This is a genomic window from Candidatus Aminicenantes bacterium, from assembly GCA_026393795.1.
Lineage (GTDB): Bacteria > Acidobacteriota > Aminicenantia > UBA2199 > UBA2199 > UBA2199.
In genome coordinates, this window is the sequence record JAPKZL010000284.1 from 1 (window position 1) to 54,418 (window position 54,418).

At 55.9% G+C, this 54,418-nt stretch carries 58 protein-coding genes; 25 read left to right on the forward strand and 33 right to left on the reverse strand.

Going from position 1 to position 54,418, the window contains the following annotated elements:
* From asnB to NTW95_13685, 4 genes are all read right to left on the reverse strand, one after another.
* The coding region (asnB, locus tag NTW95_13670) for an asparagine synthase (glutamine-hydrolyzing) (protein MCX6558455.1) at nucleotides 1–901 on the reverse strand (901 nt) is incomplete at its 3' end.
* 149 nt (nucleotides 902–1,050) lie between these two features.
* A complete protein-coding gene (locus NTW95_13675; GenBank protein ID MCX6558456.1) occupies nucleotides 1,051–1,389 on the reverse strand; it encodes an STAS domain-containing protein in 339 nt (112 codons plus the stop codon).
* 67 nt (nucleotides 1,390–1,456) lie between these two features.
* Complete coding sequence (locus NTW95_13680) at nucleotides 1,457–2,377, reverse strand: cation diffusion facilitator family transporter (protein ID MCX6558457.1); 921 nt, start codon at nucleotides 2,375–2,377, stop codon at nucleotides 1,457–1,459.
* A 24-nt stretch (nucleotides 2,378–2,401) separates the two neighbouring features.
* Nucleotides 2,402–3,466 (reverse strand): DUF362 domain-containing protein, encoded by a 1,065-nt coding sequence (locus tag NTW95_13685; protein ID MCX6558458.1) that lies wholly within the window; start codon nucleotides 3,464–3,466, stop codon nucleotides 2,402–2,404.
* Between the two features lie 220 nt (nucleotides 3,467–3,686).
* Here NTW95_13685 and NTW95_13690 point away from each other — a divergent pair, with 220 nt between their 5' ends.
* The 17 genes from NTW95_13690 (at nucleotide 3,687) to tyrS (ending at nucleotide 21,161) form a co-directional block, all read left to right on the forward strand.
* Nucleotides 3,687–3,968: an HU family DNA-binding protein gene (locus NTW95_13690; protein MCX6558459.1), complete on the forward strand. Its 282-nt coding sequence runs from the start codon at nucleotides 3,687–3,689 to the stop codon at nucleotides 3,966–3,968.
* Nucleotides 3,961–5,049 (forward strand): DNA-processing protein DprA, encoded by a 1,089-nt coding sequence (dprA, locus tag NTW95_13695; protein ID MCX6558460.1) that lies wholly within the window; start codon nucleotides 3,961–3,963, stop codon nucleotides 5,047–5,049. The genes NTW95_13690 and dprA overlap by 8 nt, the downstream gene beginning before the upstream one ends.
* Entirely contained in the window at nucleotides 5,042–7,135 is a 2,094-nt protein-coding gene (gene topA / locus NTW95_13700; protein ID MCX6558461.1) for a type I DNA topoisomerase, read from the forward strand. The genes dprA and topA overlap by 8 nt, the downstream gene beginning before the upstream one ends.
* A complete protein-coding gene (gene trmFO, locus NTW95_13705; protein MCX6558462.1) occupies nucleotides 7,111–8,448 on the forward strand; it encodes a methylenetetrahydrofolate--tRNA-(uracil(54)-C(5))-methyltransferase (FADH(2)-oxidizing) TrmFO in 1,338 nt (445 codons plus the stop codon). The genes topA and trmFO overlap by 25 nt, the downstream gene beginning before the upstream one ends.
* Nucleotides 8,424–9,311, forward strand: coding sequence for a tyrosine recombinase XerC (locus NTW95_13710; GenBank protein MCX6558463.1), 888 nt, complete (start codon nucleotides 8,424–8,426; stop codon nucleotides 9,309–9,311). The genes trmFO and NTW95_13710 overlap by 25 nt, the downstream gene beginning before the upstream one ends.
* Nucleotides 9,308–10,255 carry a lysylphosphatidylglycerol synthase transmembrane domain-containing protein gene (locus NTW95_13715; GenBank protein MCX6558464.1) on the forward strand — a complete coding sequence of 316 codons (948 nt, stop codon included), beginning with the start codon at nucleotides 9,308–9,310 and terminating at the stop codon, nucleotides 10,253–10,255. The genes NTW95_13710 and NTW95_13715 overlap by 4 nt, the downstream gene beginning before the upstream one ends.
* The gene (locus tag NTW95_13720) at nucleotides 10,252–11,364 is read left to right on the forward strand and encodes a peptidoglycan DD-metalloendopeptidase family protein (protein ID MCX6558465.1); all 1,113 of its coding nucleotides are present in this window, start codon (nucleotides 10,252–10,254) and stop codon (nucleotides 11,362–11,364) included. The genes NTW95_13715 and NTW95_13720 overlap by 4 nt, the downstream gene beginning before the upstream one ends.
* Nucleotides 11,365–11,389: 25 nt before the next feature.
* A complete protein-coding gene (locus NTW95_13725) occupies nucleotides 11,390–12,580 on the forward strand; it encodes a divergent polysaccharide deacetylase family protein (protein MCX6558466.1) in 1,191 nt (396 codons plus the stop codon).
* A 116-nt stretch (nucleotides 12,581–12,696) separates the two neighbouring features.
* On the forward strand, nucleotides 12,697–13,485 hold the full coding sequence (locus tag NTW95_13730) for a TIGR00266 family protein (GenBank protein MCX6558467.1): 789 nt from the start codon (nucleotides 12,697–12,699) through the stop codon (nucleotides 13,483–13,485).
* A gap of 102 nt (nucleotides 13,486–13,587) precedes the next feature.
* Complete coding sequence (locus NTW95_13735; GenBank protein ID MCX6558468.1) at nucleotides 13,588–13,773, forward strand: YfhL family 4Fe-4S dicluster ferredoxin; 186 nt, start codon at nucleotides 13,588–13,590, stop codon at nucleotides 13,771–13,773.
* Between the two features lie 63 nt (nucleotides 13,774–13,836).
* On the forward strand, nucleotides 13,837–14,733 hold the full coding sequence (locus NTW95_13740) for a site-2 protease family protein (protein ID MCX6558469.1): 897 nt from the start codon (nucleotides 13,837–13,839) through the stop codon (nucleotides 14,731–14,733).
* Between the two features lie 49 nt (nucleotides 14,734–14,782).
* Nucleotides 14,783–17,056, forward strand: a complete 2,274-nt coding sequence (locus NTW95_13745; GenBank protein ID MCX6558470.1) for an LptF/LptG family permease — start codon at nucleotides 14,783–14,785, stop codon at nucleotides 17,054–17,056.
* A 105-nt stretch (nucleotides 17,057–17,161) separates the two neighbouring features.
* A complete protein-coding gene (locus NTW95_13750) occupies nucleotides 17,162–17,464 on the forward strand; it encodes a 4Fe-4S dicluster domain-containing protein (GenBank protein MCX6558471.1) in 303 nt (100 codons plus the stop codon).
* On the forward strand, nucleotides 17,461–18,588 hold the full coding sequence (locus tag NTW95_13755) for a 2-oxoacid:acceptor oxidoreductase subunit alpha (GenBank protein ID MCX6558472.1): 1,128 nt from the start codon (nucleotides 17,461–17,463) through the stop codon (nucleotides 18,586–18,588). Before NTW95_13750 ends, NTW95_13755 begins: the two co-directional genes overlap by 4 nt.
* Nucleotides 18,585–19,421: a thiamine pyrophosphate-dependent enzyme gene (locus NTW95_13760; protein MCX6558473.1), complete on the forward strand. Its 837-nt coding sequence runs from the start codon at nucleotides 18,585–18,587 to the stop codon at nucleotides 19,419–19,421. Before NTW95_13755 ends, NTW95_13760 begins: the two co-directional genes overlap by 4 nt.
* Nucleotides 19,418–19,954, forward strand: a complete 537-nt coding sequence (locus tag NTW95_13765) for a 2-oxoacid:acceptor oxidoreductase family protein (protein MCX6558474.1) — start codon at nucleotides 19,418–19,420, stop codon at nucleotides 19,952–19,954. Before NTW95_13760 ends, NTW95_13765 begins: the two co-directional genes overlap by 4 nt.
* A 1-nt stretch (nucleotide 19,955) precedes the next feature.
* On the forward strand, nucleotides 19,956–21,161 hold the full coding sequence (gene tyrS / locus NTW95_13770; GenBank protein MCX6558475.1) for a tyrosine--tRNA ligase: 1,206 nt from the start codon (nucleotides 19,956–19,958) through the stop codon (nucleotides 21,159–21,161).
* Nucleotides 21,162–21,256: 95 nt separating this feature from the next.
* On the opposite strand, the gene NTW95_13775 is transcribed toward tyrS, so the two are convergent.
* From NTW95_13775 to NTW95_13850, 16 genes are all read right to left on the reverse strand, one after another.
* Nucleotides 21,257–21,991, reverse strand: coding sequence for a HEAT repeat domain-containing protein (locus tag NTW95_13775; protein ID MCX6558476.1), 735 nt, complete (start codon nucleotides 21,989–21,991; stop codon nucleotides 21,257–21,259).
* Nucleotides 21,992–21,995: 4 nt separating this feature from the next.
* Nucleotides 21,996–23,201, reverse strand: coding sequence for a bifunctional 3,4-dihydroxy-2-butanone-4-phosphate synthase/GTP cyclohydrolase II (locus NTW95_13780; protein ID MCX6558477.1), 1,206 nt, complete (start codon nucleotides 23,199–23,201; stop codon nucleotides 21,996–21,998).
* Between the two features lie 465 nt (nucleotides 23,202–23,666).
* Entirely contained in the window at nucleotides 23,667–24,044 is a 378-nt protein-coding gene (locus tag NTW95_13785) for a PEGA domain-containing protein (GenBank protein MCX6558478.1), read from the reverse strand.
* A 337-nt stretch (nucleotides 24,045–24,381) separates the two neighbouring features.
* Nucleotides 24,382–25,008 carry an NYN domain-containing protein gene (locus tag NTW95_13790; GenBank protein MCX6558479.1) on the reverse strand — a complete coding sequence of 209 codons (627 nt, stop codon included), beginning with the start codon at nucleotides 25,006–25,008 and terminating at the stop codon, nucleotides 24,382–24,384.
* Between the two features lie 245 nt (nucleotides 25,009–25,253).
* The gene (ribE, locus tag NTW95_13795; protein ID MCX6558480.1) at nucleotides 25,254–25,847 is read right to left on the reverse strand and encodes a riboflavin synthase; all 594 of its coding nucleotides are present in this window, start codon (nucleotides 25,845–25,847) and stop codon (nucleotides 25,254–25,256) included.
* Nucleotides 25,832–26,950, reverse strand: coding sequence for a bifunctional diaminohydroxyphosphoribosylaminopyrimidine deaminase/5-amino-6-(5-phosphoribosylamino)uracil reductase RibD (gene ribD, locus NTW95_13800; protein MCX6558481.1), 1,119 nt, complete (start codon nucleotides 26,948–26,950; stop codon nucleotides 25,832–25,834). The genes ribE and ribD overlap by 16 nt, the downstream gene beginning before the upstream one ends.
* Nucleotides 26,947–27,834, reverse strand: a complete 888-nt coding sequence (ftsY, locus tag NTW95_13805) for a signal recognition particle-docking protein FtsY (GenBank protein MCX6558482.1) — start codon at nucleotides 27,832–27,834, stop codon at nucleotides 26,947–26,949. Before ftsY ends, ribD begins: the two co-directional genes overlap by 4 nt.
* 74 nt (nucleotides 27,835–27,908) lie before the next feature.
* A complete protein-coding gene (locus tag NTW95_13810) occupies nucleotides 27,909–28,400 on the reverse strand; it encodes a VanZ family protein (GenBank protein MCX6558483.1) in 492 nt (163 codons plus the stop codon).
* Nucleotides 28,397–29,413, reverse strand: coding sequence for a recombinase RecA (gene recA / locus NTW95_13815; GenBank protein MCX6558484.1), 1,017 nt, complete (start codon nucleotides 29,411–29,413; stop codon nucleotides 28,397–28,399). Before recA ends, NTW95_13810 begins: the two co-directional genes overlap by 4 nt.
* 116 nt (nucleotides 29,414–29,529) lie before the next feature.
* Nucleotides 29,530–29,907, reverse strand: coding sequence for a type II toxin-antitoxin system VapC family toxin (locus NTW95_13820; protein MCX6558485.1), 378 nt, complete (start codon nucleotides 29,905–29,907; stop codon nucleotides 29,530–29,532).
* Nucleotides 29,891–30,130: a hypothetical protein gene (locus NTW95_13825; protein ID MCX6558486.1), complete on the reverse strand. Its 240-nt coding sequence runs from the start codon at nucleotides 30,128–30,130 to the stop codon at nucleotides 29,891–29,893. Before NTW95_13825 ends, NTW95_13820 begins: the two co-directional genes overlap by 17 nt.
* Nucleotides 30,131–30,469: 339 nt before the next feature.
* On the reverse strand, nucleotides 30,470–30,955 hold the full coding sequence (locus tag NTW95_13830) for a DivIVA domain-containing protein (protein ID MCX6558487.1): 486 nt from the start codon (nucleotides 30,953–30,955) through the stop codon (nucleotides 30,470–30,472).
* 37 nt (nucleotides 30,956–30,992) lie between these two features.
* Entirely contained in the window at nucleotides 30,993–31,676 is a 684-nt protein-coding gene (locus NTW95_13835; GenBank protein MCX6558488.1) for a YggS family pyridoxal phosphate-dependent enzyme, read from the reverse strand.
* Nucleotides 31,654–31,965, reverse strand: coding sequence for a hypothetical protein (locus tag NTW95_13840; GenBank protein MCX6558489.1), 312 nt, complete (start codon nucleotides 31,963–31,965; stop codon nucleotides 31,654–31,656). The genes NTW95_13835 and NTW95_13840 overlap by 23 nt, the downstream gene beginning before the upstream one ends.
* A gap of 40 nt (nucleotides 31,966–32,005) precedes the next feature.
* Nucleotides 32,006–34,525, reverse strand: coding sequence for a formylglycine-generating enzyme family protein (locus NTW95_13845; protein ID MCX6558490.1), 2,520 nt, complete (start codon nucleotides 34,523–34,525; stop codon nucleotides 32,006–32,008).
* Between the two features lie 115 nt (nucleotides 34,526–34,640).
* Entirely contained in the window at nucleotides 34,641–34,916 is a 276-nt protein-coding gene (locus tag NTW95_13850) for an HU family DNA-binding protein (GenBank protein MCX6558491.1), read from the reverse strand.
* Nucleotides 34,917–35,003: 87 nt separating this feature from the next.
* On the opposite strand from NTW95_13850, the gene NTW95_13855 reads away from it, so the two are divergent.
* From NTW95_13855 to coaD, 3 genes are read left to right on the forward strand one after another with little or no spacing between them, the layout of a single operon-like run.
* Complete coding sequence (locus tag NTW95_13855; protein ID MCX6558492.1) at nucleotides 35,004–35,522, forward strand: dCMP deaminase family protein; 519 nt, start codon at nucleotides 35,004–35,006, stop codon at nucleotides 35,520–35,522.
* A complete protein-coding gene (locus NTW95_13860; GenBank protein MCX6558493.1) occupies nucleotides 35,519–36,109 on the forward strand; it encodes an AAA family ATPase in 591 nt (196 codons plus the stop codon). The genes NTW95_13855 and NTW95_13860 overlap by 4 nt, the downstream gene beginning before the upstream one ends.
* Nucleotides 36,102–36,596, forward strand: a complete 495-nt coding sequence (coaD, locus tag NTW95_13865; GenBank protein MCX6558494.1) for a pantetheine-phosphate adenylyltransferase — start codon at nucleotides 36,102–36,104, stop codon at nucleotides 36,594–36,596. Before NTW95_13860 ends, coaD begins: the two co-directional genes overlap by 8 nt.
* An 18-nt stretch (nucleotides 36,597–36,614) precedes the next feature.
* On the opposite strand, the gene rseP is transcribed toward coaD, so the two are convergent.
* Genes rseP through NTW95_13885 form a run of 4 tightly spaced genes read right to left on the reverse strand, consistent with a single transcriptional unit; the run spans nucleotide 36,615 to nucleotide 40,704 of the window.
* Nucleotides 36,615–37,949, reverse strand: a complete 1,335-nt coding sequence (gene rseP, locus NTW95_13870; protein ID MCX6558495.1) for an RIP metalloprotease RseP — start codon at nucleotides 37,947–37,949, stop codon at nucleotides 36,615–36,617.
* Complete coding sequence (dxr, locus tag NTW95_13875; protein ID MCX6558496.1) at nucleotides 37,946–39,112, reverse strand: 1-deoxy-D-xylulose-5-phosphate reductoisomerase; 1,167 nt, start codon at nucleotides 39,110–39,112, stop codon at nucleotides 37,946–37,948. Before dxr ends, rseP begins: the two co-directional genes overlap by 4 nt.
* Before the next feature lie 36 nt (nucleotides 39,113–39,148).
* On the reverse strand, nucleotides 39,149–39,949 hold the full coding sequence (locus NTW95_13880; protein ID MCX6558497.1) for a phosphatidate cytidylyltransferase: 801 nt from the start codon (nucleotides 39,947–39,949) through the stop codon (nucleotides 39,149–39,151).
* On the reverse strand, nucleotides 39,946–40,704 hold the full coding sequence (locus tag NTW95_13885) for an isoprenyl transferase (GenBank protein MCX6558498.1): 759 nt from the start codon (nucleotides 40,702–40,704) through the stop codon (nucleotides 39,946–39,948). Before NTW95_13885 ends, NTW95_13880 begins: the two co-directional genes overlap by 4 nt.
* A 122-nt stretch (nucleotides 40,705–40,826) precedes the next feature.
* Here NTW95_13885 and NTW95_13890 point away from each other — a divergent pair, with 122 nt between their 5' ends.
* A complete protein-coding gene (locus NTW95_13890) occupies nucleotides 40,827–41,825 on the forward strand; it encodes a peptidylprolyl isomerase (GenBank protein ID MCX6558499.1) in 999 nt (332 codons plus the stop codon).
* Nucleotides 41,779–42,735, forward strand: a complete 957-nt coding sequence (locus NTW95_13895) for a peptidyl-prolyl cis-trans isomerase (GenBank protein MCX6558500.1) — start codon at nucleotides 41,779–41,781, stop codon at nucleotides 42,733–42,735. Before NTW95_13890 ends, NTW95_13895 begins: the two co-directional genes overlap by 47 nt.
* 42 nt (nucleotides 42,736–42,777) lie before the next feature.
* On the opposite strand, the gene rph is transcribed toward NTW95_13895, so the two are convergent.
* The 4 genes from rph to NTW95_13915 are packed head-to-tail and all read right to left on the reverse strand — an operon-like array spanning nucleotide 42,778 to nucleotide 46,580.
* Nucleotides 42,778–43,506, reverse strand: coding sequence for a ribonuclease PH (rph, locus tag NTW95_13900; protein MCX6558501.1), 729 nt, complete (start codon nucleotides 43,504–43,506; stop codon nucleotides 42,778–42,780).
* A complete protein-coding gene (locus NTW95_13905) occupies nucleotides 43,503–44,417 on the reverse strand; it encodes a lysophospholipid acyltransferase family protein (GenBank protein MCX6558502.1) in 915 nt (304 codons plus the stop codon). Before NTW95_13905 ends, rph begins: the two co-directional genes overlap by 4 nt.
* Nucleotides 44,392–45,369, reverse strand: coding sequence for a tetraacyldisaccharide 4'-kinase (lpxK, locus tag NTW95_13910; protein MCX6558503.1), 978 nt, complete (start codon nucleotides 45,367–45,369; stop codon nucleotides 44,392–44,394). Before lpxK ends, NTW95_13905 begins: the two co-directional genes overlap by 26 nt.
* Nucleotides 45,333–46,580 (reverse strand): hypothetical protein, encoded by a 1,248-nt coding sequence (locus NTW95_13915; protein MCX6558504.1) that lies wholly within the window; start codon nucleotides 46,578–46,580, stop codon nucleotides 45,333–45,335. Before NTW95_13915 ends, lpxK begins: the two co-directional genes overlap by 37 nt.
* Nucleotides 46,581–46,673: 93 nt before the next feature.
* Here NTW95_13915 and NTW95_13920 point away from each other — a divergent pair, with 93 nt between their 5' ends.
* The 3 genes from NTW95_13920 (at nucleotide 46,674) to NTW95_13930 (ending at nucleotide 48,987) form a co-directional block, all read left to right on the forward strand.
* A complete protein-coding gene (locus NTW95_13920) occupies nucleotides 46,674–47,642 on the forward strand; it encodes an NTP transferase domain-containing protein (protein ID MCX6558505.1) in 969 nt (322 codons plus the stop codon).
* Between the two features lie 114 nt (nucleotides 47,643–47,756).
* Entirely contained in the window at nucleotides 47,757–48,083 is a 327-nt protein-coding gene (locus tag NTW95_13925) for a hypothetical protein (GenBank protein MCX6558506.1), read from the forward strand.
* Nucleotides 48,043–48,987 (forward strand): 4-hydroxythreonine-4-phosphate dehydrogenase PdxA, encoded by a 945-nt coding sequence (locus NTW95_13930; protein MCX6558507.1) that lies wholly within the window; start codon nucleotides 48,043–48,045, stop codon nucleotides 48,985–48,987. The genes NTW95_13925 and NTW95_13930 overlap by 41 nt, the downstream gene beginning before the upstream one ends.
* Before the next feature lie 13 nt (nucleotides 48,988–49,000).
* On the opposite strand, the gene NTW95_13935 is transcribed toward NTW95_13930, so the two are convergent.
* The 5 genes from NTW95_13935 to NTW95_13955 all read right to left on the reverse strand — a co-directional run.
* The gene (locus NTW95_13935) at nucleotides 49,001–50,749 is read right to left on the reverse strand and encodes a PDZ domain-containing protein (protein MCX6558508.1); all 1,749 of its coding nucleotides are present in this window, start codon (nucleotides 50,747–50,749) and stop codon (nucleotides 49,001–49,003) included.
* Between the two features lie 9 nt (nucleotides 50,750–50,758).
* Nucleotides 50,759–51,112 carry a hypothetical protein gene (locus tag NTW95_13940; GenBank protein ID MCX6558509.1) on the reverse strand — a complete coding sequence of 118 codons (354 nt, stop codon included), beginning with the start codon at nucleotides 51,110–51,112 and terminating at the stop codon, nucleotides 50,759–50,761.
* A complete protein-coding gene (locus NTW95_13945) occupies nucleotides 51,105–51,638 on the reverse strand; it encodes an RNA polymerase sigma factor (protein ID MCX6558510.1) in 534 nt (177 codons plus the stop codon). The genes NTW95_13940 and NTW95_13945 overlap by 8 nt, the downstream gene beginning before the upstream one ends.
* 265 nt (nucleotides 51,639–51,903) lie before the next feature.
* A complete protein-coding gene (gene argS / locus NTW95_13950) occupies nucleotides 51,904–53,814 on the reverse strand; it encodes an arginine--tRNA ligase (GenBank protein MCX6558511.1) in 1,911 nt (636 codons plus the stop codon).
* A partial coding sequence (locus NTW95_13955; GenBank protein MCX6558512.1) for a histidine phosphatase family protein occupies nucleotides 53,811–54,418 on the reverse strand: 608 nt, incomplete at its 5' end. The genes argS and NTW95_13955, both read right to left, overlap by 4 nt.

The window sequence follows — 54,418 nt, forward strand, 5'->3', positions numbered from 1 at the left end:
GGCGCGAATACGGCAGTTCGCTGTACGATTTTTCCTCGAAACCGATGGAAAACGTCTTGATGGGCACGGGTGAGATTTTCGCCATCATGGCCACGATGGCGCTGGAGTCGATGCCGCCCGACAGGAACGCGCCCAGGGGGACATCGGAGATCATGCGCAGGCGCACCGACTCCTCGAGCAGGCTGAGGAATTCCTCGCGCGCCGAAGCGAAATCGGGCCGCTGCTCGCGAAAAGGAACATCCCAGTACTCGCTGATGTTCAAGCGGCCGTTCTCGTAAACCAGGATGTGCCCGGCCGGCAATTTTTTAACGCTGGCCAGTATCGAATAGGGGGCCGGGACGTATTCCAGTGTAAGAAAAAAATCGAGCGCTTCACGGTCCACCGTACGGTCGATGCCCGGATAGGGAAGGATGGCTTTGATTTCGGAGCCGAAAACCAGGTTGCGGTTTTCTTTCAGGCAATAATACAAGGGCTTTTTCCCGATGTGGTCGCGGGCCAGGACCAGGCGATTGTTTTTTTGGTCGTAGATGGCGAAGGCGAACATGCCGCGCAGCTTTTTGACGAAATCCAGGCCGAATTCCTCGTAGAGGTTGACCACCACTTCGGTGTCGCTCTGGCTGCGGAAGATGCAGCCTCGCTGCTCGAGCTCCCGGCGCAATTCCTTGAAATTATAGACTTCGCCGTTGTAGGCGATCCAGGAGTTGCCCGATTGCGAGCACAGGGGCTGATGACCGGTGGAAAGGTCGATGATGCTCAACCGTCTGGTCGCCAGACCAACGCCGGCTTTATGGAAAAAACCGTCATCGTCGGGACCGCGGTGAACGATCCGGTCGTTCATCCGTTTCAGGGTCGTATCATCGGCCTCATTTTCAAACTGGAAAAAACCGCAGATACCGCACATCCATTCACCCTTTGCTTTTAGCGAAATGATGCGCGCGCCCAGCCGCGTTCCGGCCGGAAACGCGCGTTACAGAAATAGTTTTCTTAAACCGAATGCCTGCGGGGATGTTAAACCATCCCCGCTTCGATGAGCGCCGAATGCGTTCGCAATTATTTGAAACTTTTTATCGCGTCGTCCTCGTTCTGGAAGGTTTCAAAAACGGTGATAAGCTTGGTGACGCTCAGCAGATCCTTGACCTTGTTGGTCAGGTTGACGATCTTGATCGTGCCGCCCGCTTTTTTAAGGGTGGTATAGGAGCGAACGACCTCGCCCAGGCCGGTCGAGTCGAGGTAGGGAACTTCGGCGAAATTCAGCACCAGCTGCCTTTCGTTTTCCTTGATGGTGGCATCGATGGATTGCCTGAGTTCGTCGATTCCCTCGCCGCTCAGTATTTTCCCTTTCAAGTCAAAGATGATAACATTGCCTTTTTTTCTTTTTTCTATCTTCATATTGCTTCTCCTTGCCGTAGCGAAATATTTATATAACATATTAAAAGTGAAATTTCAATCTTTTTTTTTATTTCGCCATCTGCTCTTCGCCGCTGTCCTCGCAAGCCGGTCCGTTGGGGCACTGGGCGGCGCTGCGCTCCCATTGCAAGGTGCTATGGGCGATCTTGAAACGCTCGTGCAGCTCGCGGCTGGCTTGAGCAATCAGGGCATCGTCATCGTCGGCCGCGGCCTTGACCAGATGGGCGGTCAACGCGGTTTCGCTCGTGCTCATGGCCCAGATGTGCAGGTCGTGAACGGCGCTGACGCCGCAAAGATTGCGCAGGTAGGATTCGACGGCCCCGGGGTTGATGCCGTAGGGAACCGCGTCGAGAGCCAGGTCCAGCGATTCGCGTAAAAGCCCCCAGGTGCCGGTGAGGATAACCACGGCGATGAGCAGGCTCAAGACCGGATCGAGCCAGAGCCAGCCGCTCAGCAGCATCGCCACACCGGCGACGACGACGCCGGCCGACACGGCCGCATCGGCGGCCATGTGCAGGAAAGCGCCGCGGAGGTTGAGATCGCTTTTGCGCCCCGACATGAACTGCAACGCCGAAACCGAATTGACGATCACGCCCATGGCGGCCACAACAATGACCGTCTTGCCGGCCACCGGGGCGGGGTGAGCCAAACGCTTGACGGCTTCCCAGGCAATGGCGCCCACCGCCAGCAGCAGGATGACCGCGTTGAGCATGGCGGCCAGAATGGATGAGCTGTGCCAGCCGTAGGTGCGGCGCTGGGAGGGCTTGCGCCGCGACAGGGTGCTTGCCCCCCAGGCCAGCAGCAGCCCGACGACGTCGCTGAGGTTGTGCCCGGCGTCGGCCAGCAATGCCAGCGATCCGGAGAAAACCCCGAACAACCCTTCGCCGATGACGTAGGCGACATTCAGGGCGATGCCGATGGTGAAGGCCCGGTCGTGGGTGTCGGCGGATCCCTGGTGGTGGTGAATCATGCGGCCGAAAGCGCGGGCATCGTCTTAGATTTCGACTAGGCGGTAATCGGGATTGCCGAAACCGATTTCCCGGGCATAGTCGATCTGCACGCGGTAGGGAATGTCATAGGACAACTGCGAGAGGCGTTTACTGGTTTTCTTCTCCACCAGGTCGAGCGAGGCGGCGTCGAGAGCCACCGGGTCGAAAGCGATCAGCACGCCGATGTCGGGGGAGATTTTCTTGTATCCCCCCATGCAGTCGCAGTCCTTGCTGATGCGGTTTAAAAAACTGATGTACAGGGCTTTGCCGCGCTTGGCCAGGGCCACGCCCCAGGCGTGCTCGACGATCTTGCGCTGCAACTGCTCGTAGGTTTCGGACCAGTTGTAGCCGATGGCGTCGAAGCGGCAGACGGTCAGGCACTCGGCGCAGCCGATGCATTTTTTCTTGTCGATCTGGGCGATTCCATCGGCCAGGGTGATGGCTTGAGCCGGGCACCAGGTGACGCATGAGCCGCAGCCGGTGCACTTTTTTTTCTTGACAGAGGGGGTGGCGGTCGAATGCTGGGCCAGCTTGCCGCGGCGGCTCGAACAGCCCATGCCCATGTTTTTCAGCGCTCCTCCGAAACCCGACACCATGTGGCCGGTGAAATGCGAGACCAGCACCAGGGACTGGGCCTTGACGATCATCGAGGCGATCCTGACTTTTTGATAGAGCCGGCCCGGGATGCGCACCTCGGTTTCCTCGTCGCCAATCAGGCCGTCGGCCATGATCAGGGGGATCTGCGTGTTTTCAAAACCGAAACCATGGCGCTGGGCCAGCTCGATATGACCGACAGCGTTGGCGCGCAGGCTGCTGTACAAGGTGGCCGTATCGGTCAGGAATGGCCGCGCGTTTTTCTCCCTGACCAGTCCGGCCAGCATGGTGAAATTGAGCGGCCGGACATAGCCCTGGGTATTTTCCTCGCCGAAATGGGTTTTGAAAGCCACCAGGTCCCGCTCGCCGATGAAAGCGAGCCAGTCGTTGGCCTTGATCGCCTTGGCGAGCTTCTGACAGATCAGCTCGTCGGCTTCGTTGTCGGCGACGGGGATGAAAAAAACGTTCTCTTTCATGGGTTGTCCTGTACCTCTTTGGATGGTTTTCACCTGAGCGTGACGTTTTGAAATTCAAAATATAACTATTCCGGTATTGAAAGTCAATCCAACGCCAAATTTGCCGGGTGGACACTTTTGGCGGCAGCAAGCCAGGTTGGGGGAAATTTTGCTGGAAAAGCTCATTATTGCTTGACTTTTCATTTTCCCTATGTTACATCTTCTTTAGCAGGAGGTCCATATGAATAAAAAATACCTGGCTGAAGAAATCGCCAAGCGCATCTCTATAAAAAAATATGAGGCCTACAATTTTATCGACCTGTTCATTGAAGTCGCGTTGGAAAATCTTGGTCAAGGTCGCAAACTGGTCCTTTCCAAGTTCGGAACCTTGATCATCAAAAAGAAAAATAAAAAGAGGGTCATCAATCCGATCACCCGTCAGCCCATGATCATTGCCCCGACCAAAATAGTCAAATTCATCCCGGCGGAGAACTTGAAGCGCAAGTTTGAGGGAAATGGTTGAGTTCAATGAAGGGCATTTAAAACGGGTCGCTTTTCACCTGCTGACTTTTAAAAACCCAAGAGCCAGGCTCCATCTGCTTAAAAACAAGGTCAGCGCCGCCGATTTTTTTTGCCTGGGAGCGCGGCAGCTGGAGCTGATCGGTCTTCAGCCGGCCGAAATCAAGGCCATGAGCGAACGCGGCTGGGGTGTTGCCGAAAACGAGGTGGCGCGGCTGGAAAAAAATGGGCTGCAAATCATTTTCAGCGAGGAGGAAGACTTTCCTCCCTTGCTGGGACAAATCTACGATCCCCCCGACCTGATCTATTTTACCGGCAATCGGGAATTTTTGCGCAAGAAGAAGCTGGCCGTTGTCGGTTCGCGGCGCGGGGGCGCCTACGGCCAGAGCGCCTTGAACCGCATCCTGCCCGACTGCTGCCGGGCGGGGCTGGTCATTGTTTCCGGCATGGCCTACGGCATCGATTCCATGGCCCACAAGCTGGCGGTCAGGGAAAACAGCGGCACCATCGGCGTCAATGCCGGCGGCTTGCTGCATCTGTATCCCCAGGGCAATCTGGCCTTGATTAAAAAGATCATCGATTCTGGCGGCATCATCAGCGAATTTCCCCTGGACGTAATCCCGCGGCCGTTTCTCTTTCCCATCCGCAATCGCATCATCGCCGGTATTTCCCAGGCGGTTCTGGTCGTGGAAGCGGCGCTGCGCAGCGGTTCGCTGATCACGGCCAGGCTCGCCCTGGAGCAAAACCGCGAGGTGATGGCAGTCCCGGGCAACATCGATTCCTCCCTGAGCCAGGGGACGAATTACCTGCTGCAGCAAGGCGCCAAATTAATCCAAAACTCCGTTGATTTGCTCGACGAGTTCGGGCTGAGCTGCCCGCTGCGGCCGCGAAATGAGGCGGTGCTCTCTTTCAGGGAAAAGAAAATACTTGACTTGTGCGGGGAAAATGAGTTAAAAGGTATCGACTTTTTGGTGGATGCGCTCGATTGGCCGGCAGCGGAAATCATCTCGCTTTGCATGGGATTGGTTTTGAAAAATCTGCTGGTTGAAGAAACGGGCGGCTACCGAAGGATGGCGTATGGCTAAAAAAACGTTGGTGATTGTCGAATCTCCCGCCAAGTCGAATACGATCTCCAAGTATCTGGGCGACGGGTACATGATCGGGTCGTCGATGGGGCACGTCCGCGACCTGCCGGTCGAGGTCCTGGGAATTGACGTGAAGAACAATTACAAGCCTTTTTACGTCGATTTGCCCGGGAAAGCGCAGGTGATCAAGGATTTGCGCCAGCTGGCGCAAAAAGCGGACAAGATCCTGCTGGCGTCGGACCCGGATCGCGAAGGCGAAGCCATCGCTTTTCATCTGCAGGAAATTCTCAAAAAGGACAACGAGAATATCTTCCGGGTGCTTTTCAACGAAATCACCCGCTCCGCCATCCTGGCGGCGGTCGAAAATCCCTTGACCATCGACCCGCGCAAGGTCGATTCCCAGCAGATGCGCCGCTTGCTCGACCGCCTGGCCGGGTACAAGATCAGTCCGGTCCTGCAGAGAAAAATCGGCGGGCCGCTGTCGGCCGGGCGCGTGCAATCGATTGCCCTGAAACTGATCGTGGAAAGGGAAAAGGAAATCAGGGCCTTTGTTTCCGAAGAATACTGGACCGTCGCCGTCGAGCTGGAAGGAAGCCAGCCGCCCGCCTTTACCAGCAAGCTGGAAAAATGCGACGGCAAAAACGTGGCCATCGTCTCCGGCGATGCCTGCACAGTCGTTCTGGACGAATTAAGGGCCAATCCCTATTGCCTCGACCGCATCCAGAAGAAGCTGAAAAAACGCAAACCCCTGCCGCCGTTGATCACTTCGACCCTGCAGCAAGAGGCCTTCCGCCGCTTCAAGTTCCCGGTAAAGAAAACGATGCAACTGGCCCAGCAGCTGTACGAAGGGGTGAACATTCACGGCGGCGAGACCACCGGTTTGATCACCTACATGCGCACCGATTCCTTCCGCATCGCGGACCAGGCCCGCGACCAGGCCCGCGAGTGGATCGTCGCCAACCTGGGCAAGAAGTTTTACCCGGCCGCGGCCAACACCTTCAAGAAGAAAGCCAAAATCCAGGATGCCCACGAATGCATCCGTCCCACCACCCCCTTTCACGCCCCGGACGGCATCAAGGCCGATCTGAACCCGAGCCAGCTGAAGATCTACCAGCTGATCTGGGAGCGTTTTTTCGCCTCGCAGATGGCGGCGGCCGAAATCGAGGAAACCCAATTTGATGTCCGCAACGGCCGCTACCTGTTCGTGACCAAGGGCGAGATCGTCAAGTTCAAGGGCTTCCTGGCCATGGCCAAGGGCGAGAGCGAGCAGACCGTCCTGCCGCTGCTGCAGGAAAAGGAGATCCTGAAATTGCTCGCCAGCGACGACAAGCAGAATTTCACCAAACCGCCGGCCCGCTACAACGAGGCGTCGCTGGTGAAGGTGCTGGAGGAAAAAGGCATCGGCCGCCCCTCCACCTACGCCAAGATCATCGAGACGCTCAACAAGCGCGAATACGTGTACAGCGAGGAGAAGAAATTCGTTCCCACCGATTTGGGCATCAATGTCGTCGATTACCTGGAAGAGAATTTCAAGGACATCATGAACTTCAATTTCACCGCCGAACTGGAAAAGAAACTCGACCAGGTGGCCGAAGGCGAGCTGGACTGGGTGACCGGGATCGACCAGTTCTACAAGAAACTGGCGCTGGACCTGGCCAAGGTCAAGGACGGGAAAAAGGTGGAGCTGCTGACCGGGGAAAAATGTCCGAACTGCGGCGGCGGCCTGCTTAAAAAATATTCCCTTAAAACCAGGGGTTGGTTCATCGGCTGCTCCCGCTACCCGCAATGCACCTACACGGCGCGGGTCACGCTCAAAGACGAAAAGATCAGCCCCGACGAGATCCAGGAAAAGAAATGCCCCCTGTGCGCCAAGCCGTTGATCAAGAGGTATTCGCGCAAAACCGGGCAATACTTTATTGGCTGTTCGGGTTTTCCGGCCTGCACGCATATCGAGACCAGCCAGGAGGATTTGGGCGCCTGCCCCCAGTGCGGCAAGCCCCTGACCAAAAGATTCTCGCGCAAGACCAGGCGCTATTTTGTCGGCTGTACCGGTTACCCTGAATGCAGGTTCATCCAGAAAAGGTGAAAAGCACGGTCACCATTATCGGCGGCGGGCTGGCCGGCGTCGAGGCCGCTTACCAGATTGTCAAGCAGGGCGTGGCGGTGGAGCTGTTCGAGATGCGGCCGCAGGTGATGACCGAGGCCCACGGCAGCGGTTTCCTGGCCGAAATGGTCTGCAGCAATTCGCTGGGTTCCAATGAGATCACATCCGCATCCGGGCTGTTGAAGCGCGAATTGAAAATGCTCGATTCCTTTTTTCTGCGTCACGCCGAAAAATTCAAAGTCCCGGCCGGGAACAGCCTGTCGGTCGATCGCATGGAGCTGGCCGCGGCCATTACCGGGGAGTTGACCGCCCTGCCCGGGGTCACCGTCAGGCGCCAGGAGGTGAAGGAGATTCCCAGCCCCGCTTTCCCGCTGATCATCGCCAGCGGTCCATTAACCAGCCCCGATTTTGCCAAGACCCTTTCGGACCTGACCATGCGCAAGAACCTTTTCTTCTATGATGCCACCTGCCCGTTGCTCAGGGCCGAAAGCATCGATTTTGCCAAATTGTTCGCCGCCTCGCGCTACGAAAAGGGTGATGCCGATTTTTTCAACATCGCCCTTGACGAAGGGCAGTACGCCTCGTTCGTGCAGAACCTGGTGGCGGCGGAAACGGTGCAAGCTCGTGAATTTGAAAAAAACGCTTTTTTTGACGCCTGCCTGCCGGTAGAGGAAATCGCCCGTCGTGGAGCGCAATCGCTGGCTTTCGGCCCGCTGAAGCCCGTCGGCCTGATCGATCCGCGTAACCAGCGGCGGCCCTATGCCGTGGTGCAGTTGCGCCAGGATGATTTGAAAAAGGAATTCTACCAGCTGGTGGGATTTCAGACGCGGCTGAAGCATGGCGATCAGAAAAGAATTTTCCGCATGCTGCCCGGACTGGAGAATGCCGAGTTCGAACGCTTCGGGCGCATGCACCGCAATACTTATATCAACGCTCCCCTGATCATCAACCATTTTTCCCAGTATAAAAAAAATGAGCGGATTTACTTTGCCGGCCAGCTTTCCGGGGTGGAGGGCTACGTGGAATCGGTTGCCTCCGGCTTGTGGTGCGGCATTTCCGCCGGCCGGGCGGCGTCGGGAAAGCCCCTGCCGGCGCTCCCCGAAACGACGGCATTGGGTTCGCTGCTGGGATATATCGCCCATGCTGGCTGGAATGACTTCCGGCCCACCAAGTTCACTTTCGGACTGCTCGCCGATAACGGCGTGGAATGCAAGGACAAAAAAAGAAAGAAGGAGCTGAAAGCCGAACGAGCCGGCGAGGCGCTGGAACAATGGAAACGGAACTCGGCAACATAGACAATTACCTGGCTTATCTGCGCGAGATCAAAAAGTATTCCGCGCATACCGTCAAGGCCTACGGGATCGATATCCGTCAATTCTGCCGCTATTTTTCCGAAAACAAACTCCCGGTCAATGCGAACACGATCCGCGATTTCCTGGCATCCGTCTTTTCTCAAAGGAAAAACAAGGCCACGCTGGCCCGCAAAATTTATGCGGTCAAATCCTTCTACGCCTACCTGGTCAGGACCGGGGTGCTGAAGAGCAATCCGCTGGAGGGCACGGGCACGCCCAAGCTCGACCGCAAAATACCGCAGATCCTGACCGAAGGCGAGATGATGGAATTTCTCGACGCCTTGCCCGAAAAAAATTTTTTGCAACTGCGCAACAAGGCGCTTTTCGAGTTTTTGTACGCCACCGGCCTGCGCATTTCGGAATTGACCGAATTGAAAATCATTGACGTCCATTTCGGCGAACGGCTGGTGCGGGTCATGGGCAAGGGGAAAAAGGAGCGGCTCGTCCCCTTCCACGAACAGGCGGCCGGGGTGTTAACGCGCTATTTGCAGTGCCTGCGCAGCGACAAACGCTACCAGGGCGAACGGGTCTTCGTCAACGCCCGGGGCGGAGCCCTCAGCCAGCGTTCGGTGGAGCGCATCCTGCCGCAGGTCTACCGGCTGCTGAGCGGCTCCCAGCGTCCGATCTATCCCCACCTGCTGCGCCATTCGTTCGCCACCCACCTGCTGCAGCGCGGGGCGAACCTGCGCGTCATCCAGGAATTGCTGGGGCACGCCAACCTGGCCACCACCGAAAAATACACGACCTTGAATTTTGGCGACCTGCTCAAAACCTATAAGAAATTTCATCCCCGGGAAAATCCATGAAGCGCAAATGGCTTTTTTTTCTGCTGAAGTTCGTTTTCGGCTTCGGCCTGCTGTTCTATCTTGTGTTTTTCAGCGCCAAGCCGCGGGAAATCATCGTTGTTTTCAGCCACGCTTTCTGGCCCATGGCCCTGCTGGCTTTTTCCCTGCACAGTCTCGGCCTGTATTTTTCGGCCAAGCGCTGGAAGCTCATCCTCGATGAAAAAGGGGGCGGTTTTTCTTTCTGGCAATTGATCCAGTCGCTGCTGGTGGGGACTTTTTTCAATCATTTCCTGCCGACGCGGTTCGGCGGTGATGTCGTCAGGATCAGGGATACGCGCCACATCGAGCAGGGGCTGACCGCGTCGCTGGCGGTGGTGGTCTACGAGCGCATGAGCGGCATCGTGGCCCTGCTGTTGATGGCCATGTTTTCGTCGTTTTTAAAAATCGGCTTCATCAAGGAGCTTCCCCTGCTTTACGTTTCCCTGCTGGTCAGCATGGCCGGGATTGCGGTGTTGTGGCTGGCCTGGAAAATATTGCCGCGGGGATTCCTGGCCGGCATCGGCTGCCGGCGCCCGTGGCTGCAGAACGTCCTGTTGAAACTGGACATGTTCCACGGCATCATCCTCGATTTCCTGCAGCACAAACGCCTGTCGCAGAAGGTCTTCGGCTGGGCGTTCATCCTGCAGCTCAACGTGGTTGTTCATTATTTTTTCATCGGCCAGGCGCTGAAGATGACGCGCATCCCTTTCCTCGACTACTTTTTCTCCATTCCGATCCTGCTGTTCATCCTTTCCTTCCCGGTGTCGATCAACGGCATCGGCGTGCGCGATTTTTTCCTGATCAAGCTTTTCGTCTATTACGGCTATCCGGCTTCCTACGCCATCGCTTTTTCCATGCTCGATGTCGCCTTTAACCTGCTGCTGGGAATCGTCGGCGGCCTGATCTACATTTTTCGTAAAAAATGAAGCGAACGCTCATTACCATGGCCGTCGCCTGGGCGCTGATCTTTTCCAGCTCCCAGGAAAAACTGCGCGACATCAACCTCGAAATCCAGAAACTGACCGACCAGCTCGCAGCCAGCCGCCAGGAAAAGGCATCCATTTTGAATGACATTTACACCCTGGAACTGGAGATGGACGTGGCCGCCATCGAGGTGAACAAGCTCAATTTGCTGCTTTCCGACACCCAGGAAAAAATCGATCTCAAGCAAAAGGAAGAAGCCGAGCTGCGGGAAAAAGTCGCGCGCTCCCAGGAAAACGTCAAACGCATCCTGCGGGTCTTGTACAAGATGGGCGAACTGGGCTATGTCAAACTCTTCATCCAGATCGGAAACCTGGATCAACTGTTCAGGAATTACCGTCTGATCGTGGCCTTGATGGAGGACCGCGTGATTGAGATCAAGACCATCCGCCAGGGCATCGCCCGGCTGCAGAAAATCAAGGCCGAGCTGAAGACCGAGTTGGACCGCCTGTCCGGCTTGAAGGGCGAAAAGGCGGCCAAGCTGGGCCGCTTGAACCGATTGAAACAGGACAAGCTGGCCGTTATTTCCAGGATCAACCGTCAGCGCGACCTGAACGCCCAGCTGCTGGAGGAACTGAAAGAGGAAGAAGCGAAGCTGACCGATTTTCTGAATCAGAAAAGCGGATCGTTGGCGGCCGATAAAGTCAATTTCGCTTCCCGGCGCGGCAAACTGGCCTGGCCGCTCCAGGGCGACATCATCTCCGCCTTCGGGAAAAAAAAGAGCTCCCGCTTCAACACCTATACCTTCAACAACGGCATCGAGATCAAACCGCTGCATGGCGACGAAATCAAGGCAGTCCATGGCGGCGAGATTATTTTTTGCGACTACTTCAAGGGCTACGGGAATTTGCTGATCATCCAGCACCCGGGGAATTTCCATTCTCTCTACGGCCATTGCGAAAAATTTTTCAAAAAGCAGGGCGACCCGGTCGAACCCGGCGAAACGATCGCCCTGGCCGGCAATTCGGGCTCCTTGTACGGAAAATCCCTGTATTTTGAAATCAGGCAGAGCCTGAAGCCTCAGGACCCGTTGTCGTGGCTCGAGAAAAAGTGATAGAATCGCACCTTACGCCAGCAGAATGAAAAGCAAAAAAAAGAGCTCCAGCCATGCGGCGCCCAGGGCGGCCGCGATCTCCTTCATTATTTTCATCGTCGTCGCCCTGGCCACGGTGGTGCTGCTCGAATTTCTCGATTACCGGGCCGGCCGGTATTCGCTGATTTTCACCAAAGTCATTCCCTTGCGGCAAGCGCTGGGGACGAGCGACAAGTTCGACCGCGAATGGACCGAAACCCTGGTCCGCGACAAGGTCGAATTTGATTTTTTCAAGGACCGGGAGGGGATCGTCCATTTCAAGATCAAGGTGGCCGATGCCAACTACCTCCCCCTGGCAAAGGAACTCCATCAGCTGGTGGAAAAATACCGCGGCCTGTCCCGCCTGAGCGAGGTCCAAGGCATGAAGGAGCAGACCATTTATCTGTACCAGGTCCGCTTTGACCGGCAGCTCACCCATGTCATCCTGTTGAGCCGAAATTTTGCGAAGGCGGCTGAAGGCCCGGCCAAGGTCGAAGCGCCCGCTGCGGCGGTAAAAGCAAGCGCGACGAGCAAAAGTCCCCGCCTGGCCTTGATCATCGATGATGTCGGCTACACCGATTCGCTGGCCGAGCAATTGCGCGACCTGAACATCCCCCTGACCGCGGCCGTCATCCCCTCGGCTCCTTACGCCCTCGGCCAAGCCGAAAGGATACATGCCTACGGCCTGGAGGAGATCATCCATTTGCCGATGCAGCCTCAGGACCCGGCCAATCACCATCCCCGCGACGAGTTCGTCCTGAGCGATTCGAGCCCGGCCGAGATCGCCGCCCTGATCGAAAATGCCCAAGCCATGGTTCCCTACGCCCGCGGCATGAACAATCACATGGGCTCGCTGATCACTTCCGACCCCGAGGCGATGCAACGGGTGCTGGAACTGGTGAAAAAGACCGGACTGTTCTTCATCGATTCCAAGACCACTTATGAAACCGTCGCCTTTGCTCTGGCCCGGAGAATGCAGATCAAGACCGCCATCCGCGATATTTTTCTCGACGACGAGCAGAACTACATGTACACGAGCAACCAGATAAAAAACCTGGTCGAGCTGGCCCGCAAGAACGGGCATGCCCTGGCCATCGGCCATCCGTTCGCCTCGACTTTGGCCGCCCTGCGCGACGCCGTTCCCTGGCTGAAGCAGCAGAAAGTCGGGATCGTCTTTGCATCGCATCTCCTGGAATAATTCTTTCAATCAACTATTCATCCTCACTATGGTATGATGGGACAAAGGAGCAGGGGGGCGGCAACCGCCCATTTCCAGTCTGCGGCCGACCTGTGCGCTGTACAAGGAGGTGCGGAATGAAAGCACACGAAATAGGGTATCAAATTTATGGCGACGATATGCAGGTGGTGGAAGTGGAGCTGGATCCGGGCGAGACGGTGGTGGCCGAAGCCGGGGCCATGAACTGGATGGAAGATGGCATCACCTTCGAAACCAAGCTGGGCGACGGCTCCAAGCCCGAGGCCGGTCTGCTGGACAAGCTCCTGCAGGCAGCCAAGCGCACCATGACCGGCGAATCCATCTTTATGACCCACTTCAGTAACAGCGGCAGCACCAAGAAGCGCGTGGCCTTCGCCGCCCCCTATCCGGGCAAGATCGTCCCCATCGATCTGGCCGCCCAGGGCGGTGAACTGCTTTGCCAGAAGGACGCATTTTTGTGTGCCGCCCTGGGCATTGGCATCAACATCGCTTTCACCAAGCGCTTCGGTGCCGGCCTTTTCGGCGGCGAGGGCTTCATCCTGCAGCGTCTGCAAGGCGACGGCATGGTGTTTGTCCATGCCGGGGGAACGATCATCGAAAAGGAATTGAACAACGAGACCATCCGTGTTGACACCGGCTGCATCGTCGCCTTCACGCCGGCACTGGATTACGACATCGAAATGGCAGGCAATCTAAAATCCATGTTCTTCGGAGGTGAGGGCTTGTTCCTGGCCACGCTGAAGGGACGGGGTAAACTGTATCTCCAGACCCTGCCTTTCTCGCGGCTGGCTGACCGCATCATCAGTGCTTCCAAAGTCGGCTTGGGCCGTCAGAAGGATGAGGGGTCAGTGCTGGGTTCGCTGGGCAAGATTATCGGCGGCAAATAGTGTGACACGGCCTGGATGGTCCTGGCCGTCCAAAGGACAGGAAGGCTAGGTTGACAACAAACGTTTTTAGTAATAAAATAAGTATTCCAGTCAGGAGGAAAAATGGCATTAACAATTAATGATACCTGTATCAGTTGCGGCGCTTGCGAAGCGGTGTGTCCGACCAGTGCGATCTCCCAGGGCGACCAGTTTTACGTGATCGACGCCAGCAAGTGCGTCGAGTGCAAGGGCCATTTTGACGAACCCCAGTGCGCCTCGGTTTGCCCTACCGATTCCTGCGTTAAATAAATTTCTCAGTTTTTAAAATTATCCCCGGCCGCAGAATGGGCGGCACGGGCATAAGATGTGATTTTGGACGATCTAAAAACCAACCCGTTTAAAAAGTACGCCGTTAATTTCCTGCTGTTTTTCCTGACCCTGCTCGCCACCTTGGTCATCGGCGTTCAATACCATATCAGTTATCACTCGCTCACCCTTCCTGCCGGAAGCGGTTTTTTCACTTTTCTTTGGCGCCACCCGGCCGCCTGGCTGTGGGGCTTCGCCTATTCTTTTTCATTGCTGGGGATCCTGCTTGTCCATGAGCTGGGTCATTTTTTTGCCTGCCGTTTTCACCGCATCGAGGCCACCCTGCCGTTCTTTATTCCCGCCCCGACCCTGATCGGCACTTTTGGCGCATTTATCAAGATCAAATCGCCGTTTTCTTCCAAAAAAGCCCTTTTCGATGTGGGCCTGGCCGGTCCCCTGGCCGGATTTCTGGCGGCGCTGCCGGTTATATTCGCCGGCATTTCCCTTTCGCGGATCGTTCCAAAGGAATCGCTGCCAGCGGGCATTTCTCTGGGCGAACCGCTAATTTTCAAGCTGATCACCTGGCTCGTTCTAGGCCCGGCCGCCGCCCGTCAGGACATCCTGGTTCATCCCATGGCCTTTGCGGGCTGGTTCGGGCTTTTGGCCACCGCCTTCAATCTTTTCCCCATCGGCCAGCTCGACGGCGGCCATATCCTTCATGCTTTGGTCGGAAAAAAGTCATACCATGCCGGAGTGGCCTCGATCGTCATCATCGTGGTGCTGGGGATCTTCTGCTGGCAGGGGTGGCTTTTTTGGGCGCTGATCGTCACCATGGTCGGCTTGCGTCATCCTCCGATTTACGATGATGAAAAAATCGACACTAAGCGGAAAATCCTGGCCGGGCTTGCCCTGCTCATCTTCGTGCTTTCCTTCACCCCGGCGCCCATCGTGCTGGCCCCATAAACCGGGAAATGGCTTTGAAAATCGCCGGCGCCTGTGCTATGATTTCCTGATGAAGAAGGCCTTTGACCGCTATATCCTCAAGGAAATCGCCTCTCCATTCGCCGTCGGACTGCTGGTTTACACCCTCACCCTGCTGACCAATCAAATCCTCCTCCTTTCCAAGACCCTGATCGCCAAGGGCGCCAGCGCCGGCATGGTTTTCAAGATTCTGTTCTTCCTCCTACCCGACATGCTGTCGTTCACCATCCCCATGGCCACCCTCATGGGCGTTTTAGCCGGGATGAGCCGCCTGAGCTCGGATTCCGAAATCGTGGCCTTCCGGACCATGGGCATCCACAACCGCAAGATACTGAAGCCGGTGCTGTTGTTCTCGCTCGGCACCTGGCTGGTCTCTTCGTGGCTGCTCATGTTCCTGGCTCCCGAAACCAACTACCGTTTCAACAAGCTGTATACCGAGGTGGTGCTCTCGCAGACCATCTCGGGGATCAAGCCGGGCATCTTCTATCAGGACCTGCCTTTCCTGAGCCTCTATTTCCGTGACCAGGATCGCGACGGCGAATGGCAGGACGTGTTCCTGTGTTCGATGAAGAACCCCGAAGAGGACACGCTGATTTTCGCCAAAAGAGGGCGCTTCGATTACAAGCAGTTCCAGAAAGATAATTACATCGAGCTTTTTGACGGGGTCATCCACACCTATAAAAAGAAGGACCCGGCAAAATACGCCCTGACTTTTTTTTCCCAGAAGACGGAAATGATCAGCAACCTGGTCAACTTCCGCCAGAACCGGCGCAGCATGCAGCTGGTATTCCCCGAACTGGTCCGCCGGCTGCGGGAAAACCCGGGCGATGTGCTGCTGAGCCTTGAATTTCATAAAAAATTCGCCCTGCCCTTTGCCTGCCTGGCCCTGGGGTTCCTCGGCCTGTCGCTGGGAATTTCCACTAAGAAAGGAGGCAAAACCAGCGGTTTTGTCATCTCGCTGGGGATCATTTTCGTCTATTACGTGATGATGACCGCCAGCCGCAACATGATCGTCAAAAAAATCGTTTCCCCCTTCTGGGGTTCCTGGGCGCCGACTTTTTTCCTGGTGGCGGTCGGCATCCTGCTCTACCGCTTTGCGGCCAGGGAAAAAGAGATCAATTGGGAGAAGGTCGTTGCCTTCCGCTTGTGGCGCAAGGAGCGGTCCGGGTCGGCCGTTCCGGGAAAAGGCGGCTTGGGCAAGGGCTCATGGTCGCGTTGGCTGCCGCTGCGCATCCTCGACCGCTATGTGCTGCGGCGCATGCTTACGGTGTTCGCGCTGGTCTTTTCCTCGCTGCTGCTGGTTTTTTATATCATCAACATCCTGGAACTGATCGACAACGTCATCGAGAACAAGGTGCCCTTTTTCTATGTCTTGAAATACGATTACTACATTACCCCGGAGATCGTCACCATCATCCTCCCCATTTCCGTTTTGACCGCGGTGTTGCTGACCTTTTCATTGATGAGCAAGAACAACGAGGTCGTCGCGGTCCAAGTCAGCGGCATCAGTCTTTTGCGCCTGGCCCTGCCGGCCGTTTTTCTGGGGCTGTTCTTTTCGCTGTGCACCTATTTTATCCAGGAGAATGTCCTGCCCGAAGCGAACAAAAAATCGGGGCAGATACTGGACGTGATTCACAACCGCAAGTCGTTCACCGATGTCGAGTTCGCCCGCAACTGGCTGCTCGGGAAGGACAACCAGATCTATTTTTACAATTTTTATGAGAAGCGGAAAAAGCAGTTCGTCAATTTCAACATCCTTTATCTGAACCCCGATTTTTCGATCCAACGGCGGGTTTCGGCGCGAACGGCGCGCTGGCTGAGTGATAGCGAGCTGCTGCTGGGCAACGGTTTTGAAAGGAGTTTCCAGGACAATTTCCCGATCGCATACGCCACTTTCAGCGAGCGGAAGCTGGCCATCGCCGAAAGCAGGAGATTCTTCACCGACAGCGTCAGGTTTTCCAATACCATGAACAGCCAGGCGCTGAAAGGGTATATCGAATTCTTAAAAAAGAGCAGCAGCGATCCCCAGCGCTACCAGGCCCAGTTGTATTACAACTATGCCTTTCCTCTTTCGTCGCTGGTGATGGTCTTTATCGCCATCCCGTTTTCATTCCTGATGGGCAATCGCGGTGCGCTTTTCGGCATCGGCATCGCCGTGGGCATCTCCATGGTCTACTGGGGGACGCTGGGTATTTTCAGCTCCATGGGCTCGATGGCGGTGCTCTCGCCCCTGCTTTCGGCTTTCGCGCCGTTGCTCCTGTTCTCGGCCATCTCTTTCGTGCTGTTCCTGTATATCAAGACCTGAAGCGTCATCCGCTCCGATTCCGGTATGGGCCGTGTTTTCAAAACGGCCGAAAATGTGATAGAATTGAGCATCGTGATGACTGCATTCAGGAAGCAGAGGTGAAAAATGGAGAAAGAAGAGTTAAAAGCCAACCAAGACGCCCAGGAGCGCCGCGGCAAGAAAAAACCGTCGCCCAAAAAAAACAAACTGACCCTGGTTCCCCTGTACTGCAAGGGCTGCGGCTTGTGCGTCGATATCTGCCCGACCGGAACCCTGCAGCTGTACGACGATCCGAAAAATAAATTCGGCGCCTCGGTGATCATCGATGCTCCCGATTACTGTATCGGTTGTAAAATGTGTGAACTGCAATGCCCCGATTTCGCCATTTTCGTGAATTACGAGGAAGCAAAAAAAGAAGGTGCCCAATGAGCCAACGCAAGGTCTTGCAAGGCAACATCATCATCGCCAAGGCGGCGCTGGCCGCCGGCTGCGATTTTTTCGCCGGCTATCCCATCACCCCTTCCTCGGAGATCGCCCAGTACATGTCCAAGGAGATGCCGAAAATGGAGCGGACCTTTATCCAGATGGAGGACGAGATCGCTTCGCTGGGTGCTTGCATCGGCGCTTCCCTGGCCGGAAAAAAAACCCTGACGGCCACCTCCGGTCCGGGATTTTCCCTGATGCAGGAGCACATCGGCCTGGCGGTCATGGCCGAAGTGCCGGTCGTCATCGTCAATGTCATGCGCGGCGGCCCTTCCACCGGCATGCCCACCAAGCCGGCCCAGGCCGACATGATGCAGGCGCGCTGGGGCACCCACGGCGACCACCCGATCATCGCCCTGTACCCGGCTTTTTCCGAGGAGATTTTCAGCGAAACGGTGCGGGCTTTCAACCTGGCCGAAAAATACTGGAATCCGGTGATCTTGCTCCTGGATGAAGTCCTCGGCAAGGCCCACATGGACGTGGAGATCCCCGAACCGGGAAGTTATGACGTGTATTGGGAAAAGACCCACGAGATCAGCGATTTGAATATTTATGATCGCAAGCTCGGGGAAAACCCGCCCCGGATCGATTTTTTTCACGGCTACCCGATCCATATCGACAGTCTGGAGCACGACGCGCACGGCTGGCCTTCCTTCGATGCCAAGACGGTCGACAAGATGCAGAAACTGCGCATGCAGAAGATCTACCAGAACCTGGACGATATCATCAAGTACAAGGAATATTTCCTGGATGACGCCGAGGTCCTGGTCTTCAGTTTCGGCATCTCGGCCCGTTCCGCCCTGGCCGCCGTCAAAACGGCCCGCGAACAGGGAATCAAAGCCGGGCTGTTCCAGGCATTGACCGTGTGGCCTTTCCCCCGCGCCGCCATGCAGGAGCGGTTCAAGAAAACCAAGAAAGTGCTGACCGTGGAGATGAACATGGGGCAAATGAAATACGAAGTCGAGCGCATCGCCCCCGACGACGTGGAGAAGCAGACCCTGCTGCGCGCCAACGGCATGCCCTTCTCCCCCGACGAGGTCCTGGAAGCCATCAAGGAGTTTGCCAAATGAGAGACTACGAAAAATATATTCGTTACCGCACGTTTCCCACCCCCTGGTGCCCCGGCTGCGGGGACGGCGTGATCCTGAAGTCCATCGCCATGGCCTTTGCCGACCTGAAGCTCGACCCCGACAACATCGTCGTCGTCGCCGGCATCGGCTGTTCGGGCCGCATGCCTACGTACTTCAATACCAATACGCTGCACACCACTCACGGCCGCGCCTTGACCTTCGCCACCGGCATCAAGCTGGCCAAGCCGGAGAAACTGGTGGTGGTCATCTCCGGGGACGGGGACGCCACGGCCATCGGCGGCAACCACCTGATCCACGCCGCCCGGCGCAACATCGGCATCAAGATGATCCTGATCAACAACGGCATCTACGGCATGACCGGCGGTCAGGTCTCGCCGCTGACGCCGCCGAAGTTCTTCACCGAGACCACCCCCTACGGCAACATCGAGCCGCATTTCAACATCCGCAAACTTCTGACCGGGGCCGAAGCCTCGTTCGTGGCCCGGGAGACGGTCAACCGCCTGATGCAGCTGAAGCAGGTGATCAAGAAATCGTTCCAGCACAAGGGCTTCTCCGTGGTCGAGGTCATGAGCAACTGCCACGTCAATCTGGGCCGGCGCAACAAGATGAAGAGCCCGCTGGTCATGACCAAATACATCGAGGACATCACCATGCCCATGGCCGACTTCGAGAAGCTGACTCCCGAAGAACAGGCGCCCAAGTATCCGCTGGGGATCTTCGTGGAGAATACGGAACGCATGGAGTACACCGATCTCTACTACAACCACATCGTGCCCGTGGCCCAGCAGTCCGGCGCCAAGGGGGAAAAATGAAAAAATATGAAATACGCTACGGTGCCGTCGGCGGCCAGGGGATCATCACCGCCGGCGCGCTGCTGGTGGACATCGCCGTGGAGATGGAGAACAAATTCGCCATCGAAAGCCCCACCTACACCGCCGCCGTGCGCGGCGGCCCGACCAAGGTCGACGTCATCATCTCCGACGAGAAGATCGACTTCCCCCACGCGCAGGCCATCGATTTTTTCCTCTGCACCGACCAGCGGCCCTACGATATCTACAAGGATCGCCTGAAGGACGACGCCATCGTGGTGCTCGATTCCCACCTGGTGCGCGAGATCGGAGACACCAAGCACTGGAAAGTGTACCAGGTGCCCATCATCAACGAAACCAAGGTGGGGGCGGGAAACGTTGTGCTGACCTCGGTGGTCAGCCTGGCCGTCACCCAGAAGCTGACCAACGTGATCAGCTACGAGCACATGGTGGCGCACATCAAGCACTGGGCGCCGAAGGGCGCGGTGGAGATGAACCTGAAGGCCATCGAGGTCGGGATGAACCTGGTCAAATAGGATGAATTTTCCCGCCGTCGCCGAACAGATCGACCTGCTCAAAAAAGGGGCCGGGGAGATCATCAGCGAAGAAGACCTAGAGAAGAAACTCGCCCGCTCGCTGAAAACGAAAAAACCGCTGCTGGTCAAAGCCGGCTTCGATCCGACCGCGCCCGATATCCACCTGGGGCATACCGTCCTGATCCGCAAGATGAAGCATTTTCAGGACCTGGGGCACACGGTCGTCTTCCTGATCGGCGACTTCACCGGACTGATCGGCGATCCCAGCGGCAGGAACAAGACCCGTCCGCCGCTCAGCCGCGAAGAGATCGATGCCAATGCCCAGACCTACAAGGAACAGATCTTCAAGCTGCTGGATGCGAAAAAAACGGTGATCGATTTCAACTCGCGCTGGCTCGGCGCCCTCACTCCGGTGGAGATCATCAAGCTGACCGCGGCCTACACGGTGGCGCGCATCCTGGAGCGCGACGATTTTTCCAAGCGCTACAAGAACGGCGACCCGATCTCGGTCCATGAACTGCTGTACCCGCTGATGCAGGGGTACGATTCGGTGGCGTTGCGGGCCGATGTCGAACTGGGCGGGAGCGATCAGAAGTTCAACCTGCTGGTCGGGCGGGAATTGCAGCGCCATTACGGCCAGGAGCCGCAGGTGATCCTCACCATGCCCTTGCTCGAGGGACTGGACGGAGTGCAAAAGATGAGCAAAAGCCTGGGCAACTATATCGGCGTCAATGAGCCCGCGGCCGAGATCTTCGGCAAGGTCATGTCGATCAGCGATGAATTGATGTTCCGCTATTACGAGTTGCTGACCGACACGCCGGCCAGGGAGATCACCCGGTTGAAGCAGGAGATTGGCGCCGGCAGGCTCAATCCCATGCAGGTCAAGATCGATTTGGCCAAATCCATCATCGCCGATTTCCATTCCCCGGCGCATGCCGCCGCGGCCGAGAAAGAATTCATCCGGGTTTTCAGGAACAAGGAAACGCCCGACGACGCGCTGCCCCTGAAACTGGAAGCCGACGAAACGCTGGTCGATTTCATCGTCCGCAACGGCATCCTCTCCTCGCGCGGGGAAGTCAAACGCATCCACGCCCAGGGAGGCATCTACCTGGACAACGAGCGCCCCGCAGAGATCGCGTTCACGCTGAAAAAAGGACAATCCTACCTGCTGAAGATCGGCAAAAGAAAATTCATTAAAATCAATTAAGCAGTTAGAGCCTTATAGCAAATTCTAAAATTTGTTCTAAAAAGCTAATAAATTTTAGAATTTGCTATCTAAGGCTCTTATCCAGCTCTGCTGGGTCAGATCGTCGCAAAAATCCGCTTGGCTTCGTGGGAGACCCGCATGTGGGGGTCTTTGGTCATCCTGAGGATATACTCCTTGACCTGCTCGCGATTCAATTTGGCCAAGGCTTCCAGGAGCTTCATGCGGACTTCGACGTTGGCGTCGGCCAGCAATGTTTCGCAGCTTTCCAGCAGCAGCGGGCTTTGCCGGTTGCCCAGAATTTCAACGATCGCCGCCCGCACGTACCACAGGGAATGCGGCAGCTGCTTGAGCAGTTTGCCTTCATCGATCCCGGGGCGCACCGACAGCTCCTTGACGATCAATTCCCTGGTTTTCAGGTTGTCCTCTCCCAGCATGGAAATCAGCAGGTCCTCGCCGGACTGGTTGGTCTCGCTGATGATGTTTTTAACCGTGGCCAGTCTTTTTTCCAAATTCTGCTTTTTGAGCAACTCCCGTTTCGGGAAGAAACCGAATGCGGTGTCGAAGCCGCGCTCGCTCAGGGCTTTCTTGCAGGCCATGTACACCGAGCTGTCCGGGTGCTGCAAAAAACTGCCGTAAAATGCCCGGTCTTGGAATTTTAATTCGCGCAGGATCTTCAAGGCGCAGGCCAGGCACTTGGAAGAGATGTCCTTGGTGAGTGCGACTTCCTTTAAAAATTCGATGCGCTTGCCTTTGTCCATCTGGGCGAATTGCTCGGTTTTCAGGAATTTCACCTGGCTGGCCGGCGACAGCTTTAAAAAATCGGTGAGCATGGCGTCACTGCAGCTTGCCGAGCAGGTGCCCCATTTTCTCTTTCTTGGTTTTCATGTAGGCCAGGTTTTCCTTGTTGGGCGCGACTTCCAGGGGGATGCGCTCGGCGATTTCCAGTCCATAACCGGCCAGGGCGATGTACTTGGCCGGGTTGTTGGTGATCAATTTCAGCTTTTTCAGCCCCATGTGGCGCAGGATCTGGGCGCCGATCCCGTAATCGCGCTGGTCGGCCTTGAAGCCGAGCTTGACGTTGGCCTGGATGGTGTCCAGCCCCTCCTCTTGCAGCCTGTAGGCCTTGATCTTGTTGAGCAGGCCGATGCCGCGCCCCTCCTGGTTGACCAGGTAGAGCAGGACGCCCCGCTTTTCCCGGCTGATCATTTCCATGGCGTATTGCAGCTGCTTGCCGCAATCGCAGCGCAGCGAGGCGAACGTATCCCCGGTCAGGCATTGGGAATGGACCCTGACCAGCACGGCTTCATCTCCGCTCAAATCGCCCTGGGTCAAGGCGATGTGCGTCTCCTGCTGGATGTGGTCGACGAAAGCGTGGATGGAGAACTCCCCCCAGCGGGTGGGCAGCTTGGCTTCGGCCACCATTTCGACCAAGGAGTCGGTGCTGACCCGGTACTTGATGATCTCTTCAACGGTGATGATCGGGATGGAGAATTTTTTTGAGAATTCGATCAGATCGGGCATCCGGGCCATGGTGCCGTCTTCCTTCATGATCTCGCAGATGACGCCGGCCGGGTAAAGGCCGGCGATCTTGGCCAGGTCGACCGACGCTTCGGTTTGCCCGGTTCGCACCAGTACGCCGCCGTCCCTGGCCCGCAATGGGAAAATATGGCCGGGGCGCGAGAGGTCCTGGGGCGTGGTCGTTTCGGCGATCAGGCACTGGATGGTGACGGCGCGGTCATAGGCGGAAATCCCGGTGGTGGTATTGCGCTTGGCGTCGACCGAAACGGTGAACGGGGTTTGGAAGTGCGAGGTATTGTCGTGGACCATCAGCGGCAGGTCGAGTTCATCGCTGCGTTTTTCGGTCAGGGAGACGCAGATCAAGCCGCGGGCCTCCTTGGCCATGAAATTGACGCTTTCCGCCGTGACCTTTTCGGCGGCGATCATCAGGTCGCCCTCGTTCTCGCGCTGCTCGTCATCGACGATGATGAGCATTTTCCCCTCTTTCAGGGTGGCGACGGCTTCGGGGACGGTAATGGTCATTTATCTTATCCTGCCTTGATTTGCCATTTTCACCGCCATTATATGGCAAACGAATATGCAAGGCAAGCAAATGCTGTTTTCAACCTAACATAAATCAATATTTTTCTGGAATTTTATGATTTATCTGCAAACAATATAAGGAACCTGATTTTTAAATCGAACCGGATATGGCGTTTATCCTGGAATGTTAAAAAGGTTCAGGCGCATACCAAGATCCGTATCCTTTCTTATTTTGTTATGGACAACCAATACCATGTAGCGCTACAGCAGGGCTCACTAAGCTACAAGATTTCAAGAATACAAGAACCGTCCCTCGATTCCCGATTCCACGAGACCGAAACTGAAAAGATGTATTCGAGTTTCCAGATGTGAGAGCATGATGAGAAGATCATCGTGTTGCCCCAAAAAAATGCAAACTAAAAAGGTTTGTTAAAACTGATTTAAAACTATTCCTTTGCGCAATTCTTATTGTTGTTCTTCAAGGATCGCATTCACGTGATCTTGGTCGAGAGAATACCAGGAGCCAGTGGCTGCATCGATAATAACGGGAACAAGGCCAGCCAAAATATCAAGGATGATCCAGCCTGCACCAACGGAACTTGAAATGTTTCGAGTGACTGTTTCATAACCCTCTTTTTTAAATTCGAGAGTATAGGTCTTGCTGGACTTCAACCGTAAAGTGATCGGGGTTTTCCCAAATAGCTCGCCATTGACATAAACCTTTGCTCCAGATGGATCGGAAGAAGCATCGAGGCTGCTGTTACTGCCTTTGAAAATTGCAGCACAACCAGAAAAAGCAATAGAGATGCAGACCAATAGCATGACAGTTACGATTTTTCTCATTGTTACTCTCCTTATAATTTTTGCAGTTGATTTTAATCACTTGCTGATAAAAATAATAATAGCAATTCAGAATAAATTTTCAAGTGAAGTAAGCATTTTATCGGTCAAAAAAACTATAAAATTTTTCATGGGCCAAAAAAAGGCCCAAATCGGTTTCGACTTGGAATTGAAAAACTAGGAAACGCTGTGTTGGCAAGCGCACCCGGCAAGGCTCGAACCTGCAGCCTGCCCCGTCCCGATCGAAAACGAGATGAAGAAACTATACCCGAGCTACGAGGTCTGGGACCCGGAGAACAAGATCATCGAGTTCCCAATTAGAATTGGTAGCTGACGGTTACTATTTAATGAAACAAGCGATATCAGAGCTGTCTAAAACATCGACATTGTCTTTTAATTCACTATAGACACCATGATTGAGAGTTAGAAGAACAACTTGGATCCCCTGTCTCCTCGCAAGTTTTATCGCCGGAATAAAATCGGAATCTCCAGTTACAATAATTATTCTATCGGCGATGTGTTGGTAGCTTATCCATGCGATATCTATTCCAATTTTAATGTCGACTCCTTTTTGATGGATGTCGTATTTATAATCACTTTCCTTAAATGCACCGCTTGTACTTGGCTTGACATTTTCCCTTAGTTTCCATCCTTTTACACTTAATTTCCCCTCCCTTACAGCAAAAAAATCTGTTCTCTTTAATTCATGCAGTAGTTTAATTCCATTGGCATATTCTTTCGATGATTTTAAATTGATTTTTTTTAGAGAGATCGGGTTGGTGAGTGTTTCATCTGAAGGAGGACAATCATAATAATACACTCGAAGCAAGTCGAAGTCTTTTGCATGCTTATCGTGAACATTTTTTATAAATTCTTGGACCTTTTTTGCATTTGTTGGAGCCTTTTTTTTTGGTTCAAACTTTTTTTTAAAAAATCCCCCATCAATCATTATGATCGATTTACTCATTTTCTCTCCAAAAAAAAAGGCCTCCGGGGACACCCGAAAGTGTTTAGATAAACCCCGTTGGCCTAAGTCTTATGTACTTCTTATATATTGGTTCTGACTAATTGTCAACATTTTTTTTGCAATTTTCTTTATTTTTATTTACTGCCCAAAAACTACCCCAAACTTATTTTACGAATGAATTAGAAAATCCGAAAACGCAGACCTGACAAGCGCACCCGGCAGGAATCGAACCAGCAGCCTGCTGATTAGAGTTTAGAATGCTTTTGGAAATTATATAGGTATTTGCCGATTAAATCAAGCTCGATGTTGACCCGCTGGCCGACCCGAAGCAAGCGCAGGTTGGTGCTGGCCAGGGTGTGGGGGATGATCTCCACCGCAAACCAGGACTCGCTGACTTCGGCGACGGTCAGGCTGACGCCGTTCAGGGCCACCGAGCCCCGTTCCACGATGAACTTTCGCCACTCCCTGTCGAGGAAAGAGAAATCGAAGCGTGAGTTCTGGTCGCCCTTGTTCAGTGCGCGCACCCGGACCGTGCCGTCGATGTGGCCGCTGACCAGGTGCCCGCCCAAAAGGCCGTTCGGTGTCACCGGGAACTCGATGTTCAGAAGCGCGCCGAGGGGCAGGTCGCCCAGGTTGGCGAGGCGCAAGGTGGGCGCTGCCAGGTTGAAGCGCAGCAGGTCGTTGTTTTTTTCTATCAGGGTCAGGCAGACGCCGTTGACGGCCAACGAGTCACCCACGGCGAGCGGCTTGTCCAAGGCGGCGCGGACGGTCAGGATGGGCTGGTTCTTTTTTTCCAGCTTGACCAGGGCGGCGGTGGCTGCGATCAGGCCGGTGAACATGAGGGAAAACCTCGCAGGATATGCCCCGCCGTCAATTCGATTTGTTCGCAAGCTGCCAGGCGCAGCGCCTGCGCCAGGCTGGCGCTCCCCGATTCATAGAGCTGCACCGAGGCCTTGCCGCCGATGAGGCGCCGGGAGATAAAGAGAATGACCTCGTCGAACAATCGCTGCCTGATGAAGGAATCGATGGTTTTTCCCCCGCCCTCGACCAGGACGGAAGCGATGCCGATGCGCTGGAGCGTCGCCAGCACCTCGCCCAAGATCAAGCCTTCGCTGTTTTCATTGACGAAAAAATGGCGGGGGACCTTCTGCGTCCGGTCGGCCGCCTTGCGGGAGCTGAAAATGATCAGCGGGAACTGCTCCTGCTCCTGGAAAACATGGAGGCGTTGCGAAAGGGAATTTTGTGTGTCGAGGACCACCCGGTAAAGGACCTTGTTGTTCCAGCCGGGCTCGCGCAGCGTCAGGCGCGGGTTGTCGGCAACGACGGTGTTGCGGCCGGCCAGAATGGCCGAAAACTCCCCGCGCAGGCTGTGGGACAACTGCCGCGATTCCGCTTCCGTGATCCAGCGCGAATGGCCGTTTTTGTCGGTCAGCTTGCCGTCAAGCGAGACTCCGGCATGGATGGCGACATAAGGCATCCGGGCCTTGACCGCTTTCAAATAGTGGCGGTTGATATGGGCGGCCCAATCGGGGCAGACTCCGCTGCACACCTCGATGTCGCTGTGGCGGAGCCGCTCCATGCCGCGGCCGTTGACCAGGGGATTGGGATCGCCGATGGCCGCGACCACGCGGCTTACTTTTTTGGCGATGATCAATTCGCTGCAAGGGGGCGTTTTGCCGAAATGGGAGCAGGGCTCCAGGGTTAGGTACAACGTCGTTCCGGGGACATGCACGTTTTCCAGGGCCATGGCTTCGGCGTGCGCTCGGCCATATGCCCGATGATAGCCGGTGGACACTATTTTGCCGTTTTTGACCACCACGGCGCCGACCATCGGGTTCGGCTCGGTACGGCCCATGCCCAGCAGGCTCAATTTCAAGGCGATTTTCATGAATTTTTCGTCTTCTTTTTGCCGGCGCGACAGGGAAACGGTTCTCGTTTTCATGGTCGGAGCAGCGACTCCACGAAATCTTTTTCCGAAAATTCCCAAAGATCCTCGGCGGCCTCACCGATCCCGGCGTAGCGCACCGGCAGCCCCAGGCGGTCGGCGATGCTGATGACCGTGCCGCCCTTGGCCGTGCCGTCCAGCTTGGCCAGCAGCAAACCGTTGATTGCGGAGAACTCGCTGAACTTTTCCGCCTGCGCCAGCGCGTTCTGGCCGGTGGAAGCGTCCAGGACCAGCCAGGTTTCGGCCGGCTGCAGCGGAGAAAACTTCTTGATGATCTTGACTATTTTCTGGAGCTCGCGCATCAGGTTTTCCTTGCTTTGCATGCGGCCGGCGGTATCGATGATCAGTAGGTCGAAATCCTTGTTCTGCCAGGACTGCATGCTGTTGAACACCACCGAGCCGGGATCGGCCCCTCGTTCTTCGCACACGACCGGGATGGACAATTTTTGTCCCCATAAAGCCAGCTGCGTGGCGCCGGCGGCGCGGAAGGTGTCGGCGGCGGCCATGAGGACCTTTTTCCCCCGCAGCTGGAAATAACGGGCCAATTTGGCGGCGCTGGTGGTCTTGCCGCTGCCATTGACTCCGACCAGCAAGATGACATTCTTGCCGTCGCCGTCCAGGACCGGGAGCCGGGGATGGGGAAATACAGTCAGCAATTCCCCCTTGAGCGCGTCAAGGCAATCTTGCTTGGGCGACGCGCGGCTGGTTTTTTTCCTCAGGCCGGCCATGATGCGGCCGACGACCGGCAGCGAAATATCGGCCAGGATCAGGAGCTCCTCGAGTTCGCTCAAGGTTTCCTCGTAATCCTTCGCGGACGCGGACGCGAAAAGCGAGGCGATTTTTGCATGCCAGGCCGTCTTGATGAGTCCCTTGAACGCCATGGAGGCATTATAATTGAAGCGTTGGCCCTTTTCAAATCGGCTGGCAGCCGCAGTGGATTTATCGGATGCCGGGACTAGAAGAAACCCACCACCAGCCCGACCAGGCCCGAGATCGCGTTCGTCCAGATGTCGTTGCTGTCAACCACCCGGTTGTGGAAAAAAACCTGCAGCAGCTCAAAGGCGAAGGCGGCGACGAAAAGGATGATGAGCGGCATGGGGGAAGATCCCTTTTTATTCTCCCGGCTCAGCAACATGCCCAGGATAAAGAATTCGGCGATGTGCAGGAAATTGGCGAAAAAGACCTTGTTCAGGAATATTCTTCTCTGAAAAAGAAAATAGAAGATGATGGCTGCGGCTAGGAGCACGGCGCTGATGTCCAGGGTTTTCCCGGTCTTGAGCGCCTTGAAGAGGGCCAGGGCAAAAAAAGCCGCCAGGATTCCCAGCAGGACATAATTGATGAAGTTGAAGCTCCTGATACTGACCAGCAGGTTTTTGAGCTGAACATGGAAGGGCAGCGTCACCAGCAGAGCCAGGATGTAAAGCAAGGAAAACTTGAACTTTTTCAACCCGGTTCCTTTTCGGCGCTGGGCGCGGTTGTCTTTTCAATGACCTTGGCTTTGATTTCCTCGAACAGGGTCGGATTTTCCTCAAACAGCTTGCGCACCGCTTCCTTGCCCTGGCCCAGACGGTTCTCGTTGTAGGAATACCAGGCCCCGGTCTTGCTTATTATTTCATAAAGAACTCCCAGCTCGATGATGTCGCTCTCCTTGGAAAAACCCCTGCCGTAATAGAGGTCGGTTTCCACCTCCTTGAAAGGCGGGGCCATTTTATTCTTGACAATCTTGATTCTTACCCGGTTGCCGACGACATCGGTTCCTTCCTTGATGGCCATGGTTCTTTTGATCTCAATGCGCATGGAGGCGTAGAATTTCAGCGCCCGGCCGCCGGTGGTGACTTCGGGATTGCCGACGAACATGCCGATCTTTTCGCGCAGCTGGTTGATAAAAACGAAGGTGGTTTTCGAGCGGGCGACGATGGCGGTCAGTTTCCTCAGCGCCTGGCTCATCAGCCTGGCCTGGAGTCCCATGTGGCTGTCGCCCATGTCTCCTTCCAATTCGGCTTTGGGCACCAGGGCGGCCACGCTGTCCACAACAATAATGTCGACGCCTCCCGAACGGACCAGAATCTCGGCGATCTCCAGCGCCTGTTCGCCCCAATCGGGCTGGGCAATGTACAGTTCGTCGATATTTACCCCAAGTTTCTGGGCGTACAGGGGGTCGAGGGCATGCTCGGCGTCGATGAATGCGGCGTAGCCTCCCGCTTTTTGGGCCTCGGCGATGGCGTGCAGGGCCAGCGTGGTTTTTCCCGATCCTTCCGGTCCGTAGACCTCGATGACCCGGCCGCGCGGATAGCCGCCGATGCCGGTGATGATGTCCAGGGCGATGCAGCCGGAGGAGATGGCGGGGATCTGCACCACTTCTTTTCCTCCCAGTTTCATGATCGAGCCCTTGCCGAATTGCTTTTCGATCTGCGATACGGCATTGTTCAGGGCGGTTGTCTTGTTGGTGTTTTCAGCCATGGAATCCTCCTTGCTGGCGATGGTTTATTGTATCAGGAATGGTCGGTAATTAAAAGTGCTTGCGTGTGTAGGGAACGCAAATTTGCGTTCCCTACGAATGAAATTCCCGGTCATTTTCATAATGATAAAAGGGTTATTTTTAGCCCTTTTTTCGCGAACAATTTGAAATGGTGGTCCATGGTGAGGATCTCCGCGCAGCCGGCGTTGACGAAGGAGCTGATGATGAACGCGTCAAATGCGGGCATGCCGGTCGTTTGCGCCACTTGGCCCGCCTGCAAGGCGGCAGCAGTGGTTATGGGCACGACTTCTACGGCTTTGGCGATATCTTCCAGAACGGTGGGCCAGGTTTTTAAATCGCCTTTTAGCAGTCTTTTTTTAAGTTCATAAAAGCAAAGAACCGAAGTAAGGAGTTCACGGTTCTCCCAAGCCTCCACCGCGGCCGAATGGCCGGCGGCCAGGGCATAGAAATAACTGGTGTCAATCCCGGTCAGCATCGGCTTTCGTCCTTTCGCGATGGAGCGTTTCCCAGTCTGCGGGCGCGATGGCCTGGCGGATGTGCGCCATGATCCGCTTCCTGGCATCGGTCATTTCGTTGCTCCTGAGGTATTCCTCCACGGCGCGGCTGATGATCCGCGAGACGGGGATGTCCCCGGAGCTGGCCCTGGCGCGCACCGCCTCCAGGACTTCTTTCTTCAGGTAAAAGCTCACTGCCGGCATTTTTTTCTCCACTAATATAATATCATAATATGATATGATTTTCAACAAAAAAATGCGCATGTTAAATAAAGTACTTGGTTGACGGTAGACGGTGTACGGTTGACGGAAAGAAAAAGGAGTTATGCGAAATTCCAAACTCCAAATACCAAATCCCAAATAAGCACCAAGCACCAATGACCAAAATCGTATGCAATTGAAAGAGGTTTTTTGTGAATTTCGAAAAGGTGATTTCGTTTGGATCATTGGAATTTGGAGCTTGGAATTTGTTTGGAAATTGGTGCTTGGGATTTCGTGCTTATTTCCTCACCGTAAACCGTTTGCCGTGTACCGTAAACCTAGCTACTTTCCCAGGTATTCGATCTTGTCAAACTCCTCGTCCTGTTTGTGATAGGTCTCGATCAATTCCTTCAGCGAGTTCAGCAAATGGATGATGTCGTTTTCGATCTCCTTCCTTTTAAACTGGAGGCTGTTGATCTCTTCCTTGATGGCCATTTGCCTGGTGAAGGCGTGCTTGACGATCTCTTCCGATTTCATCTCGGCGTCCTTGATGATCAGTTCGGCCTCTTTATGGGAGTTGATCTTGATCTCGCTGGAGAATTTCTGGGCGGCGATCAGGGTGTCGCGCAGGAGCTCCTCTTTTTTTTCGATCTTGGCCAGGCTTTCGCGCAGCTTCTCCATTTTCGTTTTCAGGGCTTCCTTTTCCTGGATTTCGCTCTCCATGGTTTCCACGATCTGCTGCAAAAAGTTCTTGACCTCGTCGGGATTGTAGCCCTTGAATTTTTTTGAAAAAACCTGGTTCAGAATTTCCTGGGGCGTTAATTTCATGACTCCTCCTTGTCCGCGCTGGCCCGGGTTCCGTTTTTCATCCGTTGCGCTTGCCGAACAGCGCCGTGCCGATGCGGACGATGGTCGCTCCCTCTTCGACGGCCACTTCGTAGTCGTGGCTCATGCCCATGGAGAGGTGCGAAATTTTGAGATTGGCAATGGCCATCTGGTTGATCTCATCTTTCAATTCGCGCAGCCGCGAAAAATAAGGCCTGACCTTTTCCGTATCCTCGAAATAGGGGGGGACGGCCATCAGGCCGGTGATGACCGTTTTGTTCAGGTTGGCGAGATAGGACAGCGCTTTTTTCAGCCCGTCGATGGTGAAACCCGATTTGTTTTTTTCTTCAGCGATATTGATCTCGATGAACAGCTCGACCGGCGTGTCGACCCGTTTGTGAATGTGTTCCAGCGACTTCACGCCGTCGACCGATTCGATCAGCTGAAAGGCAGTAAGTAGTTTGTTGATCTTGTTTTTCTGCAGCTTGCCGATGAAGTGCCAGACGATAGCGCTGTCGGCAAGCTGGCGCATGTGGTGTTCGGCTTCCTGAACTTTGTTTTCCCCCAGGAGACGGACACCCAGGTCGCAGACCTGCCTGATCCGAGTCACGCCCTGGTCCTTGCAAACGGCCACGATCTGGACTTGACCGGGGTCCCTTTTTACCCGCAGGCAGGCTTTTTCGATGTTTTGCCTGATCCGTTCAAGGTTTTCCTTGATGGCCATTGCTTTCGTTTAACCCCTTTCTGTTCAAATGGGCCTTGTACAATCCCCAGACATAAACCAACGCGCTGATGGCCATGCCATGGGCGCCGACGTATTTGGACCAAAAAAGAAAAATGAAGAGGCACAACAGGAAGGCGATGATGGCGGCCCCCTGCATACCGTGGCCCTTGCGCGGATTTTTCAGGATATGGGAATGAGTCTCATCGACGGCTCCGGCGCAGTGCAGGCAGATCTTGTATCCCGGGTCGAATTCCTGGACATGGCCGCAGGCGGGGCATTGGACGTTCATGGCCGTTTCATCCCCGTGCCTGGCAGGGCCAAATTTAATTTCATTCGCTGCTCAAGGCCAAGCGGAAGCCGATGATATTGAGCCGGCTCTCGGGGTTCTCCTGGCTGCGGTTGCCCGAGCGGATCTGCTCGGCGCCGTTGCTCCAGGCGCCGCCGCGCACCACCCGCTCCGTCCCCTCCTCCGGACCCTGGGGGTCGCTGTCGGCCGAGTTCGCGTAATAATCGTCGGCATACCAGTCGGCCAGCCACTCCCAGACGTTGCCGGCCATGTCCAGCACCCCGTAGGGCGATGCGCCTAACGGGTATGAACCCACGGAGCTGGTTTTCATGAGCTCCTTGTCGAAATTGGCCAGCTTGTTTGTCGGTTTGGCGTCCCCCCAGGGGTAGAGGTCGCGGGCCGCTTTTTCCCACTCGGCCTCGGTCGGCAGGCGGAAGGCGAGCCCAGTCTTTTTCCTCAGCCAGGCGCAGAAATCGCTGGCCTCTTTCCAGGAAACGTAGATTGCCGGCCGCTCGGTGCGGCCCCAGCCCTCGTCGTCGGGCTTGGCCAGTCCCGTTTCCTGGCAAAACGCGTCGAACTGGGTAAAAGTGACCTCGGTCTTGCCGAGCCAGAAACCCGAAACGAAGACCTTGTGGGCCGGGTGTTCGTCGGCATCGCCGCTCTTGGCCGGCGAACCGATGGTGAATTCTCCCTCCGGGATGTAGATCATGACGATGTTCCTGGGAAACACCGCTTCCCAGGAGCCCTTGTCGTTCTGGCGGATCTTGTCGGCCTTGCCCTTGACTTTTAGCAGGAAAGGTTCATTTATTTTTGCCTCCTGGCTGGTGCTCGGCTGAGTCGCCGCCGGCTTGGCCACTTCGCGTGCCGGTTTGCCGGTGGTTGTTTTTTCGGTTTTGGCCCCGGCCGCTTCCGTTCCGCCGTTCAAGGCCAGGCGGAAGCCGATGATATTGAGCCGGCTCTCGGGGTTCTCCTGGCTGCGGTTGCCCGAGCGGATCAGGTCGGCGCCGTTGCTCCAGGCGCCGCCGCGCACGACTCGCTCCGTCCCCTCCTCCGGACCCTGGGGGTCGCTGTCGGCCGAGTTCGCGTAATAATCGGCGTCATACCAGTCGGCCAACCACTCCCAGACGTTGCCGGCCATGTCCAGCACCCCGTAGGGCGATGCGCCTAACGGGTAGGATCCCACGGAGCTGGTTTTCATGAGCTCCTTGTCGAAATTGGCCAATTCGCTTGTCGGTTTTGCGTCCCCCCAGGGGAAGCGGTCGCTGGCCGCTTTTTCCCACTCGGCTTCTGTCGGCAGGCGGAAGGCGAGCCCAGTCTTTTTCCTCAGCCAGGCGCAAAAATCATTGGCTTCTTTCCAGGAAACGTAGATCACCGGGCGTTCTCTGCGGCCCCAGCCCTCGTCGTCGGGCTTGGCCAGTCCCGTTTCCTGGCAAAAAGCGTCGAACTGGGCAAAGGTGACCTCGGTCTTGCCGATCCAATAACCCGAAACAAAGACCTTGTGGACCGGGTGCTCGTCGGCGTCGCCGTCTTTGTCTGGCGAACCGATGGAGAATTTTCCCTCCGGGATGTAGATCATGACGATGTTCCGGGAAAACACCGCTTCCCAGTAGCCCTTGTCGTTCTGGCGGATCTTGTCGGCTTTGCCGGCAATTTTCTGCAGGAAAGGTTCGCTGTACTTGACCGTCGGCGTGCCGGTCTTGGCCACGGCCGGCTTGGTCTCGGCCGGTTTTGTTTCGGCTGGCGTCTGTTTGTCCGTTTCGGTCCGGCCCAGCATAGCATCGAGCTGTTTGCGCACATCCTTCAATTCCTTGCTTTTTTCCACCAGCAGCGCATCGATCTCCTGGGGATATTTTTCGGCCATGGGCGTCAGCCGGCTCTGGATTTCAGCGCTGCCTTCGGGATAGACGCGCAAACCTTCCACCAGGTAAAGGAAAGCGAATTTCACATCGTCTTTTTCATAATTGGCATCGGCTTTTTCGAGATAGTCGTTGAATTTCCCTTTTCGCTCACTCAGGTCGATCTGCATCTGCATTTCGTTGCATTTTTCTTTGGCTATCAGGTTGCCGGGCGCGAGGGCCAAGGCTTTCTGATAGTGCTGCAGAGCGATCTTGGCATTTCCCTCCTCAGCTTCGCGGTCACCCTGCTCCAGATACCAGTCGGCATTTTCCGCCGGCTTTTCCGGAATGTTGATTTCGGTTTTGGGTTCTGTTTTGGATTCGGCTTTGAGTTCGGCTTTCGTATCGACCGGCAGCAGGTCCTGATCAAAAACGACATAGCGGGCGTCTTCGGGATTCAACCCCTTGCCGATTTCGATCAGCACCTCGGCGGTCCGGGGCGATGCTTTTTTTACGGTGAAGATGCCTATGTTAATGGTGTATTCCCCGCTGGGTTCCTTGTAGACGGCTTTGACGATCCCCTTCATCCCGGTCGCTACTCCATCCGACGTGCCGCGATCGATGGTCAGCAGCAGGTCTTTATGGGCGATGACGTTGGCGATGGTGCCGGCCGGCAAAAGCGAAGATGCAAAAAACAGCGCAAAAAAAATGAGGGCTAATTTTTTCATTGCACACTCCTCTATGTCACTCATTCAAGCATATTTCATTTTTTTTTGCAATAGAATCCCCCTCTGGGAATTCATTTGCCGATGCGGTTGAAATGGCCTTGCGGCCAAGCTAATTTTATTTCTTGATTTTGTCTTTCAGCGCCTTTCCAGCGACGAATTTTGGCACCCGGGCAGCCTTGATCTGAATCTTCTGGCCGGTTTTGGGATTCACTCCGGCCCGAGCCTTGCGATCGGCCACTTTGAATGTGCCGAAACCGACCAGCGTGACCGAGCCTTTTTTCTTGAGCTCGGCCGTGATGGCCGCGATGGTGCCATTGATGGCTTTTTCCATGTCTGACACTTTCAGATTGGCTTTGCCGGCAACGGCTTTGATCAGTTCATTTTTGTTCATGGGATAACTCTCCTTGAATTGAATTGTAAAAAATAAAAAAATAAAAATCAAGTTGCATAAAAAAAACTTCGATTGTATGATGGGCCCATGGTCAACCGGCCGGAGAAGGAAGCGTATTACTTGAACATCGCCGAAGTGGTTTCCCAGCGCTCCACCTGCCTCAAGGTGCTCATCGGCGCCATCATCGTCAAGGGAGACCAGATCATCGCCACCGGCTATGTCGGCGCGCCGCGGCATACGCGCAGTTCACTCGAGCACGGTTTCTGCTTGCGCCAAAAACTGCATATTCCTTCGGGCACGCAGTACGAGTTGTGCCGTTCGGTTCATGCCGAGCAGAACGCGATCATCAACTCCGCCCGGGCCGGGGTCAGCCTGTTTGGCGGCGACATGTACATTTTCGGCAGCGGACGCGACCAGGGTGAGGTCGTCTTTGCTTTTCCCTGTTTCATCTGCAAGAAAATGATCATCAACGCCGGTTTGGACCGCGTGATCGTTTCGCTGCCCGGGAAGGAGCGCTTTAAGATTTTCAGGGTTGACGACTGGGTCAAGGAGTGGCAGGAGCAGGATATCCTTGAAGACAGCGTCCGCTACGGGCAGTCGGGATGAAAGCGACGGCGGGGCCGGGGTGGCGCATCGGGCTGACCGGGCGCATGGCTTCGGGCAAGGGGGAAGCGGTCCGTATCTTGAAGGACTATGGTTTCCAGTACATCTCCCTTTCCGATATCGTCCGCCGCGAGGCGGCCAAGCTCGGCCCCGCCCTCAACCGCGGCCAGATGCAGGATCTCGGCAACCGCCTGCGCCGGGACGGTGGCGCCGGCATCCTGGGGAAAATGGTGCGCGAGCACATCGAGGCCGCCCAGCCGTCGCCCTGGGTGATTGACGGTATCCGCAATCCGACCGAAGTGGCGGAGTTGAAAAAGATGGACCGCTTCTTCCTGGTCGGCATCGACAGCGCCGTGGAGACGATCCTGGCCAGGATGAAGCGGCGCAAACGCGCGACCGACGCGGTCGGCGAAGCGGAGCTGCGGGCGGCTCTGGCGCGCGAGTGGGGCGTCGGCGAGCCCGCAGGCGGGCAGCAGGTCGGGCCGACGATGGCCCTGGCCGATTTCACCATCGCCAACGAGGGTCCTTTGCCGGAACTCAAGATTGCGCTGGACGCGGTTTTGAGACAAATTGGAGTCGGGCATGTCTAAAAAAAACATGGCGGTTTATCCGGGATCGTACGACCCCTTGACCAACGGGCATATTGACATCATCGAACGCGGCCTGAAGATCTTTGAAAAGATCGTCGTGGCGGTCCTGAAAAACCCGGCCAAGACCTATCTGTTCAATCTCGAGGAAAGGTGCGGGATCGTGCGTGACGTTTTCAAGGACGAGTCAAGGATCGAGATCGCCCATTTCGAGGGGCTGCTGGTCGATTTTGTCAAGGAGCGGGGCATCACGACCATCGTCCGCGGTTTGCGGGCCATTTCCGATTTCGAGATCGAGTTCCAAATGGCCCTGATGAACCGCAAGATTGAACCGCGCATCGAGACGATATTTTTCGTCCCCTCGGAAACCTATTCCTTTTTGAGCTCCAAGCTGGTCAAGGAGATTTACCTGCTGGGCGGCGAGGTACCCTCCATGCTGCCGGCGATCGTCGACCGCAAGCTGAAGGAGAGGTACCGCCCCGGTTCGTAAAGCGCGTCCCGTCCGCGCTCAGTGCAAAAAAGGCAGGATGCTTTTCCAGCCGTTGGGCAGGGTCTTGGCGATATCGTTCAGGATGACGAAGCCCATCAGTACGATCAGGAAGGAAAAACCGATATAGATCAACACGGTTTTCAGCTTCTGGTTCAGATCGCGGCGGATGATCGCTTCGACGACGAAGATAAGCAGGTGGCCGCCGTCAAGGCCAGGAATGGGAAAGAGATTGACGATTCCCAGCTGCAGGGAAATGAAGGCGATGAGCATGAAAAAATTACTGAAGCCGCTTATCAGCATCTGCTGGGAGACGCGGGCGATCTCGATTGGTCCGGAAAGATTTTTAACCGAAATTTTACGCTGGATAATCTTTTTAAAAGCGTTGAAGGTCAGGAGCGTCAGTCGGCCGGCTTCCTGGAAACTGTTTTGTATGGCGGCGATCAAGCCGTAGCGGATTTGCGTGGTAGCGATTTTGGCGTTGAAGCCGATGAGGCCAACGCCGCTTTCATCCACCGGTGCGAGTTGGCAGAAAAGAGTGCGTCCGCCCCGGGTGTAGGTCAAATGCAGCATTTTTCCAGGCGCCTGGTGGATGATGTCGGCCAGTTCGAAATAATTGCTTATCGGCTGGCCATCGATCGCGGTGATGATGTCGCCGGGCTGCAAGCCCGCTTTGGCGGCCGGGTAGTTTTTGATGAGCTGGCCAATTTCGGCTGGCAACTGCCAGTAAAATCCGGCATAACCGATTTCATAGCGGCTGCTGCTGGCAACGTTCAGGCTGGTGGTCAACGGCTTGCCCAGGCGCGAAAAATCGATCTTCAGGCTTTCCTTGGGATTGGTGCCAATGGTGATTTCGACTTCCTTCCAATTGACTGTTTTTCTGCTGTTGATGGCCAGCAGCGTATCGCCGGGCAGCAAACCCGCTTTTTCCGCCGGCGAACCCTTCTCAATATAGCCGATGACGGGTTGTTGCAGTTTGTAGGCATCGATTTTCACCCCGCCCAGGTTGACGAGGAAGATCAGCAGCAGGGCGAGCACCACGTTCATGGTCGGGCCCATCAGCAGGGTGAAAATCTTCTGCGCCCGGTTCTTGGCCAGAAATTCGTCCGGCTTCGGATTTTTTGGGTCGAATTCCTCCTCGCCGGCCATGCGCACGTAGCCGCCCAGGGGAAACAGGCTGAGGCGGAAATCGGTTTCGCCCACTTTTTTACCCAGGAGCCGCTTGCCGAAGCCGAATGAAAATACCTCCACCCGGATCTTCATCAGCCGGGCGGCGACGTAGTGGCCGAATTCATGGACCAGAACGATGATGCCCAGCACGAACAGGAATGTCAAAATTTGATAGAGAACGTTCATTTCATTACCTCGGTTTCGATGTGTTCGACGGTTTTGAGCCGGGCCCGGGAGATCGTCTCCTGGATGTCGGCAAGGGTTTGCGCCGGCCGGAAATCCCATCCTTCCAGCATATGGCCGACCACGGAGAAGATTTGGGCAAACGAGATCCTGCCGGCCAGAAAATACTCCACGGCCGTTTCGTTGGCTGAGTTGAACACGGCTCCGGCATCCTGTCCCTGCGTGAGCACATCGTAGGCCAGGGCGATGGATGGGAAGCGGCGCCGGTCGACTTTAAAAAATTCAAGCGGCGGTATCCGCGTCAAATCCAAATCAGGCCAATGGCCGTCAATGCGGCCGGGATGACTGAGGGAGTAGAGAATCGGCAATTTCATGTCGGGAACTCCCAGCTGGGCCAGGACGGCGGAGTCCACGAATTCGACCATGGAATGGACGATGCTCTGGGGATGGATCAGGACCTCGATCTGCTCCGGGGGCAATTTGAACAGGTGGTGGGCTTCAATGATCTCCAGGGCTTTGTTCATTAGGGTGGCCGAATCGATGCTGATCTTCTTTCCCATGGACCAGGTGGGATGGGCCAGGGCCTCCTCCACCCCGATGGCGGCAAAATCCCTTCGCCCGTCCCTGAAAAACGGTCCGCCCGAAGCGGTCAGGATCACCCGGCGCACGTGCTCGCGCGGGCGCGAGGCCAGGCATTGGAAGATGGCGCTCTGCTCGCTGTCGATGGGGATGATTTCCGCACGCGAGGCGTTCAGCTCGCGGTTGATCAGTTCTCCGGCCACCACCAGGGTTTCCTTGTTGGCTAGGCAGAGCCTCATGTTCAGGCGGATGGCCTGCAGCGTTGCCGCCAGGGCGGTCGTGCCGGTGACGGCGGCGACCACGTAATCGATTCCCGGTTGGGAAACGATTTCAAGCAGCCCTTCCTCGCCAAAAAAGATTTTTTTGCCGGGATGTTGTTCGCTCAGTTCCAGGGCGTGTTTCTTGGATTTGACGCAGAGCAGCGGCGGATCGAACTCGGCGACCTGCTGGCCGAGCAATTGGCTGTTGGCGCCCGCCGCCAGCCCGAGCAGGCGGAAAAATTGCCTGTTTTCGCGCAGAACGGCCAGGGTGTTACGTCCGATCGAACCGGTGGATCCAAGCAGCACGATGTTTTTTACCATGCGCATACGACGGGCTCTCCGTCGAAAAAAGATGCCATGTGCTTATTTCCAGAAATAGGCGATCAGGTAAAACAGCAGCGGGGCGCAGAATATGTAGCTGTCCACCCGGTCCAGGACCCCGCCGTGTCCCGGCAGCAGCGTGCCCGAATCCTTCTGCCCCGCGGCCCGTTTGAACAGGGATTCCACCGGGTCGGAGAGCTGCGAAAAAAGCCCGATGACGGCGGCGCTGAGCATGGCGGTCAAAAGCTTCACCGGCACGGGGAACAAAAGGAGCGACAGCCAGCCGCTCAGGGCGGCGGTCAGCACGGCGGCGATGAGCCCCTCGAGCGATTTCTTGGGGGAGGCGATGGGGTAGATCTTGTGCTTGCCGAAGGCGCTGCCGACAAAGTATGCTCCCGAATCACCGATGGCGATGACCAGGATCAGGAAAAAAAGGAAATTGGCGCCCAATTTCTTCAATTCCAGCAGAAAATAGAGAGGAATGTACAAGTAAAACACGCTGAGGCAATGGATGCCGATGTCCCTGACAAACGATTCGAGCTGCGTTTTTTCCTTGATGGAAAAAAGAAAGAACAGGCCGCTGGCGATCACGATCACGGTCAGTGCCTGGATTAGGCTGATCTGTTTAACGGTAAAGGCCAGGGCGATCAGGAGGCCGTTGAAAAATATCAATGGCCAGGAAAACATCCGCGGCCGGGTCAGGCGGACCAATTCAACCACCGCCAAGCTGATCAGCAGGTAGAGGAGTGCCGAAAAATAGACCGTCGGCAGGAAACGGATGGCACAGTAGGCAAAAACGATCAGCACGGCCGTGGTCGGCAGGCGTTTGCTTAAATCGTTCATAGTTTTCCGAATCTCCTGTCGCGGTCCTGGAAATCGATGATGGCTTCAAATAAATCAACCACCTTGAAGTCCGGCCATAAAACCGGGGTAAAGTACAACTCGCTGTAGGCGATCTGATAGAGGAGAAAATTGGATATCCTCAACTCGCCCGAAGTCCGGATCAGCAGATCGGGATCGGGGCAGCGGGCCGTGTCCAGGAAATTGGCGAAGGTTTTTTCATTGATACGGGAAGCGGGGAAACCTTGGGCGATGATTTGCCTGACGGCATGGACGATTTCGGCTCGGGCTCCGTAATTGAGAGCCAGATTGACCTGCATACCGCGGTTTTTTTGCGATTGCCGCTCGGTTTCCTCCAGTTTTTCCCGCAATTTGCCGGGCAGCTTGTCGATCATACCGAATATTCTTAATTTGATGCTGTTTTTTTCCAGTAAATCCTTTTGCTTGAGCAGGTTTTCATAGAGCATGTTCATCAGGAAGCGGATTTCGCCGGCCGGCCTTTTCCAGTTTTCACTGGAGAAAGTAAAAAGGGTCAGAAACTTAATGCCCAAGCGGGCGGCCATTTCAGTGATGGTCCTGGCGGTTTCGGCGCCGGCGCTGTGCCCGGCCGTCCGGGGCAACTTTTTTTGCCTGGCCCAGCGCCCGTTGCCGTCCATGATGATCGCCACGTGCCGCGGCAAGCGCTTTTCATCGAGCCGGTCCAGCAGGGAAAATTCGACGCTTTCTTTGGGATACAGGGAGCGCACATGGTCGAACATTCATGAATTATATTTTTTCCCCGCTACTTTGTCAAATTCAGTTTGGGAAAGCCGATTTTCATTTCCGACTGTGCTCCAAGCCGCATTGAAATCGCGGTGGGAGTGGTATATAATATCCGCGGATGAACAAAAAATGGGTTTTTATTGTCGTTTTCACCGCTTTCTTAAGCCAATGCAAGAATTCCGCCCCCCACGATAAAGCCAAGCAGGCTGCCGACCAAGCCGCGGCCGTGGAAAAGAAAGTCATCCTGAGCGTCGGTTTCACTTCCCTCACCAACCGCGATCTGAAAAATTTCATCCAGTTGCAATACGCCGATGCCTTTTCCCAGAAAGACAATGACAAGCTGCTTTCCCGTCTGTTCGATGTTTTTTGCGAGCAACGGATCATCTTGTTCAAGGCCGAGCAGGCTGGTGTTCAGGTCAGCGAAAGCGAAGTGGCTGATTACCTTAAAGAGATCCGCTCCCGGCGCCAGGATCTGAATGTGGATGCGCCGACGATCCGCGATGTGCTCAAGGTGCAGAAGTATCTGCTGGCCAGCGCCTACAAGAACGTGGCGGTCAGCGATGCACAGGTGGCGCAGTTTTATGAATCCCATTTGAGCGATTTTCGCCGCAGCGAGGAGATTCGGCTTTTTCAGATCATGGTCAAGGATCGCGAGCAATTGCTGAAAATCCGCCAGGAGCTCCTGAATCAGCCGTCGCGCTTCGAGGAGGTCGCCCGGAGCGAATCGATCTCCCCCGAGGCGGCCAACGGCGGCGCCATGGGTTTGTTTGAAAAAGGGATGCTGCCCCAGGAGATGGAGGGGGTGGTTTTTTCGCTGAAGGTAAACGAGATCAGTCCGATCGTCGAATCGCCCTATGGCTTCCATCTGTTCAAGATCACCCAGAAGAGAAAGGCCAGGATGCTGCTGCTGGACGCGGTCAAGGATGAAATCAAGAGCAGGATGCTTTCGGCCCGACTGGCGGATGCCTACCAGGATTTTTTAGCCGAGCTGAAAATTGAAATTTCGCTGCAGGTGCATTACGACAACCTGTACTTTTCCTATATAAAATCTGATTCCGGAGTGAGCCAAAATGAAGCTAAAAATTTTTCTGACGACGATCCTGGTCCTGGCAATTAATCGGGGTTTCGCGGCAACGGACACGGTCGAGGAAATATACGCCATTGTCAATGACGAAGTCATCACCGGCAGCGAACTGAGGAAATTCGAAACGGAAATGATGCGCGCCCTGCAGTCGCAAATGCAGGGAGAACAGCTGGCCGAGGCGACGCGGGAAATGAAAAAGGACCTGCTGAACCGGTTCATCGAACAGAAACTGCTGTTGTCCAAAATAAAGGAAAAAAACTACAACGTTGACAGCGATGTGGAAATGATCATCCAGGACATCAAGAAACAGTACCAATTCGCCACCGACGACGACTTGAAAAACGCGCTGCAGGCGGAAGGGATCGAATTCGGTGCCTGGAAGGAGCAGTGGCGGGAACGGCGCAAGCAGGAGCGGCTGGTCGGGGAGGAAGTGGGAGCCAAGATCAAGGTGGACAATCCGCAGATCATGGAGTACTACCGTACCCATCCCGAAGAATTCACCACCCCCGCCGAGATCACCTTGAATGCCATTTTCTTGAAAAAGAATGTGAATGAACCTAAGCCGCAGGAAAAAATGGACCAGATCGCGACCGAGCTGAAGCCGGAGCTCTTCGAACAAACGGCTAAGAAATATTCGGAACTGCCCGACGCCGCCAATTCCGTTCTCCTGGGCAAATTCAAGAAAGGCGAACTGGACAAGACCCTCGAGGAGGCGGCGCTGAAGCTGAAAAAGGATGAATATTCCGGTTGGATCGAAACCGACAACGGCTGGTACATCATTCAGCTCGCCGATTTCAGCCCCGACCGCCTGATGGAAGTCAAGGATGTCCGCGACGAGATCATCCGCAAGCGGCGCGAGGAGATACAGCAGGTCAAGCTGAAAGAATACATCGAGCAATTGAAGAAGGAAAGTTTCATCAAGATCGTGAAGGAATACCAGTAGATTTTTCGTTTTTAAAACCGCAAGGTTCCGGATCCGCTGCGATCAGAAGGGGACGCCCGCGCCGGCGAGCGTTTTTTTCTGCAAGGCGATGATTTCCCTGTTTTTTTCGATGCCCAGGGCCAGGGCTTGCTGAAAAAGGTCGAGCGCCAGCGGGCTTTTTTCGCAAAATGACTGGACCTCGATCAGGGACCCGTCCTCCCGGGATACGATATTGATGTCGCTGTCGGTTAACGAATCCTCTTCGTAGTCCAGGTCGGCTAGGATTTCCCTTTCACGGACGCCGACGGAAACGGCCGCCATGAAATGGAAAACGGGGAAGTCGGCAATCAGTTGCTCGTAGACCATGTACTTGAGCGCCAGGACCAAGGCCAGAAAACCGGCATTAAGCGACGCGCAGCGGGTGCTGCCGTCGGCCTGGATCACGTCGGCGTCGACGGTGATGGTGCGGCCGCCGATCTCCTTCAAATCGGTGACCATGCGCAGAGCCCGGCTGATGAAGCGCTGGATTTCCCCGCTGCGGTTATTGATTTTCCCCCGTTCGCGGGCGATGCGCTGATTGCCCGAGGAACCCGGCAGCATGGAATATTCGGCCGTAATCCACCCCTGGCTGCTTTTTTTAAGGAAGTGGGGCGTTTTTTCCTCGATGGTGGCCGTGGCGACCACTCGGGTGTTCCCTTGCTCGCACAGCGCCGAACCGGGGACCTTGGTGATGTACCCGGGAATGAAGGCGATGGGCCGCAGCTGCCGCCCCGATCGTTCGTTGGCTCTCATTTCGTTGCTCCTTGCGGCCTGGTTTTCCAGCGGTCATGAAACCAGAGCCATTGTTCGGGGAATTTTTTGATCTGCGCCTCGATCAGCCCGGTCATCTGCTGGGTCAATTCCAGCAAGCCGTCCGACCCGTCGGCAGCGGCGCGAAAATCGATTTCGGGCAGGACATCGAGAATGATCTCGTCCCCATCGTAGTGCAGAAAAACAGGAACGACCGGGATGTTTTTTTTCAGATACAATTGCGCCACGGCGGTGTTGGTGCTGGCTTTGCGGGCGAAGAAATCGACAAAAACCCCCTCCCGCGGCACGGTGTTCTGGTCGATCAGCAGGTAAACGATCTGGTTGTCTCCCAAGCGGGTGAGAATGGTCCGCAGCGAGCCCTTTTTGTAGATTATTTTCGAGCCCATGGCTTCGCGGAATGCCCTGACTTTCTTTTCCAGGCAGGGGTTGTCCATGGGGCGGGCGATGCTGTGGATGTCGCACCCCAGGTGGGTGTGCAGGATCAGCGGGATCCATTCCCAGTTTCCGAAATGGGCGGAAAAGACGACCAGACCGCGTTTTTTTTGCAACGCCCGTTCGATCACCTCGGGATGGAGGATGCGGCTGCGGGACAATACGGCCTGCGGATCGCAGCGGGCGAAGGTCCGGGCGATTTCCACGAACATGCGGCCGAAATGGCGATAGATTTTTTTCTGCAGGTCGGCAAGCGATTCGGCCGAAGCCGCGGGAAAAGCGGCGGCCAGGTTTTCCGCGATCAGCCGCGCATGCTTACGGCTGCCCTTTTTCAAAAAAAAAACAAGCGCGCGGCTCCAGCCGGCGACGCACCAGGCCGGCGAATATTTAATCAAAAAGATCACGGCAACGAATAGCGAGTACTCCAGGCGGTGCTTAAAGGAAATTTTTTTCCGCAGCATGCTGAATGATCTGTTCGATGACATGGCCAGGCAATTCTATCCTATTTCGGGCATAGATGAAAGGGGAAGCGGCGTCGAGGAGATGGCTTATTTTGCAGAAATCCTTTTCGGTGCAGACGATCCAGGCCGCGCCTTTCTCGCGGCGCAGTTTTTCCAGGGAGTGCACGTCGGCCGGAGAGAAGGCATGGTGATCCGGGAATCCCCGGAACGCCCGCAAACGGTAATGCCCCATGTCTCTTTTGAAGCGCTCGTTGTCGCCCAGCGCCGCAAAGGCGACGATCTCTGCATTGCCGATGTTCACCGGCCGATCTCGGCCATCAAGGAAACCTTCAATGGCGAAGTCATACGTCCATGGGGACGGGAGTGCTTCTCCCGCTCCGCTTCGCTGCTGGTAGTGCAGCACCAGGTTCTCGCCCCGGGCCAGGAACTTGAAGTGGCGCAGGAAAAAATAGGGGTGGCCGGGGTTGACCAGCATGATGCTGAAATCCTTCCTGACCTGGCTGGTCTGCAGGCCGTCATCGAGGATGATGAAGCGGTTGTTCCTGGCCGCGACCGCGGCGATGGAGCGCATCCGGTCGCGGCCGATTATGACGTCGTGGCCCGGGAAGCGTTTTTTTAGCAGCCAGGCCTCGTCCCCGACCTCTTCCAGCGAATGGGCCGCCTGGACCAGGGCGCCCTTGTTTTCAAGGGCGGAGCGGTAGCCGCGCAGGATGATGGCAAATGGGAGCGCCCTCTCGGCCAAAACCCGGCCGATGGCCATGACCAGAGGGGTTTTGCCGGTGCCGCCGAAGGACAGGTTGTCGACCGAGATGATGAACAGGCCGGGAAAATGCCTTGGCGCCAGGGCCTTGATTTTCAAATTGACCAGGGAAACGGTCTTGAAAAGGAGCGAGGCCAGGTTCAGCGCCGGGCGGCTCAGCCAATGAAGCGTTGAATTTGCTCTAAGGTGCATGCCAGGGATCCTTTTCTATGAGCAACGGCCTTCATGGCTTTCTCAGCGATCTGCTCCAGGTCGAGATCCTGGAGACGATCGGCGAAATCCACCAGTTCTTGGCTGTTGTTGACCTGGTGATACACTCCGGCTGCCTCCAATTCGTTGCCGATGTCGGGGAAATTGTTGTAATGGGGGCCGCCCAGGATCAATTTGCCCATGGCTGCCGGCTCGTACAGGTTGTGGCCGCCGATTTTTGCGTCATGGGTGCCGCCCATGAAAACGATGTCGCTGATGCTCATGATCGGAAGCAGATAGCCCATGCGGTCGTAGATCAGGACCTGGATGTCTGGAGCCATGGGTTGCTGGCGGCTGAAAATGGCGTAGGTCAAACCGTGGCGCTCCAATTGGCGGGCGATGGCCCGAGCGCGCTGGACATGACGGGGGACGATGATGAACAAAAAGTTCGCGTTCAAGCGCTCGATGGCGGGGATGACGATCTTTTCGCTGCCGTCATGGCTGCTGGCCAGGGTGATGATCTTTCTGGACAGGGAACCCAGGCCCAGGTGCGCCAGCACTTCCTGCCGGGACGGCAGTTGCCGCAAACTGCGGTCGGCCTCGTCGGCCTTGATGTTGCCGCAGACGACGATTTTTTCAGCGGGAATCCCCAGCTGCTGAAAACGCTTCTTGTAAATATTGTTTTGCACCAGAAAACAGTCGATCTGCCTGAAAAAACGCCACAGGAAAAAGTTGAAGAAGCGGTAGCGCCGGAACGCCGCTGCCGATATGCGGCCGTTGATCAGGAGCATGGGAATTTTTTTTCGGCGCAGCAGCGTGATCCAGTTCGGCCAGATTTCGAGCTCGTTGAAAACGACCAGCTTGGGGTTGATGCGGCCGATGAAGCGTCTGACGGTGAAGGACAGATCCAGCGGCGAAAGGATGACGCGCAATCCCGGGTATTCCCTACGGGCGAATTCAAAGCCGCTCGGGGTGGTGACCGATAGCACGACCTCTTGTTTTTTTTCGCCCAAGCTCCGGATCAGCGACTTCAGGCTGCGCACTTCGCCCACCGAAACCGCGTGCAGCCAGACGGTCGGCCCGCTGCCGGCCGGCATTTGCGACCGCAACCTATCCTTGAGCAAACGGCGGTACTTTTTTTTGAAAATGTACTTGACCCAGAAGGGGAATGTGCAAAGGAGGAGCAGCGCGTAGAGAAGGTCGAGAATGATCATAGCGCATTATAGCATAGCCCCCGGACAGAGTCACCAGGCTAGGCCCGCCTGATCAATGTTGACTTCGGGGCACCGAGGCACTACAATGGCTTCATGGCTGACAAAATCAAGGCCGTGGTGCTGGCCGCCGGCAAATCCACGCGCATGAAATCGGGAACAACCAAGGTCCTTCATAAAATTCTCGGCAAGGAGATCATCCACTACCTGCTGGACAGCCTCGTTGCCTGCGGCATCGCCGCCACGGACATCGTCGTTGTCGTCGGCGACGATCATGCCGAAATCGCCGCCGCGGTCAAGCTCAATGTGGTTTTCGTTCGGCAGCACGAACAGCTGGGCACGGCCCACGCCCTGCTGGCCGCCCGCGCTCAGTTCGCCGAGCACGATGGAGAACTCCTGGTGGCGGTGGGGGACAATCCCTACATCACGGCGGGCGCGTTGCAAAAACTGATCGCCACCCACCGTCGCGAGCGGGCCCAGTGCACATTGATCTCCGCCGTCTTTCCCGGCCCGCCGCCGCCTTACGGCCGCGTCGTCCGTGACGCCCAGGGGGAGGTTCAGGGCGTCGTGGAAGAGAAGGATGCCGATGCACAGCAGCGGCTGATCCGCGAAGTGAACGCCGGCATCTATCTCTTTGACAACAGCGTCGTCCTGCCGCGGCTGGCCAAGATCGGCAATCGCAACGCCAAGAAGGAATATTATCTCACCGACATCATCGCCATCCTGCGTAACGAGAATTTCAAGGTGGTGGCGGTCCAGGCCGATGACTGCGATATTGCCATCGGCATCAACGACCGGTTCGATCTGCAGGCGGCGCAGGAAAAATTCAACCTCGACAACCAGCGGCGGCTGATGCACGAATACGGAGTCACCATCCTGCAGCCGGCGACGGTGACCGTTGAGCACGATGTGGAGATCGGTCTGGACACGGTCGTCTACCCCTGCACCTACCTGGCCGCCGGCACGCGCGTGGGCAGGAATTGCCAGATCGGTCCCTGCACCTTTCTGAAAAACGTCCGTATCGCTGACGATCAAAAGGTCATTTTCGAAAAGAGGGAAGGCTGATAGCGCCCGGACTTCAACTGCTGGGAATGGCGTAAACGGAGGCTTTTTCCCCTTGTTGTTGACATTTGCTGAAAACAAAATTATAATAACTTCAACCCTGGAAGGAGAGATGTCATGATCAGAAAACTGATAAAACCGAACTTGGGAGAAATGAAACAAAAATCGGACAAGGAGAACAAGCACAAACCGCCGCCGCCGTACAAAACCCATGCCGAGAACTATTATTATATCAAGCAGATGAACAACCGCACCCAGCTGGTGCTGGAGCTGGTCAACGGCGACCTGCTGAAAGGCTTGCTCGACTGGTACGACGAGAAATGCCTCAAGATCAAGAGGCTGGACGGCGGCACCCTGATCGTCTTCAAATCCCAGATCAAGTTCATCTTTAAAAATCCCGACTTTGCCGAACCAAAACACGAAGAAAGCGGGCCGGCAAAATAAGGTCATCGCCGTCACCATCGGCGATCCGCAGGGGATCGGCCCCGAGATTGTCCAAAAAAGCCTGGCCGCTCATGTGCCGGCTTTCCCGCTGCTCGTCGTCGGCAACCGTCGTTTTTTCCCCGGCGCCGCCATCCCCGCCGTTGACAGCATCGCCGGGATGAAAAAGGGCGAAATCGCTTTCCTGGATGTGGCCGGCGACTTCGACCGCGAGGACCCTTCCTTCGCTTTCGTCAAAACCGCGGTAGAGCTGGCCTGCCGGGGCGAGGTCCGGGCCCTGGTCACGGCGCCGGTCAGCAAGGACAAGTGGCTGCGCAGCGGGCTTCCCTTTCGCGGCCACACCGATTTTTTCAATACGGTCGCCGCCGGCGGTCCGCCGGCCATGTTTTTCTGGTCCGATCCCTTGAAAGTGGCCCTGTTTACCCATCACCTTCCCCTGCGCGACGTCTTTGCCCGCATTTGCCCGGAAAAGATAATTGCTTTCGTCCGCCTGGTGAACGATGAACTGCAGCGCCTCTTCGCCAGGGAATTCACCTACCTGTTCAGCGGCCTGAACCCGCACGCCGGCGAAAACGGCCATTTGGGGCATGAAGAGGAAGAGTCGATCGCACCGGCGATCAAGGTATTGCAGAACGAAATGCCGGTGGCCGGGTTATTCCCGCCCGACGTGGTCTTTGCCAAGGCCAGGGCCATGAAAGACGCCGTGGTCATCGCCATGACCCACGATCAGGGGCTCATTCCTTTCAAGCTGCTGCACGCCGGTTCGGGCGTTCAGCTTACCCTGGGGCTGCCGTTCATCCGCACGTCCCCGGTCCATGGCACGGCTTACGATATCGCCGGCAAGGGCATCGCCGATCCGGCCAGCATGCTGGCGGCCCTGCGCCTGGCCGAATCGCTCCTGGGCTGAACGGCCGGGGCGGTTAACGGTCTTTCCCCTCCGCCAGGTCTTTGGCGATGTTCTCCCGGATTTCCTTGAGCTTTTCCTGGAGTGCGCGCAATTCCTGGGCGTATTTTTTTCTCAATTCGGCGTTGACTTTGTTTTTTTCCTTCTCAATGGCCTGGACCTCATCGGCGAGTTTTTTGCTTTCCAGCTGGAATTGGAGCATGGCCTGCTCCCTTTGCTTGTGCAGTTCGCCTGCCGCTTTTTCCCTTGCCTGGCGCAGCTGGCCGAGCGTCTCGCTATGGCGCTCGCTGACCTCGCTGCGGATGCTGTCCTTCAGCTGTTGAATCCTCTGCGAGAATTTTTTCATGTCCCAGACCAGGGATTCTTTTCTGTCCGGGATGACGGCGAATTTTTTCAGCTGGCCGTCGCGGTACAGCTCGAACTTGACCGCTTCATGGTCGTGCAGGGATTTCATCACGTCCATCAGGTTGAAGCCGCTCCGGCAGTCGCGGCCGTTGGCCCGGATGATGATGTCGCCGGCCTTGAGACCGGCCCTTTGGGCGGCCGAGGATTCGCTCACGTGCGAGACGATCAATCCGAACTCCTCCTTGACGGCGAATTTCCGGCCGAGCTCGGAAGTCAGTTCCATGATGTCGATGCCGAGCTGGCGGGGCCCGCCGAACTCGATGAAGTAGTTCTGAATTTTAGGCAGGGTGACTTCCATCCCATTCGATTCGGCGAGCTCGCTCAACTCCGGCATCGGGGGCAGTTCCGGCCAGGCGGGTTCGCCGCCGGCTCCGTTCTCAAGAAGCGGGGCGAGGGGAATTTCGACCTTGCGTTCCCCCAGTTCCATGTCCAGGCGGAGCGGCTTTCCCGAGCGCCTGAGCCGGATGATGACCTTTTCCCCGGCCAACTTGTCGTGCAGCGCGGCGGAAATATCGCGGAATGAGGCGATCGGGCTTCCGGAAATCTCTTCGATCTGGTCGCCCCTGCAGATTCCCGCCCGCTGGGCCGGGGAATCCTTCTCCACCTCCTGGATCAGGTTGGAATCGCCGTTAAAACTGACGCCGAGCCAGCCATAGGCGATTTTCCCCGATGTCTTCAGTTTTTCGACAATGCGCTTGACCCTCTCGATGGGCAGGGCATAGCAGAGGTTGCCGCTTTCGTTCTTAGAGCCGCCGATGACGATCATCGCCGAATGGTCCTTGAAGGTGTACTCGGGAGCATAGGAGAACCCCACGCTGCCGCGGATGATGCCCAGCAGCTCGCCTTTTTTGTTGACCACGGCGCCGCCGGCCGAACCGGGAGCGACCGGGGCGTTCAGGATCAGTTCCGTATCCGAGCGGCTGCTGATGATCCCCTGGTAGATGGCCGGGAAACGGTTGTAGAACAGGCCGATCAGGGCCACCCAGTCGCCGACGGCGGCTTGCCTGGCCGGTGTCAATTGCCGCGGCCATTTCTGGCTGAGGCGCAGAAGGGTCAGACCCGAGCGGTCATCCTGGCCGGCGATCGCGGCCGTGATCTGGGCGCCGTTGACGTCTTCCACGTAAATTTTTTCAAAAGGGTGACTGGTGACCAGCGAGGTGGTGATGATCAGGTCGTTTTCCAGGGCAATGCCGGTGGCCACGTATTTTTTGGCGTTCTCGGAAACCACTTTGACCAGTGCCGGCGACACTTGATTCAGGACGACCCTGATTTCATTCTCGATGGCGTCAATTTTTTCCGCGCCGGCGGCCGCCAGGACGGTCCATAAAAGCAGCAGCAGAAGGAATAATGCTTTCTTCATGTTCTTCTCCTAGATCTGGTTGATGGCGGCCGCGCTGCCCAGCGCTTTTTTCTGCAGGGAGACCGGTTCAATGGAGTAGCGGGTGTGATTGTCGAAAGCCGAGAAGAACAGGTCCTCGCGCAGGGGGATCTCCTCTTTTTGAACGACCGGCGCGTCGATTTTACTCTGCACGACGGGCCGAACGGCCGGGCGGAATACCTGCAGCAGCGAGAACACCAGCAGCAGGCTGCCCACGGCCGTCACGCCATAGCCGATTTTTCTCAATCTTTTCTTTTTCCTGATTTTGCAAAAAACCCGCTCTTCGAAATCGGCCCCGGGCTGCAGCATGTCACGGGACTGAAAAATGTCTTGCCAATCAGACATGGGTGGCTCCTTCGGGATCGAGATATTGTCTCTTCAAGTGCTCTTTTCCCCGGAAGACCAGGGATTTGACCGTTCCGACCGGTTTGTCCAAAATCTGGGCGATTTCAGAGAATGAAAAATTGTCCATCTCCTTCATCACCAGCGGCACCCGCCATTTTTCCGGAACGTGAGTGACCAGTTGCGCCAAGATCATTCGCCCCTCCAGATCGGGATCCTGGGCGACCAGGCGGGGGCTGACATCGGCCAGGGATAATATTTTTTTTATTTTTTTCTTGCGGAACTCGCTGCGCGCCAGATTGGTGGCGATGGTGTATATCCAGGCTTTCAAGGCCTGCGGATGGTCGGTTTTCAGGGTGTGGGCCTTGAAATACACTTTGACGAAGGTGTCCTGGGTCAATTCTTCGGCCAGCGGCCGGTTTCCCAGCAGCAGGTTCAGGTAATTGTATATCGGTTTTTTGTACATGGTCATCAATTCTTTCAAGGCAGCTTCATTCCCGGCTTTCAGCAGTTTGATCAGATCATCCATAACTAACTCATAAGATGCTGATGTCAGCCTGAAAGTTGCACCAACAGTCGATTTTTTTTGCCGGTCGGCCGAGAAAAATGAAAAAATGCAATTTTCCCTTTCCTGCTTATGGCGTGAGATAGTTTTGTTCCCTCCCCAGGCCAAAAAATCCTTTCCATCTCCCCTCCAGACGGAGAGATAGGTAATGAGAGAGATGTACAATAATTATAATACAACTTTTTCAAAAAACAACTTTTGCGCATTCCCCTTCCGCGCGCCAATATCCTTACATTTTTTCCGGAACGGTGATGCCCATGATTTGCAGGAGTTTTTCCATCTTGTCTTTAAAGAGCACGATCAGGGTCAGGCGCAAATCCCTGACCAGAGGATCTTTTTCGGCAAGCACCGGGAAGAGGTGGTAGTAATGATTGAATTTCTGGCACAAGCCGTAGGCGTAGGCGGCCAGGGAAGAGAGCTCGTGGTTGTCCAGGGCGTACTCGACCTGGTTTTGCAGGAGCGATAGGTTGAGGACGATCTCCCAGTAAAGGTCTTGTTCCCCCTTTTCGAGGCGCACCAGGCTGCCGGGTTCGTTTCCCGCCCCCAATCCGGCGGCGGCGGCCTTTTTCAGGATGCTGTTCAGCCTGACCAGGGTGTATTGCAGGTACGGGCCGCTATCGCCTTCGAAGGTGAGAGCCTCCTTGAAATCGAAGGCGATCACCGAGTTGAGGTTGAACTTGACCATGAAATAGCGCAAAGCGGCCACGGCGATGGCCCTGGCGATCGCTTCCGCCTCGACCGTGTCCAGCCCGGGATTGCGCGACTCGATTTCAAGTCGCGATTTCGCGATCAATTGGTCGATCAGGTCGTCGGCCTTGACGGCGCGCCCCTTGCGCCCCGATACTTCGACGTAGGGCTTGCTTTCCTCCTCCGGAGTCAGGCTCAAACCCATTTCGCGGACGCAGGCCGGGGTCATGGCCACCATTTCATACGAAAAATGGATGAAATTGCGGCTCGCTTCGGCGTGCCCCAGCTGGTGCAGGACCTGGGCAATCAGGTTCTGCAGATAGGATTGGCGGACGTCGATGACGTTGTACACCCTGTCTGCCCGGCCGAACGTTGGCGCCGGCGCGCCGGCCTCGCCGGCGGTCATGTGGACGGGATGGCCGTCGGGATAGGTGAAGAAGGGTCGGTAAAGAAAATCGCGGGGCAGCAAGCCGAATTTCCACAGGTTGTAGGCGATATCCTTGCCGACGTAGGTGATGGTCTGGTTGGAGCGGACGATGATCTTTTCGATGTCCTCCTGCTCGTAGCGAATGACCAGGCAGCCTTTTTTTTCCGGGTCCTGGGACAAGCTCATCACCTGGCGCGAGGTCAGTTCGGCCGCTGCCGCCTTGAAAAAATCGAGGCCGATGACGTCGCTTTCGCGCGCCAGCAGATCATACTGGATGTCGAGCCTGGCCATGGTGCGGATGTGATCCAGCAGAACCTGCTGTGCGACGTAGAGGCAGGTCTCGTACTCGGGGTTGACTTTCTCTTCGATTTTTTTGTGCACGTCCCGGCGTGCGGCGGCCAATTTTTCGTCGGCGGCGAATACCTGATTCACCTCGGCGTAGAGATCCCACAGATAAGCGGCTAGCTCATCGATTTCCTTGATGGCGGCCAGGTCTTTTTTCTGGTAATAGAGCAGCCCCCAGACGACGTCGGCGATCTGGATGCCCGTGTCGTCGATGTAATTCTGGACTTCGACCCGGTGGCCCAGGAAACGGCAGCAGCGGACCAGGATGTCGCCCAGGCAGGAGTTGCGCAAGTGGCCGATATGGGCCGCCTTGTTCGGGTTGATGCTGGTGTGTTCGACGATGATTTTTTCAGCCTTAAGCGGCGCCGCTTGCGACCGCTTCTGCCATTGTTCGCGGAGAAACGGATCGCGGTGCAGATGGAAATTGATGAAGCCGCCGCCGGCCACCTGGATGCTTTCGACCTCCTCCAGCCGCTTCTGCAGCTTTTCGGCCATGGTGTTGGCCAGCAGGAACGGCTTTGTTTTTGTTTTTTTGGCCAGGACAAAGGCCAGGTTGGTCGACAGGTCGCCGAATTTCCGCTCCGCCGGCAATGAGAAAACCAGGTCGGCGTCGGCCATATCGTAGTCATTTTTCAAAATAACCAGGACCTGCTTCGTGACGTTTTCCTGCAGGAATTTCATGAGGCGTTTTCCAGGTGCGAGGTGCTGTTCCAGAAATCGAGTACCGCCCATTGCTGGCGGGAATTTTCCAGCAGCAGCAGCCTGGAAAGGGCGGCATTTCCGGTTCTGAAGTGCCTGGCCGCGGCCGGATTCAACTGCAGCAGGTTGCTCAGAATGGCGCGGTTAACCGACGCGTGGCCGGTAATCAGGATATGCTTGCGGTTGTCTTGCAAAATCCGCTCAAGCCCGGTCCGTGTCCGGGCGCAAACGGTGTTGAAACTCTCGCCCCCCGGAATCGGAAAATCGGGGTCACTGATCCAGCGCTGGTGGATTTCGGGAAACTGGGCGCGAACTTGGCTGTAATTCAACCCCTCCCATTCACCCAAATCGATTTCGCTGAATTCGGGGATCAAAGTCAGGGGCAGGTTATGGAAACTGTTGAGGATGGCCGCCGTTTCAATCGCCCTTTGCAGCGGCGAGGAGAAAATCGCGTCCAGGTTTACGCATTGCAGCCTGGCGGCCAGGCGAGCGGCTTCAGCACGGCCTTTTTGGTTCAGGGGATTGTCGATCCGCCCCTGCAGCTGGTCGATTTCATTGAAAGTAGTGGTCCCGTGCCTGACCAATA

Bases quoted from the DNA above. Each gene is read 5' to 3' on its own strand.
- recA (MCX6558484.1), bottom strand. From the start codon at position 29,413: ATGGCTGAAAACACCAACAAGACAACCGCCCTGAACAATGCCGTATCG.
- NTW95_13680 (MCX6558457.1), bottom strand. From the start codon at position 2,377: ATGATTCACCACCACCAGGGATCCGCCGACACCCACGACCGGGCCTTC.
- NTW95_13935 (MCX6558508.1), bottom strand. From the start codon at position 50,749: ATGAAGAAAGCATTATTCCTTCTGCTGCTGCTTTTATGGACCGTCCTG.
- NTW95_13820 (MCX6558485.1), bottom strand. From the start codon at position 29,907: ATGCTGACCGGGATTGACACCAGTTATTTCTATGCCCTGGCCGCCGGC.
- NTW95_13790 (MCX6558479.1), bottom strand. From the start codon at position 25,008: ATGAGTAAATCGATCATAATGATTGATGGGGGATTTTTTAAAAAAAAG.
- NTW95_13765 (MCX6558474.1), top strand. From the start codon at position 19,418: ATGAAAAAATATGAAATACGCTACGGTGCCGTCGGCGGCCAGGGGATC.
- NTW95_13730 (MCX6558467.1), top strand. From the start codon at position 12,697: ATGAAAGCACACGAAATAGGGTATCAAATTTATGGCGACGATATGCAG.
- NTW95_13685 (MCX6558458.1), bottom strand. From the start codon at position 3,466: ATGAAAGAGAACGTTTTTTTCATCCCCGTCGCCGACAACGAAGCCGAC.
- NTW95_13885 (MCX6558498.1), bottom strand. From the start codon at position 40,704: ATGTTCGACCATGTGCGCTCCCTGTATCCCAAAGAAAGCGTCGAATTT.
- coaD (MCX6558494.1), top strand. From the start codon at position 36,102: ATGTCTAAAAAAAACATGGCGGTTTATCCGGGATCGTACGACCCCTTG.
- dprA (MCX6558460.1), top strand. From the start codon at position 3,961: ATGGTTGAGTTCAATGAAGGGCATTTAAAACGGGTCGCTTTTCACCTG.
- NTW95_13825 (MCX6558486.1), bottom strand. From the start codon at position 30,130: ATGCCGGCAGTGAGCTTTTACCTGAAGAAAGAAGTCCTGGAGGCGGTG.
- topA (MCX6558461.1), top strand. From the start codon at position 5,042: ATGGCTAAAAAAACGTTGGTGATTGTCGAATCTCCCGCCAAGTCGAAT.
- NTW95_13780 (MCX6558477.1), bottom strand. From the start codon at position 23,201: ATGACCATTACCGTCCCCGAAGCCGTCGCCACCCTGAAAGAGGGGAAA.
- NTW95_13785 (MCX6558478.1), bottom strand. From the start codon at position 24,044: ATGAGAAAAATCGTAACTGTCATGCTATTGGTCTGCATCTCTATTGCT.
- NTW95_13830 (MCX6558487.1), bottom strand. From the start codon at position 30,955: ATGAAATTAACGCCCCAGGAAATTCTGAACCAGGTTTTTTCAAAAAAA.
- NTW95_13690 (MCX6558459.1), top strand. From the start codon at position 3,687: ATGAATAAAAAATACCTGGCTGAAGAAATCGCCAAGCGCATCTCTATA.
- NTW95_13675 (MCX6558456.1), bottom strand. From the start codon at position 1,389: ATGAAGATAGAAAAAAGAAAAAAAGGCAATGTTATCATCTTTGACTTG.
- rseP (MCX6558495.1), bottom strand. From the start codon at position 37,949: ATGAACGTTCTCTATCAAATTTTGACATTCCTGTTCGTGCTGGGCATC.
- trmFO (MCX6558462.1), top strand. From the start codon at position 7,111: ATGCAGGTTCATCCAGAAAAGGTGAAAAGCACGGTCACCATTATCGGC.
- NTW95_13920 (MCX6558505.1), top strand. From the start codon at position 46,674: ATGGCTGACAAAATCAAGGCCGTGGTGCTGGCCGCCGGCAAATCCACG.
- dxr (MCX6558496.1), bottom strand. From the start codon at position 39,112: ATGCGCATGGTAAAAAACATCGTGCTGCTTGGATCCACCGGTTCGATC.
- NTW95_13945 (MCX6558510.1), bottom strand. From the start codon at position 51,638: ATGGATGATCTGATCAAACTGCTGAAAGCCGGGAATGAAGCTGCCTTG.
- NTW95_13905 (MCX6558502.1), bottom strand. From the start codon at position 44,417: ATGCTGCGGAAAAAAATTTCCTTTAAGCACCGCCTGGAGTACTCGCTA.
- rph (MCX6558501.1), bottom strand. From the start codon at position 43,506: ATGAGAGCCAACGAACGATCGGGGCGGCAGCTGCGGCCCATCGCCTTC.
- tyrS (MCX6558475.1), top strand. From the start codon at position 19,956: ATGAATTTTCCCGCCGTCGCCGAACAGATCGACCTGCTCAAAAAAGGG.
- NTW95_13710 (MCX6558463.1), top strand. From the start codon at position 8,424: ATGGAAACGGAACTCGGCAACATAGACAATTACCTGGCTTATCTGCGC.
- NTW95_13850 (MCX6558491.1), bottom strand. From the start codon at position 34,916: ATGAACAAAAATGAACTGATCAAAGCCGTTGCCGGCAAAGCCAATCTG.
- NTW95_13835 (MCX6558488.1), bottom strand. From the start codon at position 31,676: ATGGCCATCAAGGAAAACCTTGAACGGATCAGGCAAAACATCGAAAAA.
- NTW95_13895 (MCX6558500.1), top strand. From the start codon at position 41,779: ATGAAGCTAAAAATTTTTCTGACGACGATCCTGGTCCTGGCAATTAAT.
- NTW95_13915 (MCX6558504.1), bottom strand. From the start codon at position 46,580: ATGATCATTCTCGACCTTCTCTACGCGCTGCTCCTCCTTTGCACATTC.
- NTW95_13715 (MCX6558464.1), top strand. From the start codon at position 9,308: ATGAAGCGCAAATGGCTTTTTTTTCTGCTGAAGTTCGTTTTCGGCTTC.
- NTW95_13880 (MCX6558497.1), bottom strand. From the start codon at position 39,949: ATGAACGATTTAAGCAAACGCCTGCCGACCACGGCCGTGCTGATCGTT.
- NTW95_13855 (MCX6558492.1), top strand. From the start codon at position 35,004: ATGGTCAACCGGCCGGAGAAGGAAGCGTATTACTTGAACATCGCCGAA.
- argS (MCX6558511.1), bottom strand. From the start codon at position 53,814: ATGAAATTCCTGCAGGAAAACGTCACGAAGCAGGTCCTGGTTATTTTG.
- NTW95_13725 (MCX6558466.1), top strand. From the start codon at position 11,390: ATGAAAAGCAAAAAAAAGAGCTCCAGCCATGCGGCGCCCAGGGCGGCC.
- NTW95_13860 (MCX6558493.1), top strand. From the start codon at position 35,519: ATGAAAGCGACGGCGGGGCCGGGGTGGCGCATCGGGCTGACCGGGCGC.
- NTW95_13720 (MCX6558465.1), top strand. From the start codon at position 10,252: ATGAAGCGAACGCTCATTACCATGGCCGTCGCCTGGGCGCTGATCTTT.
- NTW95_13845 (MCX6558490.1), bottom strand. From the start codon at position 34,525: ATGAAAAAATTAGCCCTCATTTTTTTTGCGCTGTTTTTTGCATCTTCG.
- NTW95_13940 (MCX6558509.1), bottom strand. From the start codon at position 51,112: ATGTCTGATTGGCAAGACATTTTTCAGTCCCGTGACATGCTGCAGCCC.
- NTW95_13750 (MCX6558471.1), top strand. From the start codon at position 17,162: ATGGAGAAAGAAGAGTTAAAAGCCAACCAAGACGCCCAGGAGCGCCGC.
- NTW95_13735 (MCX6558468.1), top strand. From the start codon at position 13,588: ATGGCATTAACAATTAATGATACCTGTATCAGTTGCGGCGCTTGCGAA.
- ribD (MCX6558481.1), bottom strand. From the start codon at position 26,950: ATGAAAACGAGAACCGTTTCCCTGTCGCGCCGGCAAAAAGAAGACGAA.
- NTW95_13760 (MCX6558473.1), top strand. From the start codon at position 18,585: ATGAGAGACTACGAAAAATATATTCGTTACCGCACGTTTCCCACCCCC.
- NTW95_13775 (MCX6558476.1), bottom strand. From the start codon at position 21,991: ATGCTCACCGATTTTTTAAAGCTGTCGCCGGCCAGCCAGGTGAAATTC.
- NTW95_13925 (MCX6558506.1), top strand. From the start codon at position 47,757: ATGATCAGAAAACTGATAAAACCGAACTTGGGAGAAATGAAACAAAAA.
- NTW95_13745 (MCX6558470.1), top strand. From the start codon at position 14,783: ATGAAGAAGGCCTTTGACCGCTATATCCTCAAGGAAATCGCCTCTCCA.
- NTW95_13840 (MCX6558489.1), bottom strand. From the start codon at position 31,965: ATGAACGTCCAATGCCCCGCCTGCGGCCATGTCCAGGAATTCGACCCG.
- NTW95_13755 (MCX6558472.1), top strand. From the start codon at position 17,461: ATGAGCCAACGCAAGGTCTTGCAAGGCAACATCATCATCGCCAAGGCG.
- lpxK (MCX6558503.1), bottom strand. From the start codon at position 45,369: ATGCACCTTAGAGCAAATTCAACGCTTCATTGGCTGAGCCGCCCGGCG.
- NTW95_13890 (MCX6558499.1), top strand. From the start codon at position 40,827: ATGAACAAAAAATGGGTTTTTATTGTCGTTTTCACCGCTTTCTTAAGC.
- ftsY (MCX6558482.1), bottom strand. From the start codon at position 27,834: ATGGCGTTCAAGGGACTCATCAAGACGGCCTGGCATGCAAAAATCGCC.
- ribE (MCX6558480.1), bottom strand. From the start codon at position 25,847: ATGTTCACCGGCCTGATCGCAGCCACCGCCGCCCTGGTCAAGCTGGAA.